We start from the raw sequence: 57,671 nt of genomic DNA, 5'->3' as shown, positions 1-57,671 counted from the left end.
ATGCCTGAAACCGTCGGCAGCTGGGCCGGCCATACGGCGTCGTGGACCGCGGAGGATCTGCCCTGGCCGGTGATCAGCCTGCGATACGAGGATCTGCGCGCGGATGCGACCGCCGGCTTCACCCGGGCTGCCGCGCTGGCCGGGTTGACGGAAGATACCGGGCTGGTCGCACGGGCGGTCGGGTTCTGCCGCTTCGACCGCCTGCAGGCAGAGGAACGGCGTGCGGGTTTTCGCGAACGCCCCGGCAGGTCACCGGCGTTCTTCCGGGCCGGACGGAGCGGCATCGGCTGGCCGGACGCAGATCCGGCGCTGCTGCGGGAGCTGGCGGACCGGTCGGCGGAGATGATGCGGTGCTTCGGCTATCGGGCCGATGGCGGGTGGGAGGGTTGAGGCCTGGGCACATGTTTTGTGGGGGCGACCCGTCTTCGTGTATAGTTGCGCCGCCCAACCCACGCAGATCGCGAGCATGATGACCGCCCCGTCCGACATGTCAGCCTTCACCCTCCCCGATATTCCCGATCTCGACATCCGGCGGGTGGACGAGTTGCCGGCACATCTGGACGGTGCCACCGCGGTGAACGCCTTCGTCGAGGCGATGCCCGACCGGCTGCTGATCCGCATGCCCGGTATCGGCCGGTTTCTGGCCGAAGAGGGCCGGCGGCTGCTGATGGCCGGCGCGCCAGGGGTGAGCGATGACGAGCTGGCCTATTTCGCCATCCGAACCCCCTTGACCGCGGTGATCCAGCAGCGCGGCGAGGTGGCGCTGCATGCGGCCTGTCTGGTTCCGCCCGATGGCGGACCGGCGCTGGCGATCACCGGCCTGTCGGGGGCCGGCAAGTCGCTGATGGCCGGGCATCTGTTGCGCCGCGGCTGGCATTTCGTGGCCGACGAGGTGGTGCGGCTGACCGTGGATGGTGACGGACGACCCATGGTCTGGCCCGGCACGCCGGTGCTGGCGCTCTGGCCGGATACGGCCCGGATGCTGGATCTGAACCCGGCGGAGCTGCCGCGGACACGGCCGGGCCACAGCCGGGTGTTGTGGCGAACCAAATCGGTGCCCGCACCGGTGGTACTCGGTCATGTGGTGCTGCTTAATCGCGGCGAGGAGAAGGACGTGGTTGCGGCGATGGCCATCGACCGGATCCGGATTCTGGCCACCGAATCTTTCCGGCTGCGCCAGCTGCGGGCGATGGGTCGGCAGGCCGCCCATATGGCGCTGATATCGCGGGTCGTCGCGCGGCTTCGGGTGCTGAGCCTGGGGGCGGCAAAGGAACCGCCGCCTGATCAGCTGTGCGAGCGGGTGATTGCCTGGATGTCGGAGGCCGGGAAATGACCGCGAAGATGGTGGTGATCGCAAGCTATCCGCGATCGGGCAATACCTGGACCCGGCTGGTGCTGGACCATGTCTGCCGTCGCGCCACGGCGCCGATTTCGATCAACGATATCGATAACGGTTTCTACAATCTGCGCCGGATGATCTTCGACGGCTTCGCACCGATCGATGCGGCGAATCTGACCGCGGCCGAAATCGATCGCTACTGGCCGGACGTGCTGCGCGGCTTCGCGGCGACACAACCCGACACATCGCCACTGATCATCAAGACCCATGAAACGGCGCGGCGCACCGAGATGGGCGACTGGCTGTATCCGCCCGAGATCATGCAGGGCGTGATCCACCTGGTGCGCCATCCCTTCGATGTGGCGGCATCCTATGCGCCGCATCTGGGCTGGACGATCGACCGGACGATCCGCGCCATGTTGGATTCAGACCATCACCTCGACCGGGCCGCCGACCGCATGCATGTGGCGACCGCGGAACGCGTCGGCAGCTGGGCCGGCCATGCGGCGTCGTGGACCGCCGATGATCTGCCCTGGCCGGTGATCAGCCTGCGATACGAGGATCTGCGCGCCGACCCGATCGCCGGTTTCACCCGCGCCGCGGCGGTGGCCGGGCTGGCGGACGATGCCGGACTGATCGCACGGGCGGTGGATTTCAGCCGCTTCGACCGCCTGCAGGCCGAGGAACGTGAAGCCGGCTTCCGCGAACGGCCGGCCACCTCGCCGGCCTTTTTCCGCGCGGGACGGAGCGGCATCGGCTGGCAGGACGCAGATCCGGCGCTGCTGCGGGAGCTGGCGGACCGGTCGGCGGAGATGATGCAGCGCTTCGACTATCGGGCTGATGGCGGATGGGAGGGCTGACCTTCTGTTCTGGCTGGCAATGGGTGCGAGGCTGTGTCTTTGGTGATTGTGAGCAGATGCAGCTGCCGCAGTTGTAGCCGCTCAGCTTACGTCATCTTCTATTTCAAAGTTCGATAACTATATCTTATCGACTTTATTGAGGGGATTTCAGGCTGTCGAAGGGCCGGTGATCATGCGATGATCGCTGCCGGGGGCAGGGCGGTCCGGCCGCCTGCGGCTGCGCATGCGATGGCCTCCAACACATTGATCCAGAAAGAAAAATCGAGATGGATGGAGAGGAGGGCGGCATGGACACGCTGGAACGACGCCTGATCACCATTGTAACCGCATCCCCCGCCCATCTGTCGATCCTGGGGGAGGTTGCCGCATGTGGCCTCTCCGATTGCTGGATTGCGGCCGGATTCGTGCGTGATCTGGTGTGGGACCATCTGCACGGCCGACCTCCGGAATTGCCCCGCAACGATATCGATGTGATCTGGTTCGATGCACTGCGGCCGCATCGCGAACAGGACAAGGCGCTGGAGGCACAATTATCCGCGATGCGACCGGATGTGCGGTGGTCGGTCGATAATCAGGCGCGTATGCATCTGCGCAATGACGACCCGCCCTATGCCTCGGCGGTGGATGCGATGCGCCATTGGCCCGAGACGGCGACCGCCGTTGCGGTGCAACTGGCACCCGATGGGCAGCTGCGTGTGGCGGCGCCGCATGGGCTGGAGGATCTGTTCGCGATCATCGCCCGCCCGACCCCGGCCTTCATGGCACCCGCACGCCATGCGGTTCATCTTCAGCGGGTGAAGGACAAGGGCTGGCGCGACCGCTGGCCGCTGTTGCGGCTGGCAGGTGACCAGCCGGCGGCTTGCGTGCCGCTGAATTGATTGCATTTTCAAACATCACTTGCAGCGAAACGCCAACGGGTGTGTCATACCCGACGCAGGCGGCCCTCCGGGGATGAGGGCTGCCGCTGGAAGAACAGATATGACCGCGGCCTGAAGCCGGCACGCGGCGCCGGAGGGAATGACCGATGACCGCCCAGACTGCCCCCGCCCCTGCTTCTGAACCGGCCGGCGCCGGGCTCCACCCGCTGCTGCCGGCCCTTCTGGCCGACGACTGGGAGAAGGTGGATGCCGAGCTGCCCGCCCTGCTCGACCTTCTGTTCTCGCGCAGCGCCGGCGAGGCCTGGCACAAGGCCGGCACCTTCAAAAACCACCTGCTGGACGTCTATCGCACCCTGGCCCTTTGGGACCAGCCGCGTGATGTGCGGGTGCTGGGCCTGTTCCACAGCGTCTATTCCAATGAGTTCGTCGCCCTGAAGCTGTTCGATGCCTCGGCCAAACGGGCCGAGCTGGCGGCCGCGGTGGGGGAGGAGGCCGAGCGGCTGATCCACACCTTCTGCGTGATGCCCCGCACCCGCTTCGTGCAGAAGCTGACCGAGATCGATGCCATCCCGGCCGGGGGGCTCGATCTTGAAAAATCAGACGGCAGCATGCTGCATCTGTCGCAGAAGGACGCAGCGATCTTCGCGATCGTCTCGATCGCCGATCTGACCGAACAGTGGCACAGCTGGGTGGACGACGTGTTCCAGGGCTTCCCCTGGCAGACCCGTCAGCCGGTGAAAGAAAACTGGGCCGCCTCGCTCTGGCCCGGCCAGCTGATGCCGAGCAACGAGGCCTGGAGCCTGGCCTCGCGCATGGCCCGGCCGCTGCGCGACCTGCCGGCCGATCTGGGCCTGCCGGTGCCGCCGGTCTTCGACCGCTGCCGCCGCATCCTGACCCAGGCCGACGAAATGGCGGCGGTCGCGCTCTACTGGCAGGTCGTCACCCGCGCCCATGCGATCTCCACCCCGGTCGCGGCGGTTTCCCTGCTGAAAACCGCCATCGCACACAATCCCGACATCGCAGAACCGCATCTGGTTCTGGCGCAGATCGCGCTGACCCAGGGCGATTACGACACCGCCGCCACCCATGCCCGCATCGGGCTCGACATCCTGTCGGCCTGGGGCACGGCCTGGGACAAGCGCATCGCCTGGTCGGGCTGGGTGGCCTGGGCGCGGGTGCTGCTGCAGGCCGGCCGCACGCGCAGCTGGCCCGAAACTCTGGGCGGCATGATCGCCCTCGGCATGGTGAGCTGAGCGCCGCCCGCCGCCCCTTGTCATCACGTCATTCCGCTTTCCGAAATTGAGACGGCATACTCCCATGTCCGAGCTGACCATGAGCTATGTCTGCGGCACCAGCGATGTGCCGCTGCGCTACGAGACCATCGGCACCGCCCTTGCCCGCACGGCCGAAACCTGGCCCGAGGGGGACGCGCTGGTGGTGGTGCACCAGAATATCCGCTGGAGCTGGGCGGAGTTCGACCGCCGGGTCACCGACCTCGCCGCCGGGCTGATCGGGCTGGGGCTGGAGCCGGGCGACCGGATCGGCATCTGGTCGCCGAACCGGGTGGAATGGGTGCTGATTCAGTTCGCAACCGCACGCGCCGGACTGATCCTGGTCAACATCAACCCCGCCTACCGTACCTTCGAACTGGAGCATGCGCTGAAGCTGTCGGGCTGCCGGGCGCTGGTGCTGGCCGAGACCTTCAAGACCTCGCGCTATGTCGACATGCTGCTGGAGGTGGTGCCCGAATTCGCCGAGGCGGGCGGCCGTTCGGCACGCCTGCCGGATCTGGAATTCGTCATCCCGCTGGGCGAGAGCCGGGGCGCGATGATCGGCTTCGAGACGCTGACCGGCTTTGCCGATGCGGCGGCGCGGGCGAAGCTGGACGCGATCATCCCGACGCTCCGCCCCGATGACCCGATCAACATCCAGTTCACCAGCGGCACCACCGGATCGCCCAAAGGCGCCACGCTCACCCACAACAACATCCTGAACAACGGCCTCTTCGTCGGCCGGATCATGGGCTTCACCGAGGCCGACCGGCTGTGCATTCCGGTGCCGCTCTATCACTGCTTCGGCATGGTGCTGTCGGTTCTGGCCTGCATCACCCATGGCGCGACCATGGTCTTCCCCTCGGAAGCCTTCGAGCCGCGGGCGACGCTGGAAGCCGTGCAGGCCGAGCGCTGCACCGCCCTGCACGGCGTGCCGACCATGTTCATCACCGAACTGGCCCTGCCCGATTTCAAGAGCTTCGATCTCTCGACGCTGCGCACCGGCATCATGGCCGGCGCCCCCTGCCCGATCGAGACCATGCGCGAAGTCATCGCGAAGATGAACATGCGCGAGGTCACCATCTGCTATGGCATGACCGAAACCAGCCCGGTCAGCTTCCAGACCCGCGCCGATGCCGATCTTGAAACCCGCACCGAGACGGTGGGCACCATCCATCCCTTCGTCGAGGTCCGCATCGTCGACGGCGACGACCGGGTGGTGCCGGTCGGCACGGTGGGGGAGCTGCACACCCGCGGCTACAGCGTGATGGCCGGCTATTGGAACGACGAAGCCCGCACCCGCGACGCCATCGCCCCGGGCGGCTGGATGCGCACCGGCGATCTGGGCGTGATCGACGAACGCGGCCGCTGCCGCATCGTCGGCCGGTCGAAGGACATGATCCTGCGCGGCGGCGAGAACATCTACCCGGTCGAGATCGAAAACTTCCTGATCACCCATCCGGGCATTCTGGACGTCGCCGTGTTCGGCATTGCCGACGCCAAATACGGCGAACAGGTCTGCGCCTGGATCCGCCGCGCCGACAATCCCGAGGGCCACAGCCTGACCGAGGCCGCGGTGCTGGGCTTCTGCGAAGGCCGCATCGCCCATTTCAAGATCCCGCGCCGCATCCGCTTCGTGGAAGAAATGCCGATGACCGTCACCGGCAAGATCCAGAAATTCCTGATGCGCCAGGCCGAGGAAGAGGGGGCGGCGATCTGAGCCGCCCTCACCGCCACCGGAACACCGGCGACCGCTTTTCCATGAAGGCCCGATAGCCTTCGGCGAAATCGGCGCCGGTGAACGAAGCCGCCCAGGCCTCGGCAAGATCGGGGGTGGGGGCGTCGGCGCCGAGCGTGATGGCGTCGACCATGCGCATCATGGTGCGGATGGTGTATTGCGAGACCGAGGCCAGGCGTTCGGCATAGGCGGCGACCGTCTGGTCCAGCGCCCCGGCCGGGACCACGCGGTCAACGAGGCCGATGCACAGCGCCTCGTCGGCCGCGATCAGGCGGCCCGAGAACAGCATGTCCTTGGCGCGCGACGGGCCGACCTTGCCCACCAGGCGGCGGGTGGCGTTGAAGCTGTAGGCAAGCCCCAGCGTCGCCGGCGGGATCGCGAAGCGGGCATCTTCCGTGGCGAAGCGGAAATCCGAGGCCAGCGCCAGGCCGCAGCCGCCGCCGACGCAGGCGCCGCTGATCGCGGCGATGGTCGGGCGGTCCAGCGCCACGATCGCCTCCTGTGCCGCCTCTACCGCCTCGTTATAGGCGCGGGTGCTTTCGGGCGTTTCATAGACCTCGGGGAATTCGGCGATGTCGGCACCGGCGCTGAACGCCTTGCCGCCGGCACCGGTCAGCACCACGACCAGGGCCTCGGGATCGGCCGCAATCCCGGCACAAAGCGCCGGGATCGCCCGCCACATGGCCGCGGTCATGGCATTGCGTTTCGCCGGCCGGTTCAGCACGATGCGCGCGATCGGCCCCTGCCGTTCCAGATAGATCCCCTGCTCCATTCGGCCTCTCCCGATTGCCTGCCTGCGGTCGCCGCAGCTTAGCGCGATCGCCCTGATATTTGTCCAGACATTTTAAAATTTGTCCGTACATATTTCTTGTCAGCGCCGGCCACCCGTGCTTTGCTCAAGGGCATAACAACCTGCGACGGCGTGTCGGGAGCCGCCGCGCCGGGCCTGGCGGTCCGGCCGGCGGGGCGCGCCCTATCGGGGACGGCCCTAGCGGGCACGGACGGCAGAGACCCAGGCTTCAGGGAGCCCGACCATCATGCATCATCCGACGCTGCGCCGCGGTTTCGCGGCGATCGCCGCGGCTGCGGCCTTCACCCTTTTCCAGCCCGTGGCGTCACGGGCGGCCGATGTCCAGTGGGACGTGTCGCTGCCCTGGGGCCCGACCGAGTTCCATTCCACCAATGCGCAGAAATTCGCCGAAGAGGTGAAGGCGGTCACCGGCGGCGCGGTGGAGATGACGATCCACACCGGCGGCGCGCTGGGCATCAAGGCGAACGAGTCCCTGCGCGCGGTGGAAGACGGCGCGGTGCCGATGGCGGAATACGCCGCCTTCCAGAATGTCGGCGAAATCCCGTTGCTCGGCGTGGAGAGCATCCCCTTCCTGATTTCGGACTATAACGACCTGGCGGCGCTGATGAAGATCGTGCGCCCCGTCTGGGAAGCGGAGCTGCAGAAGCGCGGCCAGAAGGTGCTGTATGTCGTGCCCTGGCCCAGCCAGAACTTCTTCACCAAGACCCCTGTCGCGACGCTGGACGACCTGAAGGGCGTGCGCATGCGCACCTATGACCGGGTGACCGCCGACATGGTCACGCGGCTGGGCATGGTGGCCCTGCAGATGAACAATCCCGACATCGTGCCGGCGCTCGCCTCGGGCAAGCTGGATGCGGTGATGACCTCGGGCACCACCGCGGTCGCGCAGAAATACTGGGAATTCCTGAAGCACGCCTACAACACCAACCATATGTGGGCGTCCAACCTGATGGTGGTGAACCTGGACGAGTGGAACCGGCTCGACCCCAAGCAGCAGAAGATGATCGAGGCCACCGCCCATAAGCTGGAGCCCCAGTTCTGGGAGATCAGCAAGGCCGAACACGCCAAGCGCATGGACGAGCTGCGCGCCAACGGCATGACGGTCGAGCCCGCATCGGATGCGCTGAAGACCGCCATGCGTCAGGCGACCGCCTCGATGGAAGGCGAGTTCGTGAAGGCCAACCCGGCCGCCGCCCCCCTGCTCGACGCCTATCACAAGGCCGTCGGCCACTGATCCGGACCGCCGGCGCCCGGGTCCCGTCTCCCCCTCGACGGCCCCGGCCTTCAGGCCGGGCGCCGGCGGACGGACCTCCACACCTCCCGCCCCCACCCCTTCACGGTCACCACCCAAATTGGATTGGGGCGTCATGACGGCCCTGCGCCTGCTCACCCGCTTCATCGACCGCCTGAACCTCGTCGGGGCGGTCGTGGCAGCCCTGGCTGCCGCCCTGCTCGCCCTGCTGCTGATCGTGGAGGTGATCACCACCTCGGCCTTCGCCTGGTCGCAGCCCTGGGCGATCGAGTTCAGCACCTATCTTCTGGCCTTCGTGCTGTTCTGCGGCACCGGCTGGACGCTCCGCAGCGGCGGCCATATCCGGGTCGCGGCGGTAACCCAGGCCCTGCCGCCGGCCCTGCGCCGGCTGATGGACCTGGCGGCCAGCGTCTTCGGCCTGGGCGTCACCGGCTTCATCGCCGTCGCCATGGTCTCGCAGGCGATCCGCACCGCCGAGATCGGGTCGCGGTCCTTCTATCCGCTGGCGACGCCGCTGATCATTCCGCAGGGCCTGCTCGCCGCCGGTTTCGTGCTGCTCGCCCTCGCCTTCCTCGCCCGTGTGCTGCGTGCGCTGGTCAACGACCCGGTTGAAGATGCCGGCCGACATGCCGGAGGGATCGAATGAGCCTGCCCCTGCTTCTGGTCTTCGGCATGCTGGTGGGGCTGCTCTCCGCCGGCGTCTGGGTGGGCATCACCCTCACCTCCATCGGCCTGGTCAGCCTGGAGGTCTTCCGCAACATGCGGGTCGACCGCTTCCTGGCCGGCGATCTCTGGTCGACCGCGACCTCGGCCGAGCTGGTGACCCTGCCGCTGTTCATCCTGATGGGCGAGCTGCTGTTTCACACCCGGCTGTCCGAGAACCTGTTCTCGGGGCTTTCCCCCTGGACGCGGCGCCTGCCCGGCCGGCTGCTGCATGTGAATGTGCTGGGCTGCACCCTGTTCGCCGCGGTGTCGGGATCGTCCGCCGCCACCACCGCCACCGTCGGGCGGATCACGCTCAAGGAACTTCTGGCCCGCGGCTATGACCGCAACCTCGCCATGGGTTCGCTCGCCGGCGCCGGCACGCTCGGCTTCCTGATCCCGCCCTCGATCCCGATGATCGTCTATGGCGTGCTCGCCAATGTCTCGATCCTGGAACTCTTCATGGCCGGCATCGTGCCGGGGCTGATCCTGGCGCTGCTCTATATGGGCTATCTGGGTTTGCGGACCACGATCGACCCCTCGCTGCTGCCGGAAAGCGAGCCGCGGCTCGGCTGGGGGCAGAAATTCGCCGCCCTGCTGTCGCTGGCGCCGGTGCTGTTCCTGATCCTGTTCGTCATCGGCTCGATGTATCTGGGCTTCGCCAGCGTCACCGAGGCGGCGGCGATGGGCGTGCTGGGCGCCCTGCTGGTGGCGCTGGGCCAGCGCACGCTCACCTGGCGCAAGCTGTTCGATGCCCTGCTCGGCACGGTCCGCACCTGTTCGATGATCGGGCTGATCATCTCGGGCGCACTGTTCCTGTCCAAGGCCATGGCGCGGCTGGGCCTGCCGGTCGAAATCGCCGGCCAGATCGAGGCGCTGGGCCTGCACCCCTATATGCTGATCGCGGTGCTGCTGGTCTTCTACCTGATGCTGGGCTGCATTCTGGACGGGCTGTCGGCGATCGTGATGACCCTGCCGGTCACCCTGCCGCTGGTCACCGCCGCCGGCTTCGACCCGATCTGGTTCGGCGTCTTCCTGATCGTGACCGTCGAAATGGCCCAGATCACCCCGCCGGTCGGCTTCAACCTGTTCGTCATCCAGGGCCTGACCGGCACGCCCATCCTGAAACTGGCCCGCGCCGCCCTGCCCTTCTGCCTGATCATGGTCACCTTCGTGGTGCTGATGGTGCTGGTGCCCGAGGTGGTGACGGCGCTGCCGAAATCACTGTCCTGAAGGCGCTGCCGCATCATGCCCCCCTCCGCCCGCGGCGCGCTCACCGCCCTGATCCGCCGCCATGGCGCCTGGCTGATGGCGGCGGGCGCCGGGCTCGGCATTCTGCTGCCGGATCTGGCGGCCGCGGCCAATCCGGCGCTGCTGCCGCTGTCCTGCCTGACCATGTTCCTGGCGCTGCTTCGGGTGGAGCCCACGGCCTTCATCGCCGTGCTGCGCCGGCCGGGGCTCGGCATCGTGGTGATTTTCTGGATCCTGCTCGCCTGCCCGGTGCTGGTCTGGTGCCTGGGCCGGCTGGTGCTGCCGGCCGACGACGTGTTCCTGCGCGCCATGACCCTGATCGCGGCGACACCGGGCATGATGTCGGCGGCGGCCTATGGCGTGCTGCTCGGCACCGATGTCGCCCTGCTCACCCTGGTCGGGCTGCCGACCAATATCCTGGCGCCGGTGATCCTGCCGGCGGTGGCGCTGCTGCTGGGCGGCGGGGCGGCGATCGACCCGGCGGTGACGGCGCTGCGTCTGGCGGTGATGATCGGGGCAAGCTTCGGCGGCGCCTTTCTGGTCACCGCGCTGATCGGCCGGCCACGCATCCGGCGGGCGGCCCCGGCCATCGACACCGCCATCACCCTGCTGGTGGCGGCGGTGGGGCTGGCGGTGATGCACGGGGTGGGGCCGGCGCTGGTCGCGGCCCCCGGCTTCATGACGCTCGCCATCCTGTCGACGCTGGCGCTGAACCTGGCGCTGCAGGCCACGGGCTTCGCGGTCTTCGGCTTTGCGATCTTCGGCTTTGCGATCCTTGGGCCGGTCCCGGTCCAGGCGCGGCTGTCGGCGGCGCTGGTCTCGGGCAACCGCAACATGATCCTGCTGCTGGCGGCGATTTCCGGCCAGGGCGACCGGCCGCTGGAGCTGATCATGGCGGCGGGACAGCTGCCGCTCTATCTGTCGCCGCTGATCGTGGCGCCGCTCTACCGGCGAGCGCGGATGCGCGCCGGGCGCTGACTGCGTTGAGGGCCCGACTGCATTGAGGCGGCGGTCAGACCAGCCCCCGCTTCGCCGCCTCCAGCGCCGCTTCCGCCCGCGAGCAGATGCTGAGCTTGGCGTAGATCGCCTTCACATAGCCGGCGATGGTGTGCTCGCTCAGCGACAGCAGCCGGGCGACTTCGGCATTGCGCAGGCCGCGGCCCAGCAGCGACAGCACCTCTATTTCCCGGGGCGTCAGGGTGACGTCGGGATCGGCGGGGGCAAGCGTGGCACCGGGGGCGGCGGGGACAGGGGCTGCGGGACTGCGCAGCCGGGCCAGGATCCGCCGGGCGATCGAGGGCGACAGCGGCGGGTCGCCGCGCTCGATCCGGCGCAGATACTGCGCCAGCAGCCCGGCATCCTGATCCTTCAGCAGATAGCCCTGGGCACCGGCGGTGATGGCGTCGAACAGATGGCCGTCATCGTCATAGATGGTGGTGACGATCGGCATCACGTCGGGCCGGGCGCAGGCCAGTTCGCGGATCAGCTCGATCCCCGATCCGTCGGGCAGGCCCAGATCGACCAGGGCCAGATGCGGCACGCTGCGGGCGGTATCCACCGGGCCGAAACACCCGGCCATGGCCGTGCGGGCCGAGGCCAGGCTGTCGGCCGTGACCACCCGGATGCCCGGGAAGGTCAGGGTCAGCATCTCGACCAGCCAGGCACGGGTGGGGGCCAGGTCTTCGATCACGAGACCGATACGCTGTTCGGTGCTGCTGCCGCTCATTCCGTGTCCTCAAGCTTGGATGCCGATGTCAGCCGGCTGTCGCCGGACGTGTGCCCTCCAGCGGCAGTTCAAGATCCACCCGTGTGCCCCTCGGCTGTTCGGGGAAGGCGATCCGGCCACCCAGATCGCCCACCCGCCGCGCCAGATTGCCGAGGCCGAGGCCGCCGGAGGGCCGTTCCCCATCGGCGTCTGCGCGACCGTCGGCATCCGCAGCGGCGGCCGCCACCAGGCCGATCCCGTCATCCGCCACCGAGAGGTACAGCATGCCATCCTCGACCCGGATCTCGATCCGGACGGTGGTGGCCGCTGCATGACGAATGACATTGCTGATGATCTCGCGCAATGCCCCGAACAGGTTGCGGTAGACCGCATAATCCAGCGGCAGCTCGTCATGGGCGCCGTCGTCCAGCGGCCAGTCCAGCGCCAGGCCCGCCGCCTCCAGCCGGCCCGAGGTTTCATGGCGCAGATCCGCGATCACCCGGCCGAGCGGCATGGAGCCGCGGGCGAGGCCGGCGGCGATGGTGCGGATATCGGCCAGCGCCCCGCGGATCAGGCTGCGGGTCTCGCCCAGATCGGCCTTGTGCAGCCCGGTGAGCAGCCGGGCGCCGACATCGTCGTGCAGGTCGCGGGCGATCCGGCGGCGTTCCTCGGTGGCGCCGCGTTCATAGGCGGCGCGGCCCTCGTCGGCATGGCGCATCAACTGGGTCATCTCGCGCGCCAGCTGCAGATGCGCGGGGCCGAACAGGCCGCGGCCACGCCAGGGATAGCGCACCTCCAGCGCCGGTGCGTCGGCGGTGGGCGGCAGCAGCAGCATCACGCCATCGGCATCGGCCCGGGCCACCGACACCTCGCCCCGGGCCGGTTCCAGCGACAGCGGGTCGAAGACGGTGCGGATCAGCTGGCGCCAGCGCTCGGCGCGTTCGGCGGGCCGAGCGGTGAAGGCGACCTCGATCACCTGACGGAACAGCTCGTGATCGGCGATCGGCCGGCGCAGCACCATGCGCCGCCACAGGATCTCGCGCAGCGGCAGATAGCCGAAACCGACCACGATCAGCGACAGCCCCAGCGACGGCGCCTGGTCCAGCCCGATCAGCCAGATCAACACCCCGTCCATGGCCAGCAGCAGCATGGCGCCAAGGGTGTAGAACATGACCTTGAAGGCCCATTCGTCCAGCTCGAACAGCCGATAGCGGCGCACGCCCAAAGCGAGGCCGATATAGATCAGCAGGAAGAAGCCGAAGGCCATGCCCTGAGAAAGCAGCGGTTCGGTGCCCAGCGTCAGCGGCACCATCATCGCCATGGTGAAGGCGCCGGCCCCCAGCACGATCGACAGGCCCAGCCAGCGCAGCGCCGCCCGCGCGGTGGGATCGTGGCGGTTCTTCCGCCACTGCACCCCGATCAGGGTGACGATCAGGATCATTTCGATCAGCGTGGCGTAATAGCCGCCATAGCCGGGGCCGGGCGTCAGCCGCAGGGTATCGAGCACCCAGAGCACCGTGACGGCAAGGCCGACCGCAACCGGCACCCGATCGGTGACCAGACGCTTGGGATAAACCAGAAACAGCGAGATCATCGCCGCACCAAAACCCACCGCGCCCAGATGGTTGATGGCTGACAGCACCCGGAACAGCGTGCCGTCGATGGCGAGTTCCCGGGTGCCGTAGACCGCCGACGAGAAGGCCGAGACCGCCAGCGTCGGCGCGCTGAGGAAAAACATCAGCGGGCCCGAGCCGTCGCGGCGCAGCCCCAGAACCCAGCCGCCGATCAGCATGGCACCCACGCCGGTCATGATCTGCACCCAGAACAGCAGCGGCAGATCCAGGATCGGCCGGCTGTCGGCGGGTGCGATCCACAGCCGGATCGGTTCTCCCTCGGGGTCGACCAGATGCAGCTCCACCCAGTCGGCAGCCAGAATGGCGGCCAGCCGGGTCTGGCGGTCCTGGAAGGCGATGATCGCCGGGAAGCCCGGCAGCATGTCGCTTTCCTCGATCAGATCGCCGGGCAGAACCTCCTCGCGTCGGCCGCCGGCCTCGATCGCGACCAGGCGCATGCCCTGGGCCACCCCCGCCGCCGCGGCGGGGCCGTTGCGGGCGACGGCGGCAATGCGCACGCCCGGCTCTCGCGCCGGGGCGGCGTCGCCGTCATCCACCAGCCGCAGCCCCGTCCAGGGCTGATCGACGGCAAGGAAGGTCGCCGCCCCGGCCAGGACCAGCCCGACGAAGAAGGCGCAGAGGATAACGAGGCTGGGGGACCATCTGGACACGGGGGGTGCGCCGATCCGTTCTGTTCCGATCTATGACTGGAAACTAACATGATCTTTACAATGCCCCATCGCAATTTTCGCGAAGCCCTGCAATTCGTGACACTCCATGCATACCGCCTCCATCCCGATCTCCCCCCGCAATTTGACCGGACGCCGCGGAACGCCTAGCCTGAAGCCGGAACGGATCCGCAGCGGTGCGGATGGCGGAAGATGGAGGCATACGGCATGGCGGCAGGGTCCGGGCGCAGTGGGACCGGTGGGGCCAGGGGTGGTGCGGGCAATGGCGCCGCACCACGGCGCGGCCGCCGCAAGGTCGTGCTGACCGACGAGCCGATCCGGCCGGCCGCCCGGCTGGTTGCAACCCAGGACCATGTCGAGGCCGGGCTGCCGGGGGCGGTGGAAACCGGCGGGCTGGGCGATCTGGACGAGGCCGAGCGCGAGACCCTGCATGTGCTGCTGGGCGCGGGCATCGCCGCCAACAGCCGTCTGGCGCTGATCAAGGATGCCCGCTATCTGGCCGGCTGGTGGGCGGCGGCCAATGGCGGCCAGCATCTGCCCTGGCCGGCCCCCCCTTCGGCGGTGGTCCGCTTCATGGTCCATCACCTCTACGATGCGGAAGAACGCGCCCGCAATCCGGACCATGGCATGCCGCGGGCGGTGGAAGAGAAGCTGCTGGCCGCCGGGCTGAAGCGCGAGGCGGGGCCGGCTGCCCCGGCCACCGTCGCCCGCCGTCTGGCCAGCTGGGCCTCGCTGCACCGCATGCGCGGGCTGAAGCCGCCCACCGAAGACCCCGGCGTGCGCGAGGTGCGGCGCAAGCTGATGCGCGCCTCCACCTACATGCCCGGCCGCAAGGCTCAGGCGCCGGTTCTGGCCGACACGCTGGAAGCCCTGCTTCAGGCCTGCGAGATCGATATCGACCGCGAGCCGCTGCGCGCGGCGCGCGATGCCGCCCTGCTGGCGGTGATGTGGGCCTCGGGCGGGCGGCGGCGCAGCGAGGCCGGCATGATCCGGATGGAACATCTGCGCCGGGAACGGCCGCAGCCGGCCGAAATCGCCCCGGACGGCGCGCTGACGCCCGAGGGCACGGCCGCAGGCTGGCTGCCGGCGATGACCATCGCCCTGCCCCGCACCAAAACCACCCGCGCGGTCGACGGGGCCCGGGTCTGGCTGATCGGCCGGCCGGTGGAGCTGCTGGATGCCTGGCTCCAGGCCTCGGGCATCCGCGCAGGCGCGGTTTTCGTGCCGATCGACCGCCACGGCAACCCGCGCATCACCCCCGACGGCCGCGGCTTCGGCCGGCGCGGCCTGGATGGGTTGAGCGGCCAGGCCGTGGCGCGGATCGTGAAGACCCGCGCGGCACAGGCCGGGCTGGACCCGCGCCAGATCAGCGCCCATGGCCTGAGATCCGGCTTCATGACCGAGGCGGCCAACCGCGACGTGCCGATCCAGCAGGCCATGGCCCAGTCGCTGCACCGGTCGATCGCGGTCGCCGCCCGCTATTACGACGAAAGCGCCGCCGCCCGCGGCCGCGGCGCCCGCCTGCTGGCCGATCCGCCGGCCCCGGCGGCGCGGCGGCCCAAGGTCTCGGATCTCTGATCGGGCGCGGCGTCTCCGGTCAGTCGGCCTCGCGGGCGATGCGGGCGATCTCGGCCTCCATCTCGGCATGGAAGCTGTCGCGCGACCACAAACGGTCATCGCCTTCCGCATAGGCTTCAGCATTGCGGCGGTAGAGGAAGGCGTTCAGCCGGTTGGCGGCAGCATTGTCGCGGGTCCGCACCACCTTGCCCGGCGTGCCGACCACGATCGAATTGGGCGGGATCACCGTGCCTTCCTTCAGGCAGCTTTGCGGCGCGATGATCGAATTCTCGCCGATGACGCAGTCATCCATGATGGTGGCCCCGATGCCGACCAGCACGTTGTCGCCGATCCTGCAGCCATGGATGGTGACATGATGGGTGATGGAACAGTTGCGGCCGACATAGGTGCCGGCCTTGTTGCCGACATGGACCATCACGAAGTCCTGAATATTGGTGTTCTCGCCGATCACCACCTCGAACATCTCGGCCCGGAAGACCACGTTCATCCAGACCGACACGCCGGCCTTCAGCGTCACCTTGCCGAAAATCGCCGCCGAGCGATCGATCCGGGCCGCCGGATCCACAACCACCTCCGGCCCGATCCTGAGCCCACCCGCCCTGCCGGCGGCGATGTCTGCACCACTGATCATTCCACTGTCCCTTATTGTCCCGGCCCAATGCCCGTCTCCATCCCCGCCGGTCACTCTGCCGGTGCCGACGATGATCTGCAAGCCGGGAGGGGTGGCGGTCAGCGTCAGATCATCTTCCGACACACCGCCATCAATGCCTGCCGGAACCACCGGTGTGCCGGGTCTGCGTCGAGACGGGGATGCCACATCAGGCTGATCGCCAGGTCGGGTGTGGTGACGGGCAGGTCGAACCCCTGCAGGCCCTGCGCCGCCCCCTGCCCATGCGCCACCTGGCCGTGCAAGAGGCAGGATCGCGGTACCAGAGCGACCAGGTCGGACCGGCGGGCAACCGTCAGCGCATCCAGGAAACCCGGCACCACCGCAACGATCCGGCGTTCCAGGCCGATCGCGCGAAGTGCCTCGTCCACCGGGCCGGTCATGGCCCCCCTGCGCGACGCGACGACATGGCCACAGGCGGCATAGCGCTGGGGCGTCATCACCTCGTCGAACACGGGGTGGCCGTGGCGGGCCGCAGCGATGAAGCGATCGCGAAAGATCATCTGGCTGCGCATCTCGGGCGCCGAGGCGCCGGTCGTTCCGACCTCGATGTCGATCAACCCCTCGCGCAGCGGGCGCGCATCCTTGTCGGCCTTCGGTGCGAAACGGAGCCGGACCAGTGGCGCTTCCTGCGTGATCGCAGCGACGATCCCGGCGGCGAAGAGCGACACAAAGCCTTCATTGGCGCGGATCGTGAAGGTTCGCGCCAGTGACGCCGGATCCGGATCCCCCGCCGCCGGCGTCAGCACGGCACGCGCCTCGCGGACAAGGACAGGAAGGCGTCCGGCAAGGTGCTCGGCATGGGGGGTCGGCACCAGGACGCGCCCGGCCTGCACCAGCAGCGGGTCGCCGGTCGCCGCCCGCAGCCTCGCCAATGTGCGGCTCATGGCCGAGGGGCTGAGACCAAGGCGCCCGGCAGCCCGGGTCACGCTCCGCTCCGCCAGCAGAACGTCGAGAGCGGTCAGCAGGTTCAGATCGATCGCGGTCATGGCAGGCTCATCCCCGGCGCGGCAGGACGCAAGGCGTCTGGTGCAATGAACGTTTGTATCTGATGCGCGTGGTGCATGTCATGACCGTCGGCATAATCGGACGGCACGGATGAAAGGAGCCGCAGATGAGCAACCTGCCCACGGAAAAGCCGAAGACGATCCTGATCGCCGGCGCCTCCCGCGGTCTTGGTCAGGCCATGGCCGCCGCCTTCGTCGGGAAGGGATGGCATGTCATCGGCACCGTCCGCGACGGCGGCCGGACGGACCTGCACGCATTGGCCGATGCCTGGCCCGATCAGATCACCATCGCGCCACTCGACATCACCGACCCCGCACAGATCGGGGCGCTGCGCGAGCGGCTGCCGTCAGGCGCTTTGGACATCCTGTTCGTCAATGCCGGAACCGCCAATCGGGACGCTGCCACGCCGGCCGCCCGGGTTGCACCCGAAGACTTCATGCAGGTGATGCTGACCAATGCCCTGGGCGTGATGCGCACGGTCGAAGGGCTTCAGGACCTGGTCAAGGCCGATGGCCTGATCGGTGTCATGTCGTCGGGCCAGGGCAGCATCGCCAACAACACCAGGGGCGGCTTCGAGGTCTATCGCGCCAGCAAGGCGGCGCTCAATCAGCTCATGCGCAGCTATGCCGCCCGTCAGGCCGGCGATCCGCGCGCGCTGGTGCTGATGGCGCCGGGCTGGATCCGCACCGGGCTGGGTGGGCCCGGCGCACCGTTCAGCATGGAGGAGACCATTCCGACCCTGGTCGACACGTTGATCGCGCAGCAGGGCAGGCCCGGGCTGCGCTTCATCGACCGGTTTGGCGACACGGTGCCGTGGTAATGGGATCGCGGGCCCCGGGAAGCGATCGCGGACTAATCCGTCGCCTGGCAATGGGCGGCGGCGCGGCGGCCGACCGTCCAGGTCGCGTCGCGGCCCTTGCCGCGGAGTTCATGGCGCGGGGTGGCGTACCAGATGCCCGAGGCGGCGATCTTCTGGGGCAGAACCAGGGGTGCGCCCTCGCCGGTGGACACGACCGCGCGGCTGTCTTCCAGCGTCGGGCCGTTGATGAAGCGCACGTCGAGACGCGTGCCATCATCGCACACATAGGTTGCGGTGTAGACGCTGTTTACATCTTCTGAAGGTGACGCCGCCACCGGATCCGGGGCCGGCGGCGGGGGTGGCGGCAGGTCGCGTTCGGCGGCACAGCCGGCAATCATGCCGGCCAGAAAAACGGACGGGGCCAGGCGGCCCCAGATCGGGGATGACATGACCGGAAACCTCCCTCGTGGTCTCCGGCCAGCAGATCCCGTCCCGGGCACAAGCGCAAGCGCGGCCCGGAAATGCTCACGGCGGCAGGTCGCGATCAGGCCGCCGTGCAGTCGGTCACCCGCCCCGCGACCATCCAGGCCGCCCCCGTGCCCCTCAGCAGCAGGGCGTTGCGATTGGTCTCGTAGCGGCCGGGCTCCACCACCGGCAGGATCAGCCCTTCGCCATCGCCGGTGCGGATGACGGCATGATCGGGTTCGTAACGAACCTTCAGCGCCGAGCCGTCGGCACAGGAGAACCGTGCCGACCAGGGCCCGGACAGCTGGGCGAAAGAGGACGTCTCGGAACGGCCCCCTCCGCAGGCGGCAAGAAGCATGCAGGACGTGACGGTGAAGACGGTGGTCCTGGGCACGGACGACCTCCGGTAACAAACGGGACGCAAGGGGCTCTTTCACAAGACCCCCTTTTTGCCGCCACCGCCAGCGTCCTTTCCGAGAAAATGTCGTGAAAAACCAATCAAGACGAGATTAATAGAGTATGCCCAAGGCTTCACGCGTGAACGCTTGCAGCTCTGAGCTGCGGCCGTCGCGGATCTTGGCGACCCAGTCCGGATCCTTCAGCAGCGCCCGGCCGACGGCAACCAGGTCGAACTCGTCGCGCTCGAACCGCTCGATCAGCCCGTCGAGGGAGGCCGGTTCCGAGCCCTCGCCGCGGAAGGCGGCGACGAATTCGCCCGAGAGCCCGACCGAGCCGACGGTGATGGTGGGCTTGCCGGTCAGCTTGCGCGCCCAGCCGGCGAAGTTCAGCTCCGAGCCCTCGAATTCCGGCTCCCAGAAGCGGCGCTGAGAGCAGTGGAAAACGTCGGCGCCGGCATCGGCCATCGGCTCCAGCCAGGCGGCCATCTCGTCGGGCGTATTGGCGAGGCGCGCGGTGAAATCCTGCTGCTTCCACTGCGACAGGCGGATGATCACCGGATAGTCCGGGCCCACCGCCGCACGCACAGCCTTCAGGATCTCGACCGCGAAACGGCTGCGTTCCGGCAGCGTTTCGCCGCCCCAGCCGTCGCTGCGCTCGTTGGTGCCCGACCAGAAGAACTGATCGATCAGATAGCCATGGGCGCCGTGCAGCTCGATCGCATCGAAGCCCAGGCGCTGCGCATCGGCGGCAGCCTGGGCGAAGGCCGCGATGGTGTCGGCGATCGCCGCCTCGGTCATCGGCTCGGTGAAGCGCTTGCCGGGCGAGGACAGGCCCGAGGGGCTGTCGATCGGCCCGGGCGCCTTCCAGTCGGTCATCGGGTTGCGGGCCGAGCCCACATGCCAGAGCTGCGGCGCCATCAGCCCGCCCGCGGCATGGACCTCGTCGATCACCCGCTTCCAGCCGGCCAGCTCCGCCTCGCCCCAGAAACGCGGCACGTTGGGATCGTTGAGCGAGGCCGGCCGGGCGACGCCGGTGCCTTCCGAGATGATCAGCCCCACCCCGCCCTCGGCGCGGCGGCGGTAATAGGCCGCCACATCGTCGTTCACGATGCCGCCCGGCGAGAAGGACCGGGTCATCGGCGCCATGACGATGCGGTTGGGCAGGTGCAGGGGCCCCAGGTCGAAGGGGCGGAACAGGATCTCGGTATCGGCCATCGGGCGGGAGTCGCTCTTGTCTGAGGTGAGGCGTTCGGCGGTGAGCGGATCAGCGAAAGCGCGGATCAGCGAAAACGGGGATCAGCGAAAACGGGGATCAGCGAAAACGGGGATCCGGCCACCAGGGATAGAAATCGGGCATGTCGGTCGACACCTTCGCCGGGAAGGCGGCGGGGCGCTTTTCCAGGAAGGCGGTCACGCCCTCGGTCACGTCGTCCGTCTTGCCACGCGAAACGATGGCGCGGCTGTCGACGCGGTGCGCCTCCATCGGATGATCGGCGGTGTGCAGGCGCCACATCATCTGGCGGGCCAGCGCCACCGAGACCGGGGCGGTGTTGTCGGCAATCTCGCGCGCCAGCGCGCGGGCGGCGGGCATCAGATCGTCGGGTTCGTGCAGAGAACGCACCAGCCCGCGGTTCAGCGCCTCGTCGGCGCTGAAGACCCGGCCGGTGTAAACCCATTCCAGCGCGGTCTGCATGCCCACCAGCCGCGGCAGGAACCAGGACGAGCAGGCCTCGGGCGTGATGCCGCGGCGGGCGAAGACGAAGCCGAAACGGGCCGCGGTCGATGCCAGCCGGATGTCCATCGCCAGCTGCATGGTGGCGCCCACACCCACCGCCGCGCCGTTGACCGCCGAGATGACCGGCTTCAGGCTGTCATAGATGCGCAGCGTCACCTGGCCGCCGCCGTCGCGATGCACGCCGGCGATCTGGTTCTTGCGCCCGGCATGGCGATCGAAATCGAAGGTATCGCCGCCGCTGTCCAGATCTGCACCGGCACAGAAGGCCCGGCCCGATCCGGTGACGATCACCGCCCGCACATCGTCATCGGCATCGGTGACGTCGAAGAGGTGCAGCAGGTCGTACATCATGGCCGAGGTGAAGGTGTTCATCTTCTCGGGCCGGTTGAAGGTCGCGATCGCGACCCCGTCCTCGACCGCATAATCGAGGGTCCGGAACTCGGGCAGCTTCGGCGAAGCGGACATCGGGCGCAATCCTCCGGTCTGTTTCTTGTCGTGGCGCATATCCTCGCCCGCGACGTCGCCCGCGGCAACATAATTCGAACGGTCGTTTTACGGTCGAGGCAGGCCACGCTCGTTATGATGACCGCCGACAGCCTGTACCATCCAGCATTCTCTATGTCAGAGGTACGCCGAGACAGGTAAGAGATTTTAGACATCGCAGCCAGTCTCGCACCACGCACCGCCAGTCTGTCTTATGCGATCACTCTTGCCTTATCCCTCGCGTTGTGCGTGATTCAGTTTTGATTCTGGCATATGAACTGCAAGCTCGCCCGGTCATGAGGCGCCTTGCCGGCAGTTTATCGGCCTGGCGCAGGCATTAAACCCAGGGGAATATTCGCATGTCTATTATCGATGAGAAATACCACAGCCTCCCGCCGAAGGGCGAAAAGCTGTGCGATTTCGTTGTACTGGCGCAGGCCTGGAAGAAGACGCATACCTACATGCGTCGTCACAATTGGTATGCAGACGTTCTAGAATTGGACGCATCGACAATTGACCTAGAGAATCATTTAAAAGATTGGCAAGAAGAAATTTCTCGCCCCGGTTTTACGCCGGACGACTTGCGGCTCGTGCCCGCACCCAAGAACTCACGATGGTGGTTTCCCGGTAACGGCACCACTGGCGCCGATCCACAATTCGGTGATTGGACGCCCAGCGACGCGGCTCGCGTAGGCGGATCTTCTGAGGAATCGGCAGATGAATCACCAAACCTGAAGCTGCGGCCCTTGGCTCACATGTCCATCCGCGACCAGACCTTCGCCACCGCTGTTATGATGTGCCTAGCGGAGGCTGTCGAATCTGCGCAAGGCGATACGACATGTGGTGATTCGAAAGTCGTAAGCTACGGCAACCGCTTGTGCTGCACGTGGACGACCGATACCGGCACTGAAAAATCTCGCGCTCAGTTTCCGTGGGGAAACAGCAAAACGTACAACCAATATTTCTCGGATTATCGAGCGTTTCTTGCAAGACCTCGTCAGATCTGCGCAGAATTAGCATACCAGCACCGACCCGGGTGTGATTTATTTATTATCTCCCTCGACATAAGATCCTTCTTTGACAATATAGACTGTGCCGCGCTTATCGAAGAGTTAAAGGCTCTGCAGGAGGATTATCAAAAATACTACAATCTACCTGATTCTGAACGATCAGATTCCGAATTTTGGGAAATAGCAAAAAAAATATTTGCGTGGAAATGGAGTTCAAAAGACCAAAAATACCATTCAATATTTGGGGAGAATGAAAATGTTAATCTCGGATTACCCCAAGTTAATCTCGGATTACCCCAAGGAATGGTTGCGTCTGGATTCTTTGCGAACGCCTATCTGATTAAATTCGACCATAAGATGCAGGGATTGGCCTCAGGCGCTGAGGATATTGGTGATGGTGTAAGGTTACTTGACTACTGCCGATATGTCGATGATATGCGCCTTGTTGTCGAAGCCAAGACCGCGCCCACAGGAGAAATGAAAAACAACATACTAAAATTAGTAAATAAATTTGTGGGCTCGAAGCTTAAGGAGCACTGCCAAGAAATTGGTGCCAATAAGATCCTCGGACTTTCGCTCGAAAAATCAACAGCCACACCATACCAAGCGATATCAGCGCAACGTTATGTCTCCGCGCTGATGGACATGATCAACTCAGAGCTGAGTGGCACCTTCGATCTGGAGTCTCTGGCACAGGTGGCGGGTGGCCTTGACGGGCTATTGCACATGTCCGAGCAGATTGAAAGCACCCCGCCCCCCCAGCCGTCCCGATTATCGCTGGCCATCATTACTGTGCCCAACACCGACGTGCGGGACGATACTGTCAAACGGTTTGTCGCAGCCCGTCTTGTCAAATCGATGCGGGAACGTCTAGCGATGACGGCACTGGACAGCCCGGCGGATTCCGGCGCCGTCATCGGGGAGCAGGTGACACAGGGTATGCTCTTATCACATGAGTTCGAGACGACAGCGCGCAAACTCATAAAATGCTGGGCCGAAAACCCAGCACTGGTCTCGCTGCTGCGATGTGGGCTGGGCCTGTTTCCACATCCATATCTGCTCGATCCGGTCATTGAAGCGCTCTCTGTCAAGTTGTTCAGCGCGCCGGACAACTTGACTACTTTCGATCGCCAGCAAGTGTGCGTGGCTGAGTATGTGCTGACGGACCTCTTACGTGCGGGGGCGACGGAGACCGGTTTCCTTGATCCGGAAGAATATCCTGACGGCGTGGACATTCACGGCTATCGAGAGAACCTACGGCTCATCGCCCGGCGCGTTCTATCCGATCGCCCTGATTCTCCGTGGTTTCTCTGCCAGCAAGCCTACCTCTATCTGGCATCCATTGGTGACACGTCCATGTGTGAGCCAAGCGAAATTTCAGAGGAACTTAAAAGATACGTTGCGCTGCATCGTGCCGCGCAGTTCAAACGAGTCCAAAATGAGGAGCTGAGGTTTTTCCTGCCATTGGCGATCGTGATGCAGGCGATGCAGCCGAACCCGCAACGCTTCTGTACGTGGTTGTCGCAAGGACTGCGGAGTACGACCGACCCAACGATCCGCAGGTATATCGTGCAGATTCTGACCATGACCCGCCCGGACTTGCTGATCGCAGCATTGAACGGGCAGCGGGCATCAAACTGGCGCATGTTTGTTCCCTCAGCGTTGATCCACGCCAGCAAACGACCACGCAGCACCCGGAAACGCCCCGCACGGCTAGAGGGGCCCCGGTTGCTCCTAAACGTCACTAGCGAGACAAATAATCTGTTCAATCAGGAAAATGCACTGCTCATGCTCGCGGATGCGTTGCTGAATTATCCCGAAATAGAGAATCATCTCGCGAATGGAGCAAATTCCGGCCATGTCAACATGCACTGCAACGACTGGTCAAAGTTATCGCAATTGCCTACGCAGCCTAATTTCCTGCGTGTGATATCGATCGAGACAGAGAATGAGCCACATCCCCTGTACGCACGCCCGCAATGGGTAGCTCCGCGTAAAGCCTGGCTATACGGATTAGGCCGAATCCTGCGTTCAGCGTTGACCGGTGAATTTGACTTCACGAGCAGTCACTACCTTGTCACTGAAGACGTCGGCCCATACAGCGGCTTGCGCACCACTGGGTTCAAACGGCGCTTCAGCCTGGTAAACTCGGGGCGCGCGCTACTTGACGAGCCGGGACCGATATCGCCATGGCTCTCCAGTCTGTTGTCGACACTCCTGCAATGGCCGGGCATCGAACATCGGGACAACGCTGTATCCGCAGCAGGCAACGTGCGCAACGCCACCGAACTCCGCGCGATTATCCAGAGCCGTATCGCCGAGCAACGAAAGCTGTTTGGACACCGAAGCAAGACGCCAATATACATTATACCGGTCAATAACCATGAGCCGCCGGCGAACCGGGCATTGCGCGTAGCCATCGTTCAGCCGATGCGTCCACGCCGAGGCGAGTTTAGCACAAGCAATCCAACGTACTGGACGTCAAGAGCCCTGGCTGAACATCGCCGGCACTTGGCAGAGATCTGCAATCTCGCCCGCCAGACAATCAACACCCGGGCATCGGCAAAGCCCGGATCGGCTGAGGCGGATGCACCGGTGGTCGACATCATTCTGTTTCCCGAATTGGCCGTTCATTGGAAGGATGTCGATCTGCTGAAACGACTTTCAGATGCCGTCGGCGCCACGATTTTCACTGGTCTGACGTTTCTTCATTCGAACAAGGCTGGGGGCGTGGTGAATCAGGGCTTGTGGCTGATTCGCACCCAATCACAGAAATCAGGCCGCTCGTTCCAGTACGTCTTGCAAGGCAAACAGCATCCAATTCCAGATGAAATAAAATTGGGAGTGATTGGCTACCGCCCATACATAAACTTGGTTGAATTTCCAGTCGGCACCGACTCTCCGACCCGTATCGCAGCGGCTATTTGCTATGATGCCACCGATCTAGACCTCGCCGCTGACCTACGTAATACATCCGACATGTTCCTGGTCGCCGCCTTGAATCAGGATGTGAAGACTTTCGATAACATGGTGGCGGCACTGCACTTCCACATGTACCAGCCGGTGGTGCTCGCTAACTCAGGCGAGTTCGGCGGCTCAACGGCGCAGATCCCTCTCCGCAAGCATGAACAGCTCATTGCACATGTGCATGGAAATGAGCAGATCGCGGTGAGCGTTTTCGAAATCGATCCCTCTCCCTTCAAATCTACATCTGTCCCCATCATGCCTAAGATGTTGAAAACGCCGCCGGCCGGATATAGCGGCCGCCGCTGATTCCAGAAAGGCCGACGAAGCGCAACCCTCCCTCATCTCGGGTCCATATGACGCAACATATCGCATGGCGTGACCCGAACGGCCATTGCCGACAAGGGGCCCGGTGCATACCTTCGCCCGGAACGTCACGCTGCGGAACAAGCGGCGGACCGTCACTCGTGAACCGGGGGAGACACAACCGATGACCCAGTCCTGGGCAGATGCGGCCGCAGGCTTTGATTTCGAAGCGATGCTGCGCCAGTCGCTGGCCGGCGATCTTGCCGCGATGAATGCCTGCGTGGAGTGCTGCGACGCCCATGCCGCCGCCGATCCCGAGCGGGTGGCGCTGCGCTATGAAAGCCGCGACGGCCATGGCGGCACCATGACCTTCGGGGCGCTGAAAGAGGCCGCCGGCCGCTTCGCCAACCTGCTGGCGGCGCGCGGCATCGGCCCCGGCGACCGGGTCGGCGGGCTGCTGCCGCGGGTGCCGGAACTGCTGGTCACCATTCTGGGCACCTGGCGGGCCGGCGCGGTCTATCAGCCGCTGTTCACCGCCTTCGGCCCCAAGGCGATCGAGCATCGCACCGCCACCGCCGGCACGAAGCTGATCGTCACCGACGCGCAGAACCGCGACAAGCTGAACGAGCTGAGCGTGCCCGCGACCATCGCGGTCATCCGCGGCGGCGCCGGTGCCGGCGATCTGGATTTCGACGCCGAGCTGGCTGCGCAGAGCCCGGATTTCGCGCCGGTCATGCGCCAGGGCGAAGATCCGTTCCTGATCATGTTCACCTCGGGCACCACCGGCCCGGCCAAGCCGGTGATGGTGCCGCTGCGCGCAATCGCCGCCTTCAAGGGCTATATGCAGCTGGCGGTGGGGCTGCGCGCCGACGACGTGTTCTGGAACATCGCCGATCCGGGCTGGGCCTATGGCCTGTATTACGCAGTCACCGGGCCGCTGGCGATGGGCGTCGCCACCACCTTCTATGACGGGCCGTTCACGGCCGAGAGCACCTATGGGCTGATCGCGAAGCTGGGCGTGACCAATCTGGCGGGTGCCCCCACCGCCTATCGCCTGCTTCTGGCCGCCGGCCCCGAACTGGCGGACGGCGTGAAGGGCCGGCTGCGCGCGGTTTCCAGCGCCGGCGAGCCGCTGAACCCCGAGGTGATCCGCTGGTTCGCCGAACATCTGGGCACGGTGATCCACGATCATTACGGCCAGACCGAACTCGGCATGGTGCTGTGCAACCATCATGATCTGGACCACCCGGTCCAGGCCGGCGCCGCGGGCTTCGCCGTGCCCGGCCACCGCATCGTGGTGGTGGATGAAGACACGCTGGAAGAACTGCCCGTGGGCCAGCCCGGCATCCTGGCGGTCGACCGCGAAAACTCGCCGCAATTCTGGTTCCAGGGCTATTGGAACATGCCCACGAAGTCGCTGCGCGGCCGCTATTACCTGTCGGGCGACACGGTGGAGCTGAACGAGGACGGCAGCATCTCGTTCGTCGGCCGGTCGGACGACGTCATCACCTCGTCGGGCTATCGCATCGGGCCCTTCGATGTGGAAAGCGCGCTGATCGAGCACAAGGCGGTGGTGGAGACCGCCGTGGTCGGCAAGCCCGACCCCGAGCGCACCGAGATCGTGAAGGCCTTCGTGGTGCTGAAGCCGGCTTACGAGCCGACGCCCGAACTGGCGGAGGAATTGCGCCGCCATGTCCGCGCCCGGCTGTCGGCCCACGCCTATCCGCGCGAGATCGAATTCGTCGACGAACTGCCCAAGACGCCGAGCGGCAAGCTGCAGCGCTTCATCCTGCGCAACCAGGAAAAGGCCAAGGCGGAAGCCGGCGCCTGACGGCAGCGTCGCATCCATGACACGGCCCGGCGCCCTATTCAGGGGCCGGGCCGCTTCCGTTCAGATCGCTTCCGTTCAGAGCGCGCCCTGGTATTCGCCCCGGGCCGGATAATCGGCCTTGATCACGAAATCGAGCGCCGCCAGCAGCTCTTTCGCCGGTGGCCGGGCGAAGGGCATGGTCTGGATCGCCATGTAATAGAGCGTGCCGTCGGCGCGGACCAGGAACAGACCGGGTTCCGAGAACAGCGCCGGTTCCTCGATGCCGATCGAGGTGGTGCCGCGGCCGGCGGAGATATAGAGCCCCCAGGCCCGGGCGGTGGCGAGATCCAGCCCATAGCCCAGACGCAGGGCCGAGACGCCGGCGCGTTCGGCCATCTGCCGGGCGCGATCGGCATCATCGGACGAGATTGCGATCAGCTCCACCCCGCGGGCGGCGAAGTCGGGCACCAGCCGCTCCAGCTCTTTCAGCTGGGTGATGCAGATCGGGCAGTGCAGGCCGCGATAGAAGGCGATCAGGGTCATGCGCTCCGGTCGGGCGGCGGCGATGTCGAAACGGCCATGGGCGAGCGTGTCGACGGCCAGCGCCGGCACCGGCGCGCGGGGGGTAAGCGGCATGGGGCAACCTCCTTGGATGGACAGGACGTCTTGACGATATGAAATCATCCTTCCAGAATTCAGGACATGGATGGTCCTGAAGATCTGATCCAAAGTCCTGACGACAGCACAGCCCCGGGCGCCCTGCGCATCGACCGGCTGTCGGCCTTTCTGCGCCGCTTTCCGCTGCGGGTCACGGCGCTGCGCGGGGCGGCCGGGCTGGACGGGCCCCCGGTACAATTCGCGCTGGCGGGCGATGCCGCGGCCCCGGTGGCGCTGTTCGATGCGGTGGATGTCCGCCCCGCCCTCGCCGACCGCCCCCCACTGCTGCTGGCCGCGATCGCCTTCGGCGGCGCCGGCAATCCGCTGCTGGCGGCGCTGGACCGGACGATCCTGCTGCCGGCCGGCCATGATCCGCGGCTGGGGGCGATCCTGGGGGCGCTGGTCGCCGAATGGCAGGATCCCCATTGCGGGGCCGCGGGCATGATCGAACGGCTGGTCGAGGCCGCGGTCATCCGCCTGCTGCGCAGCGCCGTCGCCGACGGCGCCGACGGCCCCGGCCTGCTTGCCGGCCTGTCCCACCCCCGGCTGCACCGCACGCTGGCCGCCCTGCACGAGGCACCGGAGCGGCCCTGGCGAGTGGAAGACATGGCAGACATCGCCGGCATGTCGCGCAGCGCCTTCATGTCCGCCTTCCGCACCGCCCTCGGCACCAGCCCCGCCGCCTGGCTGACGGCCTGGCGCCTGGCCGAGGCCCGCCGCCATCTGGATGCCGGGCACACGGTCAAAGAGGCCGCCCGTCTGGTCGGCTTCGGCAGTGCCGAGGCCCTGGCTCATGCCCATCGCCGCCGGATGGGCCAGGCCGCGCCGCCGCTCAGCCGCCGGCCAGGCTGAAGAGCTGCGCCTCGAAGGCACGGATGGTGGCGGGGATCGCCGCCGCCAGCCGGGGGGCATGGGTCGCGCGAAGCCCGGCCCTGAGCGCGCGGCGGGCCTCCGCATCGTCGATCAGGGCCAGCACCCGCCCGACCCAGGCCGCGCGGCCTTCTGCAACCAAACCCTCGGGGCCCAGGCAGCCCAGGATCGAGGCCGTGGTGCGCGAACAGGCCTGGTCACCGCCCATGGTGACCACCGGCACGCCCTGGGACAGCAGATCCAGCGTCACCACCCCGCCGGAATAGGGCCAGGTGTCGAGCGCCAGATCCAGGCTGCGGATCATGCTGAGATAGTCGGACGGCACGCCGCGCGCCAGCCGTTCCACCCGTGCCGGCGCCAGCCGGTGGCGTTCCTGCCAGCGATCGAGCCGCGCCCCGATCGCCGGGTCGAGGACGAGATCGTCCTGCAGCACCAGCACGGTGGCGGGCCGGGCCGTCAGGATGGCGGCGAAGGCATCGAGCAGGCTGTCGGACAGCTTTTCCAGCCGCGCGGGGCAGCCCAGACGCAGGACGGCATCGGTGCCGGTCCGCGGATCCCCGTCGGGCGGGGCGGCAAGCGGCGTGCCGAGCGTCGGACAGGGCACGTCCAGCGCCCGGAGCGCAGCGGGCAGATCCACACGCTCGGCCGGCGGCAGCAGAACCGGGTCGGTCACCAGCCCGTCCATCACCGGCAGGCCGGTGCCCGGCAGATAGCCCCAGGCCTGGATCTGCAGCGCGGCCGGGCGGCGGGCGAAGATCCCGATCCGGTTGCCGCCGACATGGCCGTCCAGATCGACCAGAATGTCGATGCCGTCGGCGCGGATGCGGTCGGCCGCCGCGGCATCGTCCAGCCCCGCCAGCCCGCACCAGCCGTCGACCGCAAGGCGCAGCCGCAGCAGCTGCGGATCGACCGGGGCCGGCAGGGTGGGATAGCAGGTGATCCGGAAACGGCTGCGGTCATGGCCCATGATCATCGGCAGCACCACGCGCGCTGCGGCATGATTGGCGAAACAGCCGCCGACATAGCCGATATGCAGCCGGCCATCGGCGGCCCGCGGCCGCGGCGCCGGCCGGCGCGGCCAGGACATGCCGGCGAAGACCGCATCCTGACGCCGGCGCAGCCCGGCAGTGGTCATGGCCGGATCGCAATTGGCGGCATAGAGGATATTGCCCGCCAGCCGCCAGTCGGCCGGATCGAGCCGCCGCCCCTGGTCCCAGGCAGCCACCGCACCGGCCAGATCGGTCAGCAGCAGCCGGGCGCTGCCGGCGATGCGGCACAGATCCGCCGTCATCGCCGAGGCCGCCGCCATATGGGCCGCGGCCTCGGTCGGGCGGCGCCGGCGCAGGGCGCTCTCCCCCGCCAGCGCCCGGAGGCCCGGATGATCCGGCCGGTCGGCAAGCCCCGCCGCCAGCACCGCATCGGCCTCGTCGAAGCGGCGCGACCAGCGCAGGATCCGGACCAGCGTCTCGCGGATCCCGGGTGCGGGATCGATCGCCAGCGCCCGGTGCAGCAGATGAACGCCCTCGTCCAGCCCGCCCGACAGCGCGCGACGCCGGCCTTCGGCCATCAGTGCCGCCGCTCTGGTCATGATGCAGCACCGTCCCGTTGGATCATCTCCGGCAAGGCACGGGCGAGGTCGGCCAGGCGGTCCAGCCCCTCGGGCGGGGACAGGGTCAGCACCGGCATGTGGCGGGCAAGATCGAGCATCGCCTGCGAAAATCGCGCGGTCACGCCGTAGAGCGGCAGGGTGCGCGGCCCGCCGGTGATCTGCGCGCCGATCTCCCGCAGCGCGACCAGGGCGGCCAGGCGGGTCAACCGGGCCGGGCCGTCGGTTCGGGGCCCCAGCAGAAGCATCCCGGCGACCGGCACCGGATCGGGCGCCGGATCGGCCGCGGGCGCGACCAGGATCTTGCCATCCGGCGCCGGCGGCCCGGTGAAGCCCAGGGCCTGCGCCGCATCCGCCATCAACCGCAGCCGCGGCAGAACCGGGGTGACGGTCACCCGCCCGTCGGCGACCACGGGCGAGACCATGTCATCGGCGATCACCTGCCCGCCGGCCCCGATCAGTGCCGCGGCCAGGGTCGATTTCCCGCGGCCGCTGGCGCCGGCGATCAGGATCGCCCGCCCCGCCACCACCACGGCGGCGGCATGCAGCGGCAGCCGGCCGCGGACCAGCAGGGCCGCGACAAGGCCCGAACCGGCGGCGGTCGTCCAGGCCAGATCCCGCAACACCGGGTCGGGCGCATAGACGTTCAGCCGGTCCGGACGCGTCATCCACACCGCCCGGCCGTCGGGCTCGTGGATCATCCAGAGCCCGCCTTCCCCGCTCCAGCGGCGGATGCACCAGTTCGGCCCGGATGCATCTCCGCCGCGCCCGATCCCGGGCGGATCGGCCGCATCGGCGATGACGAGGTCGGCGGTGGCGAGGTCGGCGGTGACAGCTGCGGGCGCGGCCGCCGCCGGCAAGGGGCGGTCGGATGCGATCACCAGCCCGGCGGCGGTATGGAACCAGGCCATTCCGGGCCGGCTCAGCCGGCGATGTCGACCAGCCCGTCGCCGATCAGCCCTTCAAGGAAGGGGGTGACGTCGGCCAGGCAGGTTTCGGGGTCGACGGCATAGATCGCGGTCAGCCGGCGGCAGAGATCCCCCAGCGAGACCGGCTCGGCGATCATCGCCGCAATCCGGCTGCCGGTGCTGCCGAGTGCCGAATAGGCGCCGCTCTCGGCATCGAGCAGAACCGTCTCGCCATCCATCTCGGCAGTCAGAATGCCGGGGCGGATGCGGACCAGGGTTTCGGGCGAGAGAACCGACGAGGTGGGGCCGGGCTGGGTCATGATGGTTCCGTTCAGCTCTTGCGCCAGGCGACGCAGGTCCAGTCGACCCGGTCGAGCGGGGTGGTGATGTCGCGGACATGCCGGAACATGTCGGTGGCGATCCGGCAGCCCTGCACGGCGCCGTAATCGTCGATGATGATCCAGCCGCCCGGCACCACGCGGTCATAGAGCGCCTCCAGGGCGGCGCGGGTGGAGGTGAAGAGATCGCCATCCAGGCGCAGCAGGGCGAGCGGCCCCGTCTCCAGCCCGGGCAGCGTCTCTTCGAACAGCCCCTCGACGAAGCGGACCCGATCGTCGAGCAGATCGAAGCGGCGGAAGGCGTCTTCGACCAGCGGCCGCGAGATCGCGAGCAGATCGTCCTGCCGGAACAGGGTGTCGCCGGCATCGATGGCATGCGACGGCGCCGGCACGCCGGCAAAGCTGTCGGCCAGCCAGACCCGGCGGTCGGCCATGGCATGCACCGCCAGATAGCCGCGCATGAAGATGCCGCACCCGCCCCGCCAGATCCCGGTTTCGATCAGATCCCCCGGCACGCCCCCGGTGCGGATGTCATCCAGGCAGGTTTCCAGATGATCCAGCCGCTGGCGGCCGGTCATGGTATAGGCAAGCCCCAGGCCCGGGCGATCGGCCGCCGTCCAGCGCCCGTCATCCCGCCGCGCGGCCGCCGCCGCGAAGGCCTCTGCCTCGGTGAAGCGGATGTCGCGCAGATGGCGGGGGTCGGGGTCGGTCCCGGCCGCATGGCAGGCCGCGACATGGGCAAGGCGCAGCTCCGCCTCAAGCCCCGTCTGGTTGAGCAGCACCTGCTTCAGCAGATCCAGATACAGCCGGGTCGGGCTCATCAGGCCGGATCGTCGCGGCGGCGGAGATAACCGCCGGGGTTGAGCGTCATCATGAAGCGCTCGCAGGCCGGGTCGACCTCGAATTCCGGATGCCGGGGCAGGAAGAAGGCGATCGCCTCGCTCGGCCCCGGCCCGTAATCGGGCCAGTTGGGCCGGCCGTTGACATGGCCGTCCTCGACGATCAGATAGCCGCCTGGCCGGACCAGCCCGGCATAGGCTTCCAGCTCCGCCAGCACATGCAGCAGCCGGTGGTCGCTGTCCAGGATCACCATCACCTCGGCATCGGGGCCGAGGGCGGCGGCACGGTCGTAAACCGCCCGGACCATTTCGGGCGCGGTGGAACTGCCCGACAGAAAGGTGAGGCGCGGATGAACCGGCAGATCCGCCCGCCGGTCGTCATTGTGCAGATCGATGCTGATCACCTCGCCCGCCCCGATCAGATCGCAGATCGAGGCCAGGAACAGCCCGCTGCCGCCCTTGAAGCTGCCGGTCTCCACGATCAGCGCCGGCCGGCGGCGACAGATCAGCTCCTGATACATCATCAGGTCGGTGGGGTATTTGATCGCGTCATGGCCCAGCCAGGACACATGATAGGTGCGCCGACCGGCCGCGAAGCCGTCGAAACTGGCGCGCATGAACTGCACGGTCGCGTCGTTGCGATCGGTCATGACCGTGGTGTTCCCGCGGTGTCAGGACACGCTGGACGCATCTCCGGAGATACTCGCACCCGCTTCGGCAGTTTTCAGCATCGCCGTGGACGCGACCGGGGCAACCCAGGTCAGACGGTCATCGGAGCGCGCCGGCTCTTCGGCGTTCCTGGTTTCCTGCATGCTGCATCTCCTCAATCCTGTGGATGTCGAGCTGCCCGGCCCATGGTTCAGCTCATCAATGGCCGACAGGTCTTTTTTCATAGAACAGGACGATCATCACATCCAGCAGAAATCAGAGGATCCTTTGACGTATTCCCGTCCGGGTTTTCCTGGCCCTCAGGGCATCCACAAAGAACAGATATCTCTCGCCCGTTGATCGATGACCTGCCGAATTTTCTTCGCCAGATTGAGAAGAAGCCGGGCCGGGCTCTTCGCCGTCCCGGCGCACCGTCACGAAACCGAGGAAGAGCCGTCGAGAGTGGTCCCGCCACCAATTTCCGCAGCCGTCAGATTTTGCGTCCGCGCCACCGGCTTCACCCAGATCTCGCGATCCATGGCGGTGGCATCCTCGACGTCGGAAACGATTGCGCGGTCGGACATCTTCGCGGTCTCTCTGCCAGGGCCTAAGCCGGTACGGATATGGGCCGACACGGATATGGCCGGCGGGCAGCCCGGTTCAGGCTGCCCGCCTCTTCATACCAAAAGACGTCATGAAGAACACGATCGTATATCTTCGCCCCTCCCCGACCGTTGCGCGCAAGCCGGCGGTGCCGTCGTCAGGACGGCGCGCCCTCACCGCCCGTAAACCGCCCCCTCCACCGCCAGATAAAGCGGCAGCGATTTCACATCCGCGAAGGGCAGGATCTGGGTCGCATAGACCCCGGCGAGGCCGGTCTTCGGGTCGATCCAGTAATAGCTGTTGGCGAGCCCCGCCCAGGCGAGAGAGCCGGCCGGGCGGCCGGTGGGCGCGTCCTCTTCGTTGATCATGAAGCTGAGGCCCCAGCTTTTGGGCAGGCCGGGGAAGAACTCGGCATCATTGGTCAGGTCGTGGAGCACGGCCTTGAGCGGGCGGACGCGGAGATCGCCCATGGCGTTGCGGCCCATCTGCGCGACGGTTTCGGGCTTCAGCACCTGGCCCCCGCCATCGGCGCGGCCCTGGTTCAGGAACAGGCGGCAGAAGCGCAGATAGTCGCGCACCGTGCCGTAAAGCCCGCCGCCGCCCATTTCGAATTCGGGATCCTGCGGGATTTCGAGATCGGTGGCGGTCAGCCCGCCATCGGCCCCGCGGGCATGGATCGGCGCCAGCCGGGCGCGCATGTCGTCGCGGATGCGGAAGGCGGTATCGGTCATGCCCAGCGGCCCCAGCACCTCTTCGGCCAGATACGCGCCCAGCCGGCGGCCGGTCACCGCCTCGACCATCCGGCCGGCGAAATCGATGCCGACGCCATAATCCCAGTGCGTCCCCGGATCGGCCATCAGCGGCACGTCGAGCGCCGCAAGCTGGCAGCTGACCACCGGCGGCAGGCCCATCACCTCCTGGCAGCGCACCACGTCGGCATTCCAGAAATCATAGGAAAAGCCGGAAGTGTGGGTCAGCAGATGGCGGAGCGTGACCGGGCTCCGCGGCGCGCGGAGCCGGGGATTGCCGGCCGCGTCGAACCCGTCCAGCACCTGGACCCGGCCGAGTTCGGGCAGCACCTCGGCGGCAGGGCCGTCGAGCGACAGCGCCCCGCGCTCCACCTGCTGCATGGCGGCGGTGCCGGTGACCGCCTTGGTCATCGAGGCGATCCAGACCACGGTGTCGGGCGTCATGGCCTGGTCGCCGCCCATGGTGCGGGTGCCGGCCGCCGCCTCGAAAATCTGGCCATCGGCATCGCCGATCGCCACCGCCACACCCGGCACATCGCCGGCCGCGGCCGCCTGGTCCAGCAGGGCCTGCACCCTGGGGCCGAATTCCTGCGCGTTCACGCTCATCAGACGTTCCTCCGGTGATCCCGGCCGTGTTGCCCGGCCGTTGTCATGGCGCAAGTCTAGCACGCTGCATAACGCAATATGGAGCGGTGGTTTGCGTCAGAGCCGCCGGGCGGCCAGCCAGCTGAACAGGGCCATGAGACCCGCGGTCGCAAGGCAGAGGCCAAGCCCGCCCAGCTGATAGCTCACCCCCGACAACAGGGTGCCGATCAGCCGGCCGGCGGCATTGGCCATGTAATAGAAGCCGACATCGCGGGTGATCCGCCGGGCATCGCCGAAGGCCAGGATCAGATAGGAATGGACCGAGGAATTGATCGCAAAGACGAAACCGAAGAGCAGCAGCCCCGCAACCAGCAGGACCGTCAGCCAGGCGGCCGGTGCCCCCGCCAGCCAGACGGCGGCGGCGAGTGCGAAGGGGATCGGCACCAGCGCCGCCGCCCAGAGGATGGCCTTGCGCACCGTCGCCGCCTCGGCCTCGCCTCGGGCCTTCAGGATGCGCGGCGCCAGGGCCTGAACCAGGCCATAGGCGATGATCCAGAGCGCCATGAACCCGCCGACGATGAAAAACGCCGCGCGCCGCCCCTCGGCGGTGCCGTCCGACAGCACCGCCTGGAAATAGACCGGGATGCCGACCACGAACCAGACATCGCGGGCGCCGAACAGGAACATCCGCGCCAGCGACAGCCGGTTCACCCGCGCATCTTTCGACCGCCAGCCGGACCAGCTTTCGGCGGCCTTGATGCGCCCGGGCAGCCCCGCGGGCAGGAACAGCAGCACGGCGGCCAGGATCAGCGCCAGAACCACCGCCATGCCCCAGAGGGCGGCCTGGAAACCGGCCAGCGCCAGCAGCGCCGCGCCCAGAAAGAAGCCCAGCCCCTTGACCGCGTTCTTCGAGCCCGTCAGCAGCGCCACCCAGCGGAACAGCCCGCCACCCGTCGCGGGCGCCAGCAGCTTGACCGCCGATTTGGACGACATCTTGGCAAGGTCCTTGGCCACCCCCGAGACGCCCTGCACCGCCATCACGAAGCCGACCGAAGCGGCCAGGCTCCAGCCCGGATCGAGCCGGGTGAGGGCGACCAGTGCCCCGATCTGCAGAACCAGCCCACCATAAAGCGTCGCCGCCAGCCCGAACCGCGCCGCCAGCCAGCCCGCGGCCAGATTGGTGGCGATCCCCGCCAGTTCATACAGCAGAAACAGCCAGGCGAGCTGCACCGGCGTGAAGCCCAGCGCGTTGAAATGCAGCAGCACCAGCATGCGCAGCGCGCCATCGGACAGCATGAAGGCCCAATAGGCGGCGGTGACGGCGGCATAGGCGCGGACAGGGTTGGCGGGGGCGGCCTGCTTCACCATGAAGATGCCACCATGCGCACGATGTCCGCCAGACGGCAGGCATAGGCCCATTCATTGTCGTACCAGGCGTAGATCTTCACCTGGGTACCGCCGACCACCAGGGTGGAGGGGGCATCGATGATCGCCGAGCGGGGATCGTTGACGAAATCGGCCGAGACCAGCGGCCGGGTCTCGTAGCCCAGGATGCCGGTCAGCGGCCCGGCAGCGGCCGCCTCGAACAGCGCATTCACCTCGGCGACGCTCGTCTCCCGCGCCACCTCGAAAACGCAATCGGTGATCGAGGCGTTGAGCAGCGGTACCCGTACCGCATGGCCGTTCAGCCTGCCGGCGAGTTCGGGGTAGATCAGCCCGATGGCGGTGGCGCTGCCGGTCGTGGTCGGGATCAGGTTCATCAGCGCCGATCGCGCCCGGCGCATATCCTTTGCCGGCCGGTCGACCATGGTCTGGGTGTTGGTCACGTCGTGGATGGTGGTGATGGAGCCATGGCGGATGCCGATGCCCTCGTGGATCACCTTCACGACCGGCGCCAGACAGTTGGTGGTGCAGGATGCCGCCGTCACCAGGCGGTGCGCGGCCGGATCATAAAGCCCGTGATTGACCCCGTAGACCAGATTGAGAGCCTCCCTGTCCTTGACCGGCGCGCTGACCACCACCGTCTTCACCCCGGCGGCGTAATAGGGGGCGAGTGCCGCCGAGGTCTTGAAGACACCGGTGCAGTCGATCACCAGATCGATGCCGGCATCTTGAAGCGGCAGGGCCGCGATGGTCTTCTCGCGGGTGAGGCGGATATGCCGCCCGTCCAGGATCAGCCCGTTTTCTGCCGCCGCAACCGGCCTTTGCCAGCGGCCGTGGACGCTGTCGAATTCCATCAGCAGCGCATGCTGGGCGGCATCACCCGCGGCATCGTTCAGAAGGACGATATCGCCACCGGCGCCGGTATCGATCAGGCGGCGCAACACCAGCTTGCCGATCCGGCCGAGGCCGTTGAGGGCGATGCGGGGAGACATCGGGTCAGACCTCGTCACTGGTCGCAGCCTCGGCGGCGATGCGATCCACCCGGCCCTGCAGGGCCAGCCGGTCCAGCGCTGCGAAGGGGAGTGCCGTGAAGATGGCGATGCGCCGGCGCAGGGCGCCATAGGTGCGGGCGAAGGCCAGCGCCTTTTCGCTCTCGGTGCCCTGGGCCTTCGCCGGGTCGGGCAGGCCCCAATGGCCGGTGATCGGCCGGCCCGGCCAGGACGGACAGTCTTCGGCGGCGGCGGTGTCGCAGACGGTGAAGACGAAATCCATCACCGGGGCCCCGGCTGCCTGGAAGTCGGCGACGGGCTTCGATCGCAGCCCCGAAATGTCGTGGCCGTTGCGGGCCAGAACCTCCAGCGCCGCCGGGTTCAGCCGACCGTCGCCGCCGGTGCCGGCCGAAAAGGCGGTGAACCGGCCGCCGCCCAGATCACGCAGCAGCACCTCTGCCATGATCGAGCGGGCGGAATTGGCCGAACAGATGAACAGCACGTTGAAGCCGGCATCGCGCATGGCGGGATGGTCCTTCTGAGGCCCCAGAATGGGGCCGAGCAGATCCGGGCGGGCACGCCCCAGATCGAGCGCCAGATAGCCGATCAGCCGCTCGGTCGCCGCCAGATCCACCGCATAGAGCAGCGAGCGGCCCTGGCGTTCGGCCGTGATCAGCCCCACACCCGCCAGATCGGCCAGGTGATGAGAGAGCGTGTTCTGCTTCAGCCCCAGCGCGGCGGCGATCTCGGTCGGCCGCACGCCCTGGGGCGCGAAGCGCATCAGCAGGCGGAAGACCGAGAGACGCCCCGGATGGCCGAGCGTGGCGAAGGCATAGGCGGCATATTCGTTTTCCATAGTTCCGGAATATAGGAAATATGAGCGCGCCGCTCGTGAAACCTTTATGACGGTGGCCGCAGGGGACCCCTGCACGAAAACGCCTGGCCCCGGCCGATAATTTGTCCGTACAATTCGGGACCACCAGACCGAACGGATCCGCCCCATGGCCCAAGCCGACACCCCCCACCCTTCCACACCTGCCGATATCCCAGGGCCGCCGCGGCTTCTGACCGCGCTGCTGGTGACCATGGCGGTGCAGATGGTGTCGACCGGGGGCGCGCTGGCATTGTCGACCATCGCGCCGATCGCCGCCGCAGCACTGGGGGTGGCGCCCGCGCTGGTCGGTTTTCAGGTCAGCCTGGTCTATCTGGCCGCCGCCGTCACCTCGGTGATGGCCGGGGGGATCGTGCGCCGCTTCGGCCCGGCCCGGGCGTCGCAGATCAGCATGGCCACCTTCGTGATCGCCCTGCCCGCCTTCGGGTCGGGCAGCCTGCCCCTGATGGCGGCGGCTGCCCTGATCGCCGGCTTCGGCTATGGGCTCAACAACCCCGCCGCCTCTCAGATCCTGATCCGGGTAACGCCCGAACGGCGGCGCAACACGGTGTTTTCGCTCAAACAGGCCGGCGTGCCGCTGGGGGGCGTGACGGCGGGGCTCGCCTTCCCGGCCATGGCCGTGGCGCTGGGCTGGCAGTCGGGGCTGTGGCTGGCCGCCCTGGCGCCGCTTGCGCTCATCCTGGTGCTGCAGCGGCTGCGCCCGGCCTGGGATGCCGATCGCGAGCCGGGGGCCCGGATCGCACAGGACTGGATGCAGGGCCCGCGCCTGACGCTGCGCGAGGCGCCGCTCAGGGCGCTGGGGCTGCTGGGCCTGCTCTATTCCATGCTCCAGCTGTCGCTGTCGACCTTCACCGTGGTGATGCTGGTCACCGAACACGGCTGGTCGCCGGTGGCCGCCGGCAGCGCGCTGGCGCTGATCCAGGCCTCGGGCGCGCTCGGCCGGGTGATCTGGGGGTTCCTGGCCGACCGGCTGGGGGCGGGTTTCCTGGTGCTCGCCATCGTGGGCGCGATCTCGGGCGCCGGTGCGCTCGCCATCGGCCCGGCCGCGGCGGCCGGACCGGGGGTGCAACTGGCCCTGCTTTGTCTGATTGGTAACACAACCAATGGTTGGAATGGCGTGATGCTGGCGGAAGCCGCCCGCCGGGCGCCCACCGGGCTGGTCGGTGCCGTGACCGGGGGCGTGCTGATCCTCACCTTCGGGGGCGTGGTGATCGGCCCCGCCGGCTTCAGCGCCGCCCAGGGGCTAACCGGCAGCTATGCCGCCACCTTCGCCCTGTTCGGCCTGGTCTCCCTTGCCGGCGCCGCCTTCGCGTTCCGGGCGCATCTCGCCAATCGGCGTTGACCGGCAGCACACCTTCACGGCGTCTGTCCATCGCATTATGCAGCAGATTAACGACCGTTGGTTTTCAAAGAACGGTCATTGACACCCTTTCGGCTCAAATCTAACCTTTCACGCAATAATCCTGAAAGTGGGAACGAGCAGACCGGCAGACACGCCTCTCCCAGAGGCGTGAACGGGGTCGCTTATTCCCGGATCAAGGACATGAGGGGAAGGGGATCGGATCATGAAAAGGCGCATGACGGATATCGGGGTCGACCGCTTCGGCAGGCTGGCAAGCCCGATGAGCAAGGCAGAGGCCGATGTTTTCCAGACGGTGACCCGCGAAGCCGCGGCCACCCCCAACGGCGTGATGTCGCTCGACATGCGCAACGAGACGCATCGGCAGTTCATCCTGGACCGCTTCGGCGGCGATGACTATCTGGAGCGCCACTTCCCCAGCACCCGCCGGCTGATCAAGCTGACGGAGGCCCACCACACCGCCACCGGCGGGCCCCGCAAGGCCACGCTGCTGGAGATGGACGATCCCCAGCCGGGCAGCTGGGTGCCGGCGGTGACGCTGACCTATCTGGGGGTGGAGCCGAACAGCAACCAGGTTTCGGCCCAGGGCATCGTGACGCTGACCGGCATCTCGACGGTCACCGCGCTCAACCTCATTCTGGTCGACAACCATACCGGCCAGCAGATCGGCAGCAGCTCGATCCCGCAGCAGTACAACAGCACCACCCAGGTGGTGGAACTCACCTCCGGCGCCTCGGTGGTCGACGGCAAGCTGGATGTGACGGCCACGCTGTCGGCGGCCTATCTGCCGGCCGGCGCCAATGCCCTGGAAACCGTGGTCGCCACCGCCGATCTGCGCGGCGTGGACGCGATCGACACCCTGACCGTGGTCGACCCGAACCACAATTCGCACCCCACCCGCGACTACATCAAGGTCGGCCTGAACCGCACCGACAACCAGGTCGGCGATTGCGACTATTATTACCAGTACGGCAATGACGGCTCGAAGCCGATCGTGGGCCTGGCGGTCAATGGTTCGGCGACCCTGCTTCAGGGCTATACCGTCGCCCAGAACCCGAATTTCAACGGCAGCTGCATCCTGTTCCGCCGCTCGGGCCAGGGCGATGGTGCGGCGATCGCCTTCCCGTCTGATGCCATTCCGGGGCTGTGCACCGGGGCCGGCGGCGCGATCAGCTGGGCGATCGGCCCCGACTGGCTGCAGGGCGCGCCCTGGGATCAGGGCCAGACCATCGATCTCGACTTCCTGCTGAACTTCAGCCTGTCGACCGGCGAGAACGCCTTCATCCGGGTGACCAGCGTGCCGCTGGGCCTTGGCACGCCGCCGGCCAATATCGGCATGGTCGCGCCGATCCAGTTCGTCTGGGGTTGTGTGGCCGCCGGCAGCCTGGTGCAGATGGCCGACGGCACGACCCGGCCGATCGAGAGCCTGACCGCGGGCGAACGGGTGGCCGACGGCATGGGCGGCAGCCTGCGCATCGCCGAAATCTGGCGCGGCACCGAAGACAAGCCCATGGTCCGCGTGGTGACCGAGGGCGGCGGCGAGGTGCTGCTGACCCACAACCACCCGGTGCCGACCACCGCCGGCGTGATCCTGGCCGAGGCGCTGGAGACCGGCGCCGTCGTCACCACCGATCACGGCCCCGCGCAGGTGGTGCTGGTCGAGCGGGTGTCCCATGACGGCCAGGTCTTCAACCTGGATCTGCTGCCCGACGGGGCCGAAAGCCTGGCCGATATCGACGACGACGCCATCACCGGCTTCATCGCCGGCGGCATTCTGGTGGGCGACAACCGCATGCAGGCGGTGCATGCCGCCCGCGCGGCGCTGCCGGCCGATCTGCCCGACCCGGTCGAGATTCTGGGCCAGACCCTGGGCGACGACTGGCGGCTGGACGTGACCAACGCCCGCCGGATCGCCGCCGGCCTGGCGCCGATCGCCCGCATCGACGGCTGATCCCAACCCACAGATCACGACGGACGACGACGCATCCCGCCGGTCCCATGGGGGCCTGCGGGGTGCGCGGGCTTCTGCATCGGGGGAAGAGCGCATGTCCACCGCCACCACGCCGGCCGCGCCGGTCATCTCGTCGGTTTCCTGCACCACCGGCGGCACCCGCCCGGTCTTCTCCCTGGCCTGGATCATCCAGCAGGGATACACCGGCCCGTTCACGATCATCGTGACGACCGCCGGCGGCACCGCCGTCACCGGCACCGCATCGGGCATGACGCCCAATGGCGGCACCTGGACGGCGGGCGAGGACATGAACGCCCAGACCACGATGTATTACGTCCAGGTCGCCGTTCAGAGTGATCCGACCATCATCTCCGACCGGGCGCCCCTGCTGTTTGCGCCGGTCACCAACATCACCACCGCCTATGACGGCATCACCCTGTCGGTGGGCTGGACGGCGGCCGCCTCGGCCATGCCGGCCGGCCAGACCCAGATCCGGCTGACCACCGGCGGCGGCTCGCAGGTCGCCTCGGTCACCTCGGGCACCGTCGCGCAATTCGTGGTCGCCCCCAATCTGCGCAAGGCCGGCGGCACCTGGACCGTGAAGGTCACGCCGGTCTTCGACATCTCCAGCGGCCCGGTCAGCGACCCGGCCACGGTGCTCTACGCCCGGCCCGACGTCACTGCGGTTGCGGTCGTCATCCCGCTCGAGACCGTCAACACCACGATCACGGTGTCGGGCGCCGGCCTGCCGGACAGTGGCGATGTCTGGTTCATCGCCAATCTTCTGCAGGACGGCCGCGCAGTTGCCACCACGGCGCCGATCGCCGGCACCCGGATCGGCACACGCACCTGGCAGTTCCCCGCCGGTTTCGGCATCGCGGCCGATCTGGCCCACGACTATGCCGTCACCGCGGCGCTGTCCTCTGCCACCGCCGGCACCGCCACCGGTCCCGACGGCAGCGCCATGGGGCTGGTGCTGCTGACGCCCATGATCGATGTCGTGACCACGGCCTCGGGCACCGACCGCACGGTCACGGTAACCGTGCTGCCGCCGGCCGGCGACTGGCGGATCAGCGGCTCGGCGATCAGCGTGCTCGCCCCCGACGGCCAGCCGGTGACGGGTGGCCAGGCGTCGGGGACGGGCCTCACCCACAGCGTCACCCTGGCGGGCCTGACCATCGGTGGCGCCTATACGGTGATCGCCGCCGCCTGCCGGGGCTCGTCCACCGGCCCCTATACCACCACCCGCCTGCCGCTGCTGACCTCGGCGCCCGCCCTTACCACCGCCAGCCTGGATGGCGGCGTGGTCACTGCCGCCTGGAACACCGTCGCCGATGCCGGTGTCACCGGCTACCGGCTCGACCTGGTCTCGGGCACCGGGGTGATGGCCTCGGGCAGCTTCAGCGGCGGATCGGGCAGCCTGCCCGTCCCGCAGCTGCCGGCCGGCGACCAGGGGGCAGCCCCCTCTCTGGTGGTCACCGCGATGGGCAGCGGCACCACCGGCCGCACCACCGGCCCGGCCTCGGCCGCCCTCACCCTGATCAGCGAGGCCGTAGCGGTAACCGGCATCGCCTTCCCGGCCGCCGGGGGCGACGTCACCGCGACCCTCAGCGCCGCCGGCCAGGGCGAGGACGGCTATACGCTGGAGCTGTGGAAGAACGGCACGCTCAGCCAGAGCCTGACCAGCGCCACCACCGCCGTGACCGTGCCCGCCGCCGCCCTCACCGATCCGGCGAGCTATACCGTGCGCGGCCGGGCGACGCGGTCCAATGCCGCGGTCAAGGGGCCGTGGAGCGCGTTCACCCCGCTCGGCAACATCGCGCCGGCAGGCCTTGCCATCGCCTATGACGGCGCCACCGCCACCCTGTCCTGGCGGGCAGTGGAGGGGGCATCGGCCTATCTGGTGACCGGCATCCCGGGCTCCGGCGGCGTGCTGACCACGGCGCCGGCGCTCACCGCCGCCATCGCCTATGCCAGCGACCAGAACCCGACCCTCAGCGTTCAGGCGATCACCGGCGTCACCACCGGCCCCGCCGCCTCGGCCCAGGTCTTCGCCGCCGGTCTCTATCCGACCTTCGCCCAGGATACCGCCGCCGCGATCATTCCGGCGACCACGCCGGCGATGACCGCCTATCAGATCACCATCGGTCTGCCGCAGCTGTTCACCACCCCGCCGGCCGCGGCGGATCTGCCGGCGGTCGCCCCCTTCGCGATCGTCGAGGGCACGGCCCCCTACACCTATGCCCTGACCATCGCCGGTGATCCGGAGGCCCTGCCCTGGACCTTCACCGCCGATGCCGTGCGCCCGGATCTGGTGACCGCCTGGAACGGCTTTCTGACGGCGCTGGAAACGGCCACCGCCACCCCGCTCGCCATCCAGACGGTGCAGGCGGCGATCGCCCGCGCCATGCCGCAGACCTTCGTGGAAACCCTGTTCTTCGGCTACAGCTTCAACCCCGACAAGGGCTATGTCGATCTGCTGCCGGGCATGGTTCTGAGGGTGGAGTTCGAGGCCTATACCAGCATGCCGGCCGGCTCCACCGATCAGAATTATCTCAACGGCTTCGTGACGTCTGCGGTCGCCCGCTGGCAGGTGGGGCGGATGGTCAAGAACGGCGTCACCTGCACGGTGCTGGATGAATTCGTAGGGCTGGTCACCGGCCAGGGCGGCACGGCGGTGCCGCGGCCGGTGCCCGCCAACCGCAAGGTCGCCGGTGCCGGCGGCCTGATCGATACCGGCTGGTCGACCATGCAGCAGCCGCTGCTCCGCCTGGTCTATCCGCAGGCCTTCCCGTCCTGCGCCCAGCCGGGCACGCCCTATCCGGAACTGAATGCGGTGCTGCTCGCCGCCTCGAAACTGTCGGATCTGGAGGCGGCGACCCAGGCCGCGCATAACGGCACCGATGCCAGCGCCCGGGCGGCGGTGCTCTATTTCCGCGGCCGCACCACGCTGGTGGCCGAGATCCGCATCCTGGTCAACGGGGTGGAACAGCTGGTGCCGCTGGGCACCACGCTGGGTGATGTGCTGGCGGCGCGCGCCCAGGAGCCGTCGGCAGCCGGTCTGCCGCTGACCGGCATCCGGCTGACCCGCGGCACCGGCCCGGCACCGGCCGGCACGCCCGCCAGCTACAATGCCGGCGGCGGCCAGCCGCTCAGGGTCGACTGGGCGCCCGCGGCCAATGCCGCGATGACCGCCCTGCCGCTGATGGCCGGCGACCGGATCGAGATCGGCACCCCGCCCGCAGGTGCCGCATGAGCGGCGGGGCCGAGCCCGCCTTCAACCGTGCGGCTCAGGGCTCGCCGCTCTACTGGCTGACGGATGGCGGCAACCGGGCGGGGTTCCTTGCCTCGGATGCCGCGGGTTTCGGCGACACCATCACGCTGTCCACCAGCTGGACCGATGCCCGGGGGCTGTGGTTCTGGCTGGACCAGGCGCCCGCCGACCCGGCCGGGTTCGCCGACCCGCTTCAGGCCTTTCTCACCCTGCTGCCGCCGGCCCGGGGCCCGCGCTTCCTGTGGCTCGCGGGCGTGGCGCAAGGTGTCAACGGCTGGACCGGCTCTGCCGTCGACATGGCCCGCAGCGGCGACGTCACCACCGTAACCGGCGGCCAGACCTTCAATGCCGGCGGCATCGTGGTGCTGGCGTCGGCCGGCGGACAGGTGATGGTGGAGCAGACCTCCAGCGATCAGAGCTGGCTGTTCCGGGTCCATGACGGCGGCGCGTTCACCCTGCTGGCGGGGGATGCCAGCCTTGCCGCCAGTCAGAACCTCTGGGGCGTCAGCTACAATCCGGCCCGGCCGGGCGCACTGGTCTGGACGCTCGATCTGCCCGCCCCAGCTACCGATGAGGCGGGCGAGGGCGAGGTACCGGTGCTGACCGCCATGGGCGCCAGCCTGCGCTTCTTCGCGCCCGACATCGACCCGTTCATGGCGCTGGACGAACCCGCGGTTGCGACCGGCGGCATCCGTAGCCTGCAGGTGGTGCCGCTGCGCCAGCGCGCGGCGGTGGCGCTCTATTGCGCCTTCGACCCGCTGGCGCCGCTCGATCCCACCCGCACCCGGTTCGGCCTCGCCCCTTTCGGCGCCGCAGCCTCGGGCGATGCGCCGGTTTTCGACAGCGGCTATGTCACGGCGCTCGGCTATGGCGTGCAGCTGAGGCCGGTGCGGATGGCAAGCCAGACCCAGCCGGGTTTCGTTCTGGCGGTGCAGCCGATGACCACGGGGGCCGTCGGCGACAGCCCGGCCGATGTGCCGGTCTCGTATTACATCACGCCCGATGGCGATTTCACCCTGCTCGGGCTCGACCAGGGCGGCCAGCTGGCGACGGCACAGGTGGCGCCCGAGATCGCGGCGGCCGCCCCGGCGGTGCGCGTGCTCTGCGGCACCACCGGGCTCGATTATGTCGGCCTCAACACGGCCGACGGCAATGTGTTGAGCTTCCGCGCCGGCCGCGCCGCCTATGCCCCGCCCGCCCGCGCCGACGACGATGCGCCGGTGCTCACCCAGGACGACGCGCCGGCACCGCCGGCCCTGACCGATCTCGGCACCACCGCCTGGAGCTGGATTTCGGCCGGCAGCGCGCCGCGCTATTACGCCCAACCCGAGGATGCGCCCTTCTATGCCGGCGGCTATTCGGGCTTTCTGTCCTATCTGGAAATGGCCGCCACCGATCTGGTGACCGACGATCCCGCCCCCGCCTTCCCCATGGTCGGCTATGCCGGGCTTGCCGCGGAAGATGCGGTCTTCGCGCGCGACATCGAGGCGCGCGGCATCGCGCCCGAACGCCGGCGGCGGATCGGGCTCGCCACCGGCACGCAATGGAATGTGGCAAGGGCCGCGGATGCCACAACCACCCAGGCCGGCACGGTGACCCCGGCCGTCTCCCCGCCCGGAATCGCCATCGGCTATGCCGGCGACAATCAGCCCTGGGCCTGGCTCGGCATCGGCAATATGGGCAGCAGCGACGGCCTGCCGGATCTGCGCTTCACCGCCATCGACGGCGCCTTCCGCCAGGCGCTGCTGTCCAACCGCCTGTTCATGGTGCTGGGCTCGGCCGCCACCGTGATGGCGTCGGGCTCGGTCGCCTATCAGCTGACCCAGGCGTCGATGAACCTGATCAAGGCCCTGCCGCCGGGCAAGGGCGTGTCGGAAACCGTGTGGAACCAGGTCTCGGCCACGGTCTCGCGCGCCGGCTATCCGGTCTACGACACCGAAACCGCCTTCGACCAGATGCTGACTCAGGCGACATCGGGCACGATCACCGCCGAAGAAACCCTGGTCTTCCAGCGCTTCGCCGGGCTGCTGACCCCGGTGATCGGCGACTGGCTGTTCCGGATGAGCCCGCGCAACTGGGCCGCCCCCGATCGCCAGGGGCCGAAAAACGCCCGGCTGATCTTCAAATTCATCAGTGGCCGCACGCTGGCCGATCTGGTTTCCGACACCGCCGCCTGGAACTGGCCCGAGGCATCGTCGGATGACGGCAAGGCCGAAACCGCGCGCAGCGACATTCAGGCGATCATCCGCTCCGCCCGCGAAAGCGTCGCCACCGCCCGGCTGAAGAACACCGCCTCGCCCTATGACCGTTTCGTCGAGGTGATCGACGATCCCGACTGGGCGGGCGTGCTGGCGCTGTCGGTGGAGGTGCCGCTCGACACCCTGCCGGAGCCGCTGCAACCGCTGGCCGCCGGCATCGACCCGGCCGGGTTCTACGCCCATCATCTGGGGCTGACCGCCACCTCGTTCACCTCGGACAACGGCACGCTCACCTTCGACACCACCTCCACCTTCGGCCTGATCGACTATCAGGATCCGATCGACCAGTATTTCTCCAGCGACATCGCCTTCGCCTTCAAGGTCCAGCAGCTGACCGTCGGCTTCGAGAACGGCCGGCTGGCGAGTTTCACCAGCTCGGCGCAGCTGATGGTGAACCGGGTGTTCGGCGCCCAGACCCGGCTCTTCCCCACCGACCACGGCAACAATCTGATCCTGGACGGCGTCTATCAGTCGGAAGCCGCCGACGGCGGCGACCGGCGCGACACCTATGTCTTTGCAATGCGCGAGGCGGGAGCGTTCCAGCTGCAGCTGGGCCAGCTGTCGGAAATGGCGGTCGATCAGACGCGCATGGTCACGGCCCGCGCCGCCGACCCCGAAACCGGCAACACCACCGTCACCGCCGCCTTCCAGATGGCCGGTCGCCTGCGTTTTGCCGAGCCTGAGAAGTTCGACCCCTTCTGCTGGGGGCCGCCACTGACCGCGGCCGGAACGATTGTGGACGGCGGGATCGACCTGCCGGCCGAGACAGACACGAGCGATGCCGCATCGGCGGCCGGCCTCGCCTATTCGAACTATGCCGTCACCATGAGCTTCTCGCTGTCCGACCCGACGAAAGTCACCTTCACGGTCCAGGATGCCGACCTGACCCTGAATGCGGCGAACAGCAGGGCACGGCCGAATTCGCTCTTCGCCCGCTTCCCGCTGAGGCTGGCCGGGTTGATGGGCACCCCGGATCCCGCGGTCACCGGCCAGGTGTCAACCCGCACCCCGGAAGCCGCCGGCTTCGTATCGATCTCGGCCCCCCTTCAGCAGGCGAAACTGACCCAGCCCTGGTACGGGCTGGTCTACGAGGTCGACCTCGGCACGCTGGGCGCGCTGGCCGGGTCGGTGGGCATCACCGTGCGCCTGCTGGCCGCCTGGAGTGCCGGCGGTGGCGACAAGGGCAATCCCGGCATCTATTTCGGCGTGGCCCTGCCCGGCATCGAGAACATGCTGGGGGTCAGCCTGCCGCTGCAGGGCATCCTGGATATCGGCTTCCGGACCATCCAGTTCACCACCTATGAAGACGAGCAGCACGGCCGGCAATATCTCATGCGGCTCAGGGATTTCGGGCTGCATGTGCTGGGCCTGTCCTTCCCGCCCGGCAAGAACGACATCACCGTCTTCGGCAATCCCGACCAGACCTCGAACACCAAGCTCGGCTGGTATGCCGCTTATGACGACGGCAAGGAGGTGCCCGCGAACAAGTCGGCTGCCACCGAAGGCCGTCTCGCCGGCCCAGGCCGGAAGGCGCCTCCGGCACACAGGACCGGGGCGACCATACGCGCGGCGCGCGGCGCCAGACTTCGGACGGATGGCGGAGAGAGCGCATGACCGACACGCCGGACATCACTCTTGCCCATCTGCTCCGGATCGAGAACGCCGCGCGGGTGATGATGTCGTGCCTGTGGTGCGATCAGGGCATGGCCAATATGCTGACGGCCAATGAATACGAGGACGACTATATCCCCGATGTGGTCGCCCTGTTCGACTTCGGGACCACCGTCAGATTTGTCACGAAAACCCTGGTGCCGAAGCTTGCGGCACCGGCGGTCGAGAGGGTCTGCGAGGTCCTGGAAAGCCAGGAACAGGCCGGCAAGCCACCACACATCGACCTGGTGGTGATCAGTCACCAGGACGAAGATCACTGGAAGCTGCTTCGCTACCTGATGGACGCCGTCAAACTGCGCAAAATTCCGATGACGGTCGGAAAGATCATCTATGCCGGCAGCGACTGGGGTCAGACCGCACGCAATACACTGGTCGAACTCGGGACGTATACCGCAAATCCGAAAAAGGATCTGACCTACTGGGACACGCTGGTTTCGGACTATAGCAATCCGAGTAAACCGCCGACCCAGACAGATGCGATGGGCGACATCGTGATCCGAACGCTCATCGCCAATTCGCCCACCACCTCCAAGGCCAAGTCGAGCGAGCGCAAGAACGCGACGTCGGCGGTCATGGTGATCGACTATGCCGGCGAGCGGATCATCCTGCCCGGGGATGCAACCTACGAGACCCTGAACCAGATCAACATCTATCTCAGCGCCTGGAAGAACAGTCCGGTTCAGCCGGTTTCGCTCATGTCCGCCCCTCATCACGGGGCGCTGGCCACAATGACCAAGAGCAGCACGACCGACAACGACGCCGATCTGAGCGAGTTGATCCGCTTCACCGAACTCACGCAGCCGAACAGCGTCATCACCAGCGCCGGCATCGCCAACAGCCACAGCCACCCGCACGCGATCGTTCTGAAAAAGCTGATCAAATATGCCGGGTCGGGAGCGTTCCTTCTCCACCCCGTGGTCTATTACGACCTCGTGGCCAAGGAATTTCGTGTGCAGAAGGAAGTAATGGCCAACCTCTACACCACCGTACTGGGTCTCGACACGCCGGTGCCGGTCGCAAACTGGTTCTACACGCTCACCCCCGATGATCCGATGGTGACCAATGTCGAAACCTTTTACGGCGCCTGTAAGGCACTGATCAATGTCCCCGATACCTCCCCCGACGTATTCGGGCTGGAGATGGAGATCAGCGAGGACGACGACAAGGATGGCGACATGACGGAGGCCATGACCGCCATCACGCCCCTGCCATCTGCACCGCTCCGCTTCCGGTCTTCTCCGGAAAGTCGCAATGGCATGACGGCCCCGGTCAGACGCGCCAGCGTCCTGATCCGCCCCACGCCAGACCGGACCAAAGACGAGGGCGCCGCATGACCATCGAACTCGCCTATATGGACGGCATGTGGTGCGGCCAGGGCATGGCGCATCTGCTCAGGCTCTATACTGACCGCTATGCACGGCCCGACAAGGATGCGGCCGAGATGATGGCGCTGTTCGACTTCGGTAATTCAGGTGGCGGTCTCAGCCAGTCGAAGGAAGTTCTGGGCATTACCCCGCCGGTCAGAACGCTGATCGAGGCGCTTGAGCTGCAAATGGCCCAAGGCAAGCCTCCGAAGCTGGATCTGGTGCTGTTCAGCCATCAGGACACAGACCACTGGACGCTGACCAAGGAGTTCCTGGATCAGGTCGCGACGCGCAACATTCCACTAGAGGTCGGTCGCATCCAGCTCGGCGGCACGAATTGGGGCCCGCAGGCCAGGGCGACCATCGGCCGTCTCGCGAAATTTCTGCCCGAAGGCGACGGCCCCGTTTCCTACCTCACCAATGCCAGCGACTATGGCGATGCGAATGGTGACGTCACGGAGACCATGGCACTCGGCCCGGTCTCGATCCGGACCATCGTGTCCAATGTGCCGAGCGCCACGAAATCCCAGGCGCTGATCAAGAACGGCAGTTCGGCCGTGGCGGTCGTTCAGTATGGCCAGACGGCTTTCATCCTCCCGGGCGATGCCACCTACGAGACGTTGGACTTTGCCAATACTCTTCTGCAGGCGTGGACGCAGTCACCGCTGCCCAATATCTACATGATGTCGGCGCCACATCATGGTTCCCTCGACACCATGACGCGCAAAAATATCGGTGATAAGAGCGACCTTGCCGAGTTGAATACCTTCGTCGAACTGACATTACCATATTCTATATTTGCCAGCGCCGGATATTACAGTCATCACAAGCATCCCTATCTGTCCATCCTGGTCGCTCTGTCTAAACATACAGGCTCTCACGAATACCCTGACCCGCATGGGGTCGTTGCCTATGAGGCCGATACGGCGCGCTGGACCCTGCTCCCAGAGGTCGACCGGAACGTCTACACTACGGTTCTCGATCTCGACCCCGACAAGCCGCTGCAATCGGCCGACTGGCTGTTCTGGATCAATGACCAGGGCCATTTCGGCACCGATGCCCGGTTCTTCGAAGGCGGCGCCCGACAGATCATCGGTGTTCCGCAGACTGATTCGACCACGATGATCCTGGAGGAAGACGGCAGCGGCGGCGGTGGTGGTGGTGGTGGTGACAGTATTTCTGCCGTCACCGCAGCACCCGGCCCGCTGCGCGTCGGCGACGTCCTGCCGGGCATTAAGCGCGGCCATCTCGTCCGATCCCGCCAGATCCTCGACAGAGGCCGCGCGGCATCATCGGTCGGATCCGCCCGTCCGATCCCGCCACCGCGCCGGGTCAGACCGCGCATCGCCGTCTGAACTGCCCGCCTCGCCTTCCTGAGTTCCCTGCCTTCGCTGATCCATATCGTCCCGCTGATGCCAGGAGATCCGCATCATGTCCGTCGCCACCCTCTATGACGCCTTCGTGCGTGCTGCGGCTCAGGGCAGGCTAGATGCGGCGATCCTGCCGTTGATGGGTAAGCTGGTGGCGGTTCTGGGGGTCGATGTCCTGCCGGTTACGGGCGGGCGGGCAGAGCGCCTGCCGTCGACGGCGCGGCTGACAGGCACGTCCAGCTGGGCCGATGGTACCGGCTGGACACTCATACTCACCGGCACCGTCGATGATGCGGGCCGTGACCAGCTGGACCTGTCTCTTGAAGCGAGAACCACCGACGGCTTCGTCGATCTGACGACACTGATCCCCGATCTGCCGTCATCCCGCGTGCCCGTGCCGGGGTCGAACGGCACCGTTATGCTCGGCACTTCGGTGCTGGCGGGCCTTGGACCGCAGCAGGCGACGGTCATGGCGATGGCGGTCGACGACGGGACGGCCGCAGCGCCCCGTCCCGGCCTCTCGGGCACGCTCGTCCTGACCGACACGCCGCTCGCCCCCTACGCCCAGCTTCTCGGCAGCACACGGCTTGCGCTGTCGGGCGTGTTCGACCCGCGGGCCGAGGCCGCCATCGCCGACAAGGTCGACCTTCTGGCGAGCGCGCCTGATGCCGACACCGCCTGGTCGAAGATGAACGTCGAATCGCTCGATCTGGTGCTGACGACCAACTATGTCGACATTTACAGCCTTGAAGAGCCACAGGCGCTCATCTCGGCGGTCCTGCTGCGCCTCGTCCTGCAGGTCAATACCGGTACCCGTCATGATGTGGCCGTGACCGTACCATTGCTTCAGGCGGAATCCCTCTGGGACATTGACGGCAACATCGATCCGCCGCTGACGCTGTCGGACGGTATCATCGCGCTGCTGCAGCTGTTCCCGGGCACCTCTCCCGACACCTTCTCGCTGCCGCCTGGGGTGGCGGCCCTCGATGCTTTCGGCCTCTCCCAGCTCCGGTTCGGAATCCCCAACACCGGCGGCACCTTCCCGATGCCGACGGGCATTTCCTTCACCGGCGCCACGCTGGTCTCAACCACGGCCTGGGACGTGCCGATTCCTTTCATGCGCATCGATCAGCTCGGCGCAAGCTGGCTGGTGATGTGGGACGGCGCCCGTCCCAACTGGACAGCGAGCCTGTTCGGAACCATGCGGTTCGGCTCCAAGACCGGTGACGGCAATGTGCCGCCGGGCGATGAGGTGACCGGCAGCAACGGCGAGCCGGTCTATCTGGACGTGGTCGCCAGCCTGCCGAACCTGTCGGTCAATGCCGCGACCCGTGGTGCCATCGAAATCGACCTTGCCTCCGCCATGTCGGTATTCTTTCCAGGCACCCAACCCGACGTCGACGCCTCGCTGATCGTCGACCGGATTACGATGAGTGCCACCCTGCCGACCCAGACCTATGGCGCCACCCTCACCGCCCATGGCACCTGGGAGATCCCGATCGGCAACGTCACTTTCACGCTGGACAACGTGACCTTCGAAGTGACGGTGTCACAGGCGCGGATCTGGGGCGGCCTCTCGGGCATGATCGGCGTCAACGTCAACGGAGAACAGGCCACCATCCTTTCCGCCGGGGCCTATTATCCGGGCGACGGCAGCTGGAGTTTCCAGGGCGGCCTGGCCGTCGGCGAACTCAATCTCGGCGAGTTCGTCTACGCCTTCCTCGGCGAAACTCCGCCGGACTGGCTGCCAGACCTGCTGCTCACCCGGCTCTGGGCCGCGTATTCGACCGGCACCGGCAACCCCTATTCGGTCTCCGCCGCCGTGGCCCTGCGCTGGGACCCTGAAGTCCTGGGCCTGAAACTGTCGCTGATTGCCGAGGCCGATATCCGCCGCCGCCCCAAAGCCGGCACCGGCATGGCCGCCATCAGCGACCGCATCCGCCTGGACGGCCTCTCTCGCGCCCGCCCGCAGCTGCATGCGGTGGTCCTGCGCGACGCCGCGGCGGGCGATGCGCCCGAGATGATCTACGAGGGCACGGTCAAGGGCGCCTTCGAGATCAACAATCTGATCGTCACGCTGGGTTTCTCGTTCCTCGCCCAGGAACTCACCTGGCTGTTCCGCCTGGATCTCGACCGCTTCTCGCTGGAGGCCCGCACCTCGTGGACCGGCGAAGGGGCCAAGCGCCATCAGGTGCTGACGGTGGAGATGAAGGGCGTCACGCTCGGCGCCATGGTCGAAAGCTTCGCGGCGCTGGCCAACCCCAATGCCAATTACCGGCTGTCGGCGCCCTGGACCTTCCTGAACGACATCAATCTGGGCAGTTTCACCCTGATCATCGACCCGACCGAACAGTCGGTGACGCTCAATTACGCCATCAATCTCACCCTCGGCTTCATCACCATCAAGACGGTCGGCATCCGCTACGACCGCAAGACCGGCGAGCCGCAGGTCAATATCGAGATCACCGGCAATTTCCTCGGCAAGGATTACGGCCGCGAGCCGGGCATGTCGCCGCTGGCCTGGGATGCCCTGAACGACAGCCCGCCCGCCGTGCCGGGCAAGGGCAATTCGCTGGTCGATCTGCGCTATATGGGCTTCGGCCAGCATGTGACGCTGGAAGGGCTGACCCGGCCGGATTCGCTCGCCGACGTCATCCGGCTGATGCGCGCCCAGCTCCGGCCGGTGGATGATCCGAACCGCAACCCGCTGGACCAGCCGAGCGGCAACCAGCTGCATTTCCAGGAATCCAGCCAGTGGCTGATCGGCCTGGACGTGACCCTGATGGGCACGGCCACCGTCAAGCTGGTGATGAACGATCCCATCCTCTACGGCGTGCTGATCGCGCTGCAGGGGCCCGAGGCCGGCACGCTGTCGGGCTTCAGTTTCGAACTGCTCTACAAGAAGGTCACCGACGATATCGGCGTGTTCCATGCCCGCCTTCAGGTGCCGGACATGTTCCGCCAGCTGGATTTCGGCGCGGTCGCGATCACGCTCGGCATCATCACCGTCGACGTCTTCACCAACGGCAATTTCAAGGTCGATCTGGGCTTCCCCCACAAGCGGGATTTCTCGGTCTCCTTCGGTCTGCAATACGGGCCGTTCCTGGGCAAGGGCGGCATCTATTTCGGCCTGCTCAACGGCGCCACCTCCACCCGGGTGCCGGCCATCACCAACGGCACCTTCTCCCCCGTGCTGGAACTGGGGCTGGGGCTTGCGGTCGGTGTCGGCCGCGAATTCAACAAGGGGCCGCTGAAGGCCGGGCTTTATCTGCAGGTCGAGGTGGTGTTCGAAGGCGTGCTCGCCTGGTTCCACCCCGACGATGCCGCCGCATCCAAGGCGATGTATTACTGGGCGCAGGGTACCGCCGCCCTGGTCGGCAAGGTCTATGGCAAGGTCGATTTCAAGGTCATCGGGGTCGATGTCAGCTTCGAAGCCTATGCCTCGGCGACCCTGACGCTCGCCGCCTACCGGCCGACCGTGATCGCGATGAGCGTGGGTGTGCGGGTCCATGCCTCGATCAAGATCGTGTTCGTCAAATTCTCCTTCTCCTTCTCCACCAGCCTCGACGTCTCGTTCACCATCGGCTCGGCCTCGACCACGCCCTGGATCCTGTCGGCCGATCAGTCCGGGCGGAGCCTGGATCAGCGGAATTCTGCGGCTCTGGGCGGGGCTGCCCTCGGCCGTTATGCCGCCATCGGGGTGGTGCCGCTTGCCAATGCCTCACGCGGGGCGGGCCAGCGGCTGCGCCGGCGGCCCGGCGATATGGCGCGCATGACCCGGATGCTGACCCGCGCCCGGCTGCGCAGCGACGCCGCCCATGGCCTGACCCATCCGATCGCCCGCCAGATGGCAGTGCTGGCAGAGGCCGCCACCGCCATCGCCGATCCCTGTGCCGAGGGCGTGTACCGGCTGAACTTCTCCCCCGATGCGAAGGTCTTTGCCGAGACGCAGACCCTGGATCTGCGCATGGTGCCGGGCTTCACCATCGCCGATATGGCGGTGGCCTGGCCCGGCGGCAGCACCCCGCCGGCCGCCGATCCGGCCCGGCGGATGGTGATGATGCTGGCGATCGACGGCCCGGTCGCGGTGGATGCCGAAACGCTGGAGGCCCGCCGCACGGCCGCCTTCACCGCCACCGCGCGGGCGGACGACCAGGCGGAGACGCCCTTCGCCCTGCTGGCCGAGGCGATGTTCCGCTGGGCGGTTTCGGCGCTGGGGCTGGATCCGGTCACCGCCACGCTCACCGCCGGCGATCTGGCCGAACTGGCCGCACAGATGGATTGCCCGCAGACCTTTGCCGAAGGTTTCGGCTTCGACAATCTGAGCGGCTTCCTGGGCGGCAATGTCGATTTCCACCTCTCGGGCCCGCCCTCGGGGGATGATCCCGACCCCCTGCCCGGCGTCGCTTTCCCGATCCCGCCGGTGCTGGGCTGGACCAGCCCCGACCTGCCGCCGCCGGAAAACGACCGCAATTTCGCGCTGTATCAGCCGGTCGACGACGCCTATGCCGACCGGATCGCGGCCTATTTCCGCCAGCTGTCGCCGCAGCCCGCAGGCGATGGCGGCCAGCCCTCTGCCGGCATCCAGCCCGACGAACCGCTCGCCTCGGTGGTGTTCCGCGAATACATGCTGCTGGTCGCCAAATACATGGTCCAGGCGGCCCAGGGCCTGTTCACGCGCTTCCCCGTCGAGATCGACGCCGACACCACTCTCGCCGCCCTGGCCGGCAGCTTCCCGACGGTTCAGATGCCCTATGTGGTGCATCTGGGCGATACGGTCGCCCAGCTTGCCGCCACCTACGGCTACGACACCGACGAGATCCTGGCGCTGAACCCCGGCATCACCGAAGAGCTGGCCGCGGCGGCGCCCGGCACGGTGTTGAGCGTGACGCTGGGCGTGACCCCGGCGGCGATCGCCGCCGCCAACCCCGAACGGCTGCTGACCCCGGGCAAGACCGCACAGGTCGCGGCCCTGGAAACCCAGATCCGGACCGGCGACACCCCGGACCGGCTCTGCGCCCGGCTGGGTGCCTCGGTCGATGCCTGGCTGCAGACGGCGGCCGCCCTCGACGTGCCGGCGATCACCCGCGCGGGCGCGCCGGTCAACCTGCCCCAGGGCGCCGGTGTGGCGCTTCAGGGCCTGACCATCACCCAGGCGGCGGCGCTTTATTACGTCCGGCTGAATGCCGGCACCCCCGCCGTCACCCTGCTCCCCGAAACCGGCTGGTATGCGGAAGCGATCACCAGCCTGAACGGCGACAGCATCGGCGCCGATGGCAGCCTGCCGGCGGTGGTGAAGCTGCCCTCGGCCTTCGACGTGCTGACCGATCCGGTCGATTGGACGCGGCTGGCCGGCGACACCCTGCCGCTGCTCGCCGCCGCCACCATGCTGTGGCAGAACCCCGAGGTCGATCCGGCCTTCGCCGCCTGGGCGGCCGCGGTTGCCGAACTGAACCCCGGCTATGCCGGCGGGCCGGTCATCCTGCCCGCCGCGACCACCGCCCTTCTGCCCGATGAAAGCCTGCGCGCGCTGGCGGCGCGGCTGCTGATGGTGGCCGATGCAACCACAATTCCGGCGACACCCTCTGCAAACTTCCGAACGGTTGTGGCGACCACCGATCTGCTGGCGCCGCTGGCCCCGGTGGTGGTGACCGATTGCCGGCTGACCACCATCGACAATCAGACGCTGCGCGCCTTCGCCACATCTTACGATCTGGCGATCGAAACCACCGGCATGGTGGTGGCCGATGTGCCGGGGGTCTTCGCGGTGGATGCCGCGCTGCCGCTGATCGTACCCGATCTTGCCGCCATCGGCCTCGACCGGCTGATGCCGGCGCTGACCGGCGATGCGCCGGTGCGCGATGTCGCGGGCCAGGTCTCGCGCTTCATGCTCCATGGCCAGCGCCTGCCCGCCCCCCAGGGCGACGACAGCCGGTTGAGCGGTCTCTACGACCTGATCGGCCAGCAGGTCACCGGCCCCGCCCCCGACACCACCCAGCCGCCCGAAACCGTGCGCCTGACCCT

The 57,671-nt window shown here is 67.4% G+C and carries 43 protein-coding genes (2 of these 43 only partly in view); 23 read left to right on the top strand and 20 right to left on the bottom strand.

Going from position 1 to position 57,671, the window contains the following annotated elements; genetic code table 11:
• From WI697_RS04810 to WI697_RS04785, 6 genes are all read left to right on the top strand, one after another.
• Positions 1-390, top strand: the 3' end of a protein-coding gene (locus tag WI697_RS04810) for a sulfotransferase domain-containing protein (RefSeq protein ID WP_345957613.1). Its footprint begins 480 nt before the window's first position; only the last 390 of its 870 coding nucleotides appear in the window; its start codon lies off the left edge, out of view; it ends in the stop codon at positions 388-390.
• A 76-nt stretch (positions 391-466) separates the two neighbouring features.
• Positions 467-1,333 (top strand): Hpr(Ser) kinase/phosphatase, encoded by an 867-nt coding sequence (locus WI697_RS04805; RefSeq protein WP_345957612.1) that lies wholly within the window; start codon positions 467-469, stop codon positions 1,331-1,333.
• Positions 1,330-2,199 carry a sulfotransferase domain-containing protein gene (locus tag WI697_RS04800; protein ID WP_345957611.1) on the top strand — a complete coding sequence of 290 codons (870 nt, stop codon included), beginning with the start codon at positions 1,330-1,332 and terminating at the stop codon, positions 2,197-2,199. The genes WI697_RS04805 and WI697_RS04800 overlap by 4 nt, the downstream gene beginning before the upstream one ends.
• 266 nt (positions 2,200-2,465) lie before the next feature.
• A complete protein-coding gene (locus WI697_RS04795) occupies positions 2,466-3,077 on the top strand; it encodes a nucleotidyltransferase family protein (RefSeq protein ID WP_345957610.1) in 612 nt (203 codons plus the stop codon).
• 146 nt (positions 3,078-3,223) lie between these two features.
• Positions 3,224-4,330, top strand: coding sequence for a tetratricopeptide repeat protein (locus tag WI697_RS04790; RefSeq protein WP_345957609.1), 1,107 nt, complete (start codon positions 3,224-3,226; stop codon positions 4,328-4,330).
• A gap of 64 nt (positions 4,331-4,394) precedes the next feature.
• Positions 4,395-6,068: an AMP-binding protein gene (locus WI697_RS04785; protein WP_345957608.1), complete on the top strand. Its 1,674-nt coding sequence runs from the start codon at positions 4,395-4,397 to the stop codon at positions 6,066-6,068.
• Positions 6,069-6,075: 7 nt separating this feature from the next.
• On the opposite strand, the gene WI697_RS04780 is transcribed toward WI697_RS04785, so the two are convergent.
• The gene (locus WI697_RS04780) at positions 6,076-6,858 is read right to left on the bottom strand and encodes an enoyl-CoA hydratase-related protein (protein WP_345957607.1); all 783 of its coding nucleotides are present in this window, start codon (positions 6,856-6,858) and stop codon (positions 6,076-6,078) included.
• A gap of 265 nt (positions 6,859-7,123) precedes the next feature.
• Between WI697_RS04780 and WI697_RS04775 the strand changes: the two genes are divergently transcribed.
• From WI697_RS04775 to WI697_RS04760, 4 genes are all read left to right on the top strand, one after another.
• Positions 7,124-8,131 (top strand): TRAP transporter substrate-binding protein, encoded by a 1,008-nt coding sequence (locus tag WI697_RS04775; RefSeq protein ID WP_345957606.1) that lies wholly within the window; start codon positions 7,124-7,126, stop codon positions 8,129-8,131.
• Between the two features lie 133 nt (positions 8,132-8,264).
• Positions 8,265-8,795, top strand: coding sequence for a TRAP transporter small permease subunit (locus WI697_RS04770; protein ID WP_062761808.1), 531 nt, complete (start codon positions 8,265-8,267; stop codon positions 8,793-8,795).
• Positions 8,792-10,084 carry a TRAP transporter large permease gene (locus WI697_RS04765; RefSeq protein WP_062761807.1) on the top strand — a complete coding sequence of 431 codons (1,293 nt, stop codon included), beginning with the start codon at positions 8,792-8,794 and terminating at the stop codon, positions 10,082-10,084. The genes WI697_RS04770 and WI697_RS04765 overlap by 4 nt, the downstream gene beginning before the upstream one ends.
• Before the next feature lie 15 nt (positions 10,085-10,099).
• Positions 10,100-11,080, top strand: coding sequence for a hypothetical protein (locus WI697_RS04760; protein WP_345957605.1), 981 nt, complete (start codon positions 10,100-10,102; stop codon positions 11,078-11,080).
• 34 nt (positions 11,081-11,114) lie between these two features.
• Here WI697_RS04760 and WI697_RS04755 read toward each other — a convergent pair whose 3' ends face one another.
• Both WI697_RS04755 and WI697_RS04750 read right to left on the bottom strand, forming a co-directional pair.
• Positions 11,115-11,828 (bottom strand): response regulator transcription factor, encoded by a 714-nt coding sequence (locus WI697_RS04755; protein WP_345957604.1) that lies wholly within the window; start codon positions 11,826-11,828, stop codon positions 11,115-11,117.
• Positions 11,829-11,856: 28 nt separating this feature from the next.
• A complete protein-coding gene (locus WI697_RS04750) occupies positions 11,857-14,091 on the bottom strand; it encodes a sensor histidine kinase (RefSeq protein ID WP_345957603.1) in 2,235 nt (744 codons plus the stop codon).
• A gap of 225 nt (positions 14,092-14,316) precedes the next feature.
• Here WI697_RS04750 and WI697_RS04745 point away from each other — a divergent pair, with 225 nt between their 5' ends.
• Positions 14,317-15,687 carry a site-specific integrase gene (locus WI697_RS04745; protein WP_062764070.1) on the top strand — a complete coding sequence of 457 codons (1,371 nt, stop codon included), beginning with the start codon at positions 14,317-14,319 and terminating at the stop codon, positions 15,685-15,687.
• Between the two features lie 19 nt (positions 15,688-15,706).
• Here WI697_RS04745 and WI697_RS04740 read toward each other — a convergent pair whose 3' ends face one another.
• Both WI697_RS04740 and WI697_RS04735 read right to left on the bottom strand, forming a co-directional pair.
• A complete protein-coding gene (locus WI697_RS04740; RefSeq protein ID WP_062764068.1) occupies positions 15,707-16,318 on the bottom strand; it encodes a gamma carbonic anhydrase family protein in 612 nt (203 codons plus the stop codon).
• Between the two features lie 104 nt (positions 16,319-16,422).
• Positions 16,423-17,343, bottom strand: a complete 921-nt coding sequence (locus WI697_RS04735; RefSeq protein WP_345957602.1) for a LysR family transcriptional regulator — start codon at positions 17,341-17,343, stop codon at positions 16,423-16,425.
• 125 nt (positions 17,344-17,468) lie between these two features.
• Here WI697_RS04735 and WI697_RS04730 point away from each other — a divergent pair, with 125 nt between their 5' ends.
• Positions 17,469-18,182, top strand: coding sequence for an SDR family NAD(P)-dependent oxidoreductase (locus WI697_RS04730; protein WP_345957601.1), 714 nt, complete (start codon positions 17,469-17,471; stop codon positions 18,180-18,182).
• A 32-nt stretch (positions 18,183-18,214) separates the two neighbouring features.
• On the opposite strand, the gene WI697_RS04725 is transcribed toward WI697_RS04730, so the two are convergent.
• The 4 genes from WI697_RS04725 to WI697_RS04710 form a co-directional block, all read right to left on the bottom strand.
• A complete protein-coding gene (locus WI697_RS04725) occupies positions 18,215-18,610 on the bottom strand; it encodes an MliC family protein (protein WP_345957600.1) in 396 nt (131 codons plus the stop codon).
• 95 nt (positions 18,611-18,705) lie between these two features.
• Complete coding sequence (locus WI697_RS04720; RefSeq protein WP_345957599.1) at positions 18,706-19,020, bottom strand: hypothetical protein; 315 nt, start codon at positions 19,018-19,020, stop codon at positions 18,706-18,708.
• Between the two features lie 115 nt (positions 19,021-19,135).
• On the bottom strand, positions 19,136-20,239 hold the full coding sequence (locus tag WI697_RS04715; protein ID WP_345957598.1) for an NADH:flavin oxidoreductase: 1,104 nt from the start codon (positions 20,237-20,239) through the stop codon (positions 19,136-19,138).
• 97 nt (positions 20,240-20,336) lie between these two features.
• Entirely contained in the window at positions 20,337-21,224 is an 888-nt protein-coding gene (locus WI697_RS04710; protein WP_345957597.1) for a crotonase/enoyl-CoA hydratase family protein, read from the bottom strand.
• A 377-nt stretch (positions 21,225-21,601) separates the two neighbouring features.
• Between WI697_RS04710 and WI697_RS04705 the strand changes: the two genes are divergently transcribed.
• Both WI697_RS04705 and WI697_RS04700 read left to right on the top strand, forming a co-directional pair.
• Positions 21,602-25,525 (top strand): reverse transcriptase domain-containing protein, encoded by a 3,924-nt coding sequence (locus tag WI697_RS04705; RefSeq protein WP_345957596.1) that lies wholly within the window; start codon positions 21,602-21,604, stop codon positions 25,523-25,525.
• A 181-nt stretch (positions 25,526-25,706) separates the two neighbouring features.
• Entirely contained in the window at positions 25,707-27,353 is a 1,647-nt protein-coding gene (locus WI697_RS04700; RefSeq protein ID WP_345957595.1) for an AMP-binding protein, read from the top strand.
• A gap of 75 nt (positions 27,354-27,428) precedes the next feature.
• Here WI697_RS04700 and WI697_RS04695 read toward each other — a convergent pair whose 3' ends face one another.
• Entirely contained in the window at positions 27,429-27,968 is a 540-nt protein-coding gene (locus WI697_RS04695; protein ID WP_345957594.1) for a peroxiredoxin-like family protein, read from the bottom strand.
• A 66-nt stretch (positions 27,969-28,034) separates the two neighbouring features.
• On the opposite strand from WI697_RS04695, the gene WI697_RS04690 reads away from it, so the two are divergent.
• A complete protein-coding gene (locus WI697_RS04690; protein WP_345957593.1) occupies positions 28,035-28,841 on the top strand; it encodes a helix-turn-helix transcriptional regulator in 807 nt (268 codons plus the stop codon).
• On the opposite strand, the gene WI697_RS04685 is transcribed toward WI697_RS04690, so the two are convergent.
• The 5 genes from WI697_RS04685 to WI697_RS04665 are packed head-to-tail and all read right to left on the bottom strand — an operon-like array spanning position 28,822 to position 33,200.
• Complete coding sequence (locus WI697_RS04685) at positions 28,822-30,447, bottom strand: O-linked N-acetylglucosamine transferase family protein (protein ID WP_345957592.1); 1,626 nt, start codon at positions 30,445-30,447, stop codon at positions 28,822-28,824. The two genes, WI697_RS04690 and WI697_RS04685, sit on opposite strands and share 20 nt — an antisense overlap.
• Complete coding sequence (locus WI697_RS04680; protein ID WP_345957591.1) at positions 30,444-31,376, bottom strand: hypothetical protein; 933 nt, start codon at positions 31,374-31,376, stop codon at positions 30,444-30,446. Before WI697_RS04680 ends, WI697_RS04685 begins: the two co-directional genes overlap by 4 nt.
• A gap of 11 nt (positions 31,377-31,387) precedes the next feature.
• Positions 31,388-31,693, bottom strand: a complete 306-nt coding sequence (locus WI697_RS04675) for a PqqD family protein (RefSeq protein WP_062764048.1) — start codon at positions 31,691-31,693, stop codon at positions 31,388-31,390.
• Between the two features lie 11 nt (positions 31,694-31,704).
• A complete protein-coding gene (locus WI697_RS04670; protein ID WP_345957590.1) occupies positions 31,705-32,532 on the bottom strand; it encodes a TylF/MycF/NovP-related O-methyltransferase in 828 nt (275 codons plus the stop codon).
• On the bottom strand, positions 32,532-33,200 hold the full coding sequence (locus tag WI697_RS04665; protein WP_345957589.1) for a CmcI family methyltransferase: 669 nt from the start codon (positions 33,198-33,200) through the stop codon (positions 32,532-32,534). Before WI697_RS04665 ends, WI697_RS04670 begins: the two co-directional genes overlap by 1 nt.
• Between WI697_RS04665 and WI697_RS04660 the strand changes: the two genes are divergently transcribed.
• Positions 33,199-33,558: a hypothetical protein gene (locus WI697_RS04660; protein ID WP_345957588.1), complete on the top strand. Its 360-nt coding sequence runs from the start codon at positions 33,199-33,201 to the stop codon at positions 33,556-33,558. The genes WI697_RS04665 and WI697_RS04660 overlap by 2 nt on opposite strands.
• Positions 33,559-33,632: 74 nt before the next feature.
• Here the strand turns inward: WI697_RS04660 and WI697_RS04655 are convergent, their stop codons facing one another.
• The 5 genes from WI697_RS04655 to WI697_RS04635 form a co-directional block, all read right to left on the bottom strand.
• The gene (locus tag WI697_RS04655; protein ID WP_345957587.1) at positions 33,633-33,782 is read right to left on the bottom strand and encodes a hypothetical protein; all 150 of its coding nucleotides are present in this window, start codon (positions 33,780-33,782) and stop codon (positions 33,633-33,635) included.
• Between the two features lie 192 nt (positions 33,783-33,974).
• Positions 33,975-35,156: a serine hydrolase domain-containing protein gene (locus WI697_RS04650; protein ID WP_345957586.1), complete on the bottom strand. Its 1,182-nt coding sequence runs from the start codon at positions 35,154-35,156 to the stop codon at positions 33,975-33,977.
• Between the two features lie 96 nt (positions 35,157-35,252).
• Positions 35,253-36,503, bottom strand: coding sequence for an organoarsenical effux MFS transporter ArsJ (gene arsJ, locus WI697_RS04645; RefSeq protein WP_345957585.1), 1,251 nt, complete (start codon positions 36,501-36,503; stop codon positions 35,253-35,255).
• Positions 36,497-37,510: an ArsJ-associated glyceraldehyde-3-phosphate dehydrogenase gene (locus tag WI697_RS04640; RefSeq protein WP_345957584.1), complete on the bottom strand. Its 1,014-nt coding sequence runs from the start codon at positions 37,508-37,510 to the stop codon at positions 36,497-36,499. Before WI697_RS04640 ends, arsJ begins: the two co-directional genes overlap by 7 nt.
• Before the next feature lie 4 nt (positions 37,511-37,514).
• Positions 37,515-38,363, bottom strand: coding sequence for a metalloregulator ArsR/SmtB family transcription factor (locus WI697_RS04635; protein WP_345957583.1), 849 nt, complete (start codon positions 38,361-38,363; stop codon positions 37,515-37,517).
• Between the two features lie 145 nt (positions 38,364-38,508).
• Here WI697_RS04635 and WI697_RS04630 point away from each other — a divergent pair, with 145 nt between their 5' ends.
• The 7 genes from WI697_RS04630 to WI697_RS04600 form a co-directional block, all read left to right on the top strand.
• Complete coding sequence (locus tag WI697_RS04630; RefSeq protein WP_345957582.1) at positions 38,509-39,741, top strand: MFS transporter; 1,233 nt, start codon at positions 38,509-38,511, stop codon at positions 39,739-39,741.
• Positions 39,742-39,976: 235 nt separating this feature from the next.
• Complete coding sequence (locus tag WI697_RS04625) at positions 39,977-41,710, top strand: Hint domain-containing protein (RefSeq protein ID WP_345957580.1); 1,734 nt, start codon at positions 39,977-39,979, stop codon at positions 41,708-41,710.
• A 94-nt stretch (positions 41,711-41,804) separates the two neighbouring features.
• Complete coding sequence (locus WI697_RS04620) at positions 41,805-44,966, top strand: hypothetical protein (protein WP_345957579.1); 3,162 nt, start codon at positions 41,805-41,807, stop codon at positions 44,964-44,966.
• Positions 44,963-48,856 carry a hemagglutinin protein gene (locus WI697_RS04615; protein ID WP_345957578.1) on the top strand — a complete coding sequence of 1,298 codons (3,894 nt, stop codon included), beginning with the start codon at positions 44,963-44,965 and terminating at the stop codon, positions 48,854-48,856. The genes WI697_RS04620 and WI697_RS04615 overlap by 4 nt, the downstream gene beginning before the upstream one ends.
• Complete coding sequence (locus WI697_RS04610; RefSeq protein ID WP_345957577.1) at positions 48,853-50,247, top strand: ComEC/Rec2 family competence protein; 1,395 nt, start codon at positions 48,853-48,855, stop codon at positions 50,245-50,247. Before WI697_RS04615 ends, WI697_RS04610 begins: the two co-directional genes overlap by 4 nt.
• Entirely contained in the window at positions 50,244-51,632 is a 1,389-nt protein-coding gene (locus WI697_RS04605) for a ComEC/Rec2 family competence protein (protein WP_345957576.1), read from the top strand. The genes WI697_RS04610 and WI697_RS04605 overlap by 4 nt, the downstream gene beginning before the upstream one ends.
• A 76-nt stretch (positions 51,633-51,708) precedes the next feature.
• Positions 51,709-57,671, top strand: the 5' portion of a protein-coding gene (locus WI697_RS04600; RefSeq protein WP_345957575.1) for a LysM domain-containing protein. The gene runs 1,600 nt beyond the window's last position; 5,963 of the gene's 7,563 nt are visible here — the first part of the coding sequence; its start codon is at positions 51,709-51,711; its stop codon lies off the right edge, out of view.

The sequence above is a fragment of the Tistrella mobilis genome, from assembly GCF_039634785.1.
In the GTDB taxonomy this organism is placed as follows: Bacteria; Pseudomonadota; Alphaproteobacteria; order Tistrellales; family Tistrellaceae; genus Tistrella; species Tistrella mobilis.
Note: the sequence above shows the minus strand (reverse complement) of the source record. Positions and strands in the feature narration are given on the sequence as shown.

Coding starts and splice junctions, on each gene's coding strand:
- WI697_RS04650 (WP_345957586.1), bottom strand. CDS start 35,156: ATGAGCGTGAACGCGCAGGAATTCGGCCCCAGGGTGCAGGCCCTGCTG.
- WI697_RS04705 (WP_345957596.1), top strand. CDS start 21,602: ATGTCTATTATCGATGAGAAATACCACAGCCTCCCGCCGAAGGGCGAA.
- WI697_RS04805 (WP_345957612.1), top strand. CDS start 467: ATGATGACCGCCCCGTCCGACATGTCAGCCTTCACCCTCCCCGATATT.
- WI697_RS04790 (WP_345957609.1), top strand. CDS start 3,224: ATGACCGCCCAGACTGCCCCCGCCCCTGCTTCTGAACCGGCCGGCGCC.
- WI697_RS04690 (WP_345957593.1), top strand. CDS start 28,035: ATGGATGGTCCTGAAGATCTGATCCAAAGTCCTGACGACAGCACAGCC.
- WI697_RS04775 (WP_345957606.1), top strand. CDS start 7,124: ATGCATCATCCGACGCTGCGCCGCGGTTTCGCGGCGATCGCCGCGGCT.
- WI697_RS04795 (WP_345957610.1), top strand. CDS start 2,466: ATGGATGGAGAGGAGGGCGGCATGGACACGCTGGAACGACGCCTGATC.
- WI697_RS04755 (WP_345957604.1), bottom strand. CDS start 11,828: ATGAGCGGCAGCAGCACCGAACAGCGTATCGGTCTCGTGATCGAAGAC.
- WI697_RS04605 (WP_345957576.1), top strand. CDS start 50,244: ATGACCATCGAACTCGCCTATATGGACGGCATGTGGTGCGGCCAGGGC.
- WI697_RS04725 (WP_345957600.1), bottom strand. CDS start 18,610: ATGTCATCCCCGATCTGGGGCCGCCTGGCCCCGTCCGTTTTTCTGGCC.
- WI697_RS04730 (WP_345957601.1), top strand. CDS start 17,469: ATGAGCAACCTGCCCACGGAAAAGCCGAAGACGATCCTGATCGCCGGC.
- WI697_RS04740 (WP_062764068.1), bottom strand. CDS start 16,318: ATGATCAGTGGTGCAGACATCGCCGCCGGCAGGGCGGGTGGGCTCAGG.
- WI697_RS04700 (WP_345957595.1), top strand. CDS start 25,707: ATGACCCAGTCCTGGGCAGATGCGGCCGCAGGCTTTGATTTCGAAGCG.
- WI697_RS04675 (WP_062764048.1), bottom strand. CDS start 31,693: ATGACCCAGCCCGGCCCCACCTCGTCGGTTCTCTCGCCCGAAACCCTG.
- WI697_RS04615 (WP_345957578.1), top strand. CDS start 44,963: ATGAGCGGCGGGGCCGAGCCCGCCTTCAACCGTGCGGCTCAGGGCTCG.
- WI697_RS04660 (WP_345957588.1), top strand. CDS start 33,199: ATGACCGTGGTGTTCCCGCGGTGTCAGGACACGCTGGACGCATCTCCG.
- WI697_RS04800 (WP_345957611.1), top strand. CDS start 1,330: ATGACCGCGAAGATGGTGGTGATCGCAAGCTATCCGCGATCGGGCAAT.
- WI697_RS04770 (WP_062761808.1), top strand. CDS start 8,265: ATGACGGCCCTGCGCCTGCTCACCCGCTTCATCGACCGCCTGAACCTC.
- WI697_RS04670 (WP_345957590.1), bottom strand. CDS start 32,532: ATGAGCCCGACCCGGCTGTATCTGGATCTGCTGAAGCAGGTGCTGCTC.
- WI697_RS04685 (WP_345957592.1), bottom strand. CDS start 30,447: ATGACCAGAGCGGCGGCACTGATGGCCGAAGGCCGGCGTCGCGCGCTG.
- WI697_RS04665 (WP_345957589.1), bottom strand. CDS start 33,200: ATGACCGATCGCAACGACGCGACCGTGCAGTTCATGCGCGCCAGTTTC.
- WI697_RS04640 (WP_345957584.1), bottom strand. CDS start 37,510: ATGTCTCCCCGCATCGCCCTCAACGGCCTCGGCCGGATCGGCAAGCTG.
- WI697_RS04610 (WP_345957577.1), top strand. CDS start 48,853: ATGACCGACACGCCGGACATCACTCTTGCCCATCTGCTCCGGATCGAG.
- WI697_RS04715 (WP_345957598.1), bottom strand. CDS start 20,239: ATGGCCGATACCGAGATCCTGTTCCGCCCCTTCGACCTGGGGCCCCTG.
- WI697_RS04680 (WP_345957591.1), bottom strand. CDS start 31,376: ATGGCCTGGTTCCATACCGCCGCCGGGCTGGTGATCGCATCCGACCGC.
- WI697_RS04655 (WP_345957587.1), bottom strand. CDS start 33,782: ATGTCCGACCGCGCAATCGTTTCCGACGTCGAGGATGCCACCGCCATG.
- arsJ (WP_345957585.1), bottom strand. CDS start 36,503: ATGGTGAAGCAGGCCGCCCCCGCCAACCCTGTCCGCGCCTATGCCGCC.
- WI697_RS04710 (WP_345957597.1), bottom strand. CDS start 21,224: ATGTCCGCTTCGCCGAAGCTGCCCGAGTTCCGGACCCTCGATTATGCG.
- WI697_RS04780 (WP_345957607.1), bottom strand. CDS start 6,858: ATGGAGCAGGGGATCTATCTGGAACGGCAGGGGCCGATCGCGCGCATC.
- WI697_RS04625 (WP_345957580.1), top strand. CDS start 39,977: ATGACGGATATCGGGGTCGACCGCTTCGGCAGGCTGGCAAGCCCGATG.
- WI697_RS04735 (WP_345957602.1), bottom strand. CDS start 17,343: ATGACCGCGATCGATCTGAACCTGCTGACCGCTCTCGACGTTCTGCTG.
- WI697_RS04695 (WP_345957594.1), bottom strand. CDS start 27,968: ATGCCGCTTACCCCCCGCGCGCCGGTGCCGGCGCTGGCCGTCGACACG.
- WI697_RS04760 (WP_345957605.1), top strand. CDS start 10,100: ATGCCCCCCTCCGCCCGCGGCGCGCTCACCGCCCTGATCCGCCGCCAT.
- WI697_RS04620 (WP_345957579.1), top strand. CDS start 41,805: ATGTCCACCGCCACCACGCCGGCCGCGCCGGTCATCTCGTCGGTTTCC.
- WI697_RS04635 (WP_345957583.1), bottom strand. CDS start 38,363: ATGGAAAACGAATATGCCGCCTATGCCTTCGCCACGCTCGGCCATCCG.
- WI697_RS04765 (WP_062761807.1), top strand. CDS start 8,792: ATGAGCCTGCCCCTGCTTCTGGTCTTCGGCATGCTGGTGGGGCTGCTC.
- WI697_RS04745 (WP_062764070.1), top strand. CDS start 14,317: ATGGCGGCAGGGTCCGGGCGCAGTGGGACCGGTGGGGCCAGGGGTGGT.
- WI697_RS04785 (WP_345957608.1), top strand. CDS start 4,395: ATGTCCGAGCTGACCATGAGCTATGTCTGCGGCACCAGCGATGTGCCG.
- WI697_RS04630 (WP_345957582.1), top strand. CDS start 38,509: ATGGCCCAAGCCGACACCCCCCACCCTTCCACACCTGCCGATATCCCA.